Consider the following 57671-nt stretch of genomic DNA (forward strand, 5'->3'; position numbering starts at 1 on the left):
CCACCCGGGAGATTCCGGCCAGGGACTGCCACAGATTCAGCGAACGGTCCCCGCGCTCGATGACATCGTGGTGCGCGGAGCCGTCGGCGATCGAGATCAGCCGGTAGATCTGCTGTCCCTGGGAGGTGTGGAAGAGCCAGTAGTGGCTCTTCCCGTTCTGGCGCTGCATGTCCGGCACCGGCACAAAGGCGTCCACCTGCTCGATTCCGGTGAAGGAAGCCCAGGCCGAGATGGGCCGGTCGCGCCGTTCGACGGCGGTGGCCGCGTCGGGGGCGAGCCCGGACTCCGCTCCGTCCATGACCGAGATCACCCGGTAGACCTGACGGCCCTCGGTGGTGTGGAAGAGCCAGTACAGGCTGCGGCCGTTGAACCGCTGCTCGTCCGGGACCGGCAGGATCGCGTCCACCTTGGACACACCCTCGTAGCACGGCCAGGTACTGAGCGGCCGGTCGGGGCGTTCGGCGACGTCCCGGTGCTCATTGCCGTCGGCGATCGAAATCGTCCGGCAGACGGGTCCCCCGCCGCCGGTGCCGTACGCCCAGTACCAGCTCTTGCCCTTCTCCCGCTGGAGGTCGGGAAGGGGGAGGAACGCGTCGGTGGGGCGGACGACGCTCGGGAGCTTGTCGGTGAGGCGGCCTTCTCCCAGCAGCCGCAGGGTGGTGAGCGAGGGGACGAAGCCGTAGACCGATCCCTCGGTGGTGACGAACTGCTGGAAGGTCAGCTGCGTCGTAGCGCCGGGGGTCTCGAAGGCGACCGTGCCGGTGGGCCCGACCATCGGGTCGGGGCCGGGGTCCTGAGGGCGGTTCGGCGGAAAGTCGACCTCGTTGATCCAGCGCTTCTGGATGAACTCGAACTGCTCGACGAGGTCGGACTGGTAGCAGACGAAGAGCAGCCCGCGCGGGTGGTCGGGGCCGCCCGGGCCGTCGGAGGCCGGGTCGAAGGGGGCGCCGTAGGGGGCGCCGCGGCGGATGATCCGGCGGCGGTCCATCACCGGGTTCTCGGGGAACGGGTCCGCGCCGGGCTTCTCCTGGAGGCCGTCCCGGGGGTAGGTCTTGCGCAGATGCGAGAAGAGCGGGGTGGTGAAGCCCTCGGGGTCGTTGCGGTAGCCGAAGTCGTTGTCCTGGCTCGCGAGCGCGTTGTCGGGCATGTCCGCGTGGGGGCACTTGGCGACGGGGGTGCCCGAGCGCCAACGGCCCACGAGCCGGGCGGCCAGCCATTCGGCGGTCGCCTCGTCCGGCACCTCCTTGGCCTTTCTGAGGACCTTCAGCTGGACGGCGACCTGGGCCCACCAGCCCGGGACGTCCTGTGCGAGCCGGCGTACGACCTGGAAGCTGCCGTTGCCGGCCCACTCCGGCATCTCGTCGTACTCGATCCCGCCGACCCGGTCGTGCCCGATGACGAACTCGCCGGGCGGGATCAGCCGGGTGCCGGGGTGGTCCTTGACGTACTCGGGATTGTCCGGGTCGGGTTCGTCGAAGCCGATCACACCCGGCTCGCTGACCCCGTCCTTGAAGCCGAAGTGCTCCTTGCCGCGGCGGGTGCCCGGCAGTGTGGCGGCGTCCTGTTGGAAGACGATCACGATCTTGGCCTGGGCGGCCGCCTCACGCTGGTCGGTCAGCGCCTCCTGGAGCCCCTGGGCGGTGTCGGAGGCCACGGTGACCACGGCGTGCACGGTCTGGCCCTTGCCGTCGCCGAACAGCCAGTTCTCCGGTGAGCTGTCACCCGTGTCACCCAGTGAGCGCTTGTCCGACCCCTGTTTGAACGCCTCCAGGGTGCCGCCCCTGCGTACCGAGGGCAGCGGATCCTTGCCGCCTACGAGGACCTTCAGTCCCTCGTAGGTGAAGCTGACATTGGTCCAGGTGGCCTTCAGGCTCTGCGGGTCATCGCCGCCGGTGGCCTGTCTGGCCTTGCGGAAGGCCGCGTTGAAGGTGGCCACCTGACGGGTGGTGGAGATCTGGGACGCGAGACGCTTCACCCAGGTCCGTGCCCGCGCCGGGTCCTCGAACTTGAGGAAGAGCAGCGTCATCCGGTCCTTCTTGAAGCCCGCGATCACATCGCCCTGGATGTCGTCGCTGTCGCGCAGTTTCAGCGTGTCTGCCATGCCTTCTCCTCAGAGATCACAGCTGCCGTGAACACGGACAGTAGTCACGCGAGTGCGTCATGTGAATCACCGAGGAGAGTGAGCGGCCCCCGCGAACCATCCCGCACAGCCGTCCGCCGGGGCAAAGTCCCTTACCCCGCCCACCCCTTGACCCGCCCGGGCCACCAGGGGCTCACCCACCTGCCCGGCATCGCGCGACAGCGGGCGACGACCGCATAAACACTGAAGGTAGTCATTCACTCACATCATGTGTACGCCGACGGGCGGTGAGGCGCCGCTCCCCCGCGACGCTGCCACCGCACCCGCCGCGCGCTCTGCCCCCTCTCGCAAGGAGTTCCATGTCCCCCAGAAATCTGCCCGGTCCGTCGTCCCGGAGGATGCTGTCCGCGGCCGTCTCCGTGTGCGCCGTCTCCGCGCTGACCCTCACCGTGCTGACCGCCGGACCGGTCACCGCCCATGAGAGCGGCGGTGAAACCCCCTCGGCCGGCCGGGCGAAGGCCGACCCGGACGAGGCCGCCGTCATCGGCACCGAGCACGCCGAGGAACACGCCATGACCAGACGGGCCGTCCAGGCCGTCGGCGAGTATCCGCAGACCATTCGCACCGAACGGCTCAAGGCCCTCGGGGCCTCCCAGGCCAGGATCAACGCGGACTTCGACCCGATGGACTCCGGCCGCTTCCGGGAGTACTTCCCCTCCCCCGACTTCGCCGCCCACATCGCCATGCTCCCCACCGGCAAGGTGCTGCTGTTCTCCTTCGAGCGGATCCAGAACAACCCGCAGAAGGAACCCGCGCCGACCGATGTCATCGGCAAGGAGAACGCGGGCCGGGCGTATCTGTGGGATCCGGCCAAGGGCACCGGCCCGGGTTCGTTCACCAAGGTGACACCGCCCGTGATCAATATGCCGGACGGACTGAACCAGCCCCGCCCCGCGCCGTTCTTCTGCGCCGGTCACTCCTTCCTGCCCAACGGGATGCTCGGTGTCTTCGGCGGCAATCTCGGCGGCAACGGGGGTACCGGCGCCAAGCTCTCCCTCGTCTTCGACCCCTGGGAGGAGAAGTGGTACCAGAACCAGGACATGGCGGTCGGCCGGTGGTACCCGTCGGTGGTGACGGGCGCCGACGGACGGCAGCTGATCATGTCCGGCCAGTCGGAACTCGGCTGGGGCACCCCCACGGCGATCGTCGAGCGCTTCCCCGCCCTCAACAAGCCCGTGCCCACAGCCAAGACGGACAAGCCGGAGGGCTGGGCCGCGGAACGGTTCAAGGCCGACGCCCCGTTCAAACGTGACTACCCGCATCTGTTCTCGCTGCGCGACGGGAAGATCTACGGACTGGGCCGCAACCCCGAACAGCAGTGGAAGTTCGACCTCACCACCGAGACCCGGACGGACCTCGCGCCCCGCCCGGACAACATGCCGCGCAACTACGGGTCCGCCGTGCCGCTGCCCGCCGGTTTCAAGGGCCCCGACTCGGTCCTCGTACTCGGCGGGGACCGGGACGATCCGAACACCTATCAGCTGGTCGGCAACCAGTGGAGCAAGGAGAAGGCGAGAGCCTTCGGCCGCACCCAGGACAACACCCTGCTCATGCCGGACGCCACCTTGATGACCGTCAACGGGGCCTTCGACATCCGCGACTACGGCAACGGCCCGTACAACCCCAACGCCGATCTGAAGTACCGCCAGATCGAACTGCGCGACCAGAACGGCAACTGGAAGCTCGGCCCGGCACAGCGGCTGCCGCGCGGCTATCACTCCAACGCCGTGGTGCTCCCGGACGGCCGGGTCATGGTCACCGGCGACGAGCTCCAGCAGCTCGCGAACGACCCCGACATCAACGACGACATGAACGGCAGCATCGAGATCTACGAGCCGGCCTACCTCCAGCAGGGCGGCCGCCCGAACCTCGGCCAGGTGTTCAACCCGTCCGTCGGATACAACGACAAGATCACGGTGAGCAGCAGTACCGCCTCCGAGGTCACCCGCGCCGTTCTGCTGGCGCCGACCACGGCGACCCACTCGGTCAACACCAGCCAGCGCCATCTCGATCTGCGGATCAAGAGCCGCGGTGGCAGCTTCCTCGAGCTCCAGGCTCCTCCGTCCGCCAGTGCCGCCCCGCCCGGCTACTACATGCTGTTCCTCCTCAACGAGGAGGGTGTTCCCAGCACCGCCGGCTGGGTCCAGCTCAAGCCGGCATCGGGTGGCCAGACCTGAGTGCGGACGGGCCCTCACCGGCGTAGCCGCCCGCGCCCCGGGGGCCTCCGTTGCTCGGAGGCCCCCGGGGTCCCCCGCCCTCCCGTCCCGTGACACCGCGCGGAGAGCGGCGACGGGCACACCCGACTGGCCTACGGTCCGTTAGACGAGCGGTCCCGGCGGGCAGCACGGGTATGTGATGGGGTCCCAACGTGCTGTCCGGTCGCTGCCCGCACTGCTGCTCGTCGTGGGCACGGTGTTCTCCCTGGCGACGCCCCAGCGGTTCACCGCGGCCCCCATGTTCGCCGCCGCGCCGCTGGTGGCCGCGCCCTTCTACTCCTTCACCGGCACCCTGCTGACGGGAGTGGCGGCCACTCTGCTGGTGGCGGCGCTGCATGTACAGGACAACACTCTGGGCGAGGCACAGGCCTACACGGAGGAGTTCACCCTGATCACCGTGTCGGCACTGGCGCTGGCGATCAGCATGCTGATCCGCCGCGGGGGTGAGCGGCTCGCCTCGGCCCGGGAGGTCGCCGAAGCAGCGCAGCGTGCGGTGCTGCCCACTCCTCCGGCCCGCCTCGACGGTCTGCTGGTCGCGGCACGCTATGAGGCGGCGGCCCAGGACGCACTGATCGGGGGCGACTTCTTCGCCGTACAGAACACTCCGTACGGGGTGCGGGTGATGGTGGGGGACGTACGGGGCAAGGGCCTGGGAGCCGTGGGAACGGTGGCGGTCATCATGGGCACCTTCCGTGAGGCTGCCGAACGGGAGGCGCGGCTGGAAGCGGTGGCCGACTGGCTCGACGGGGCGCTGACCCGCGAGGCCGAGCGCCGTGGCGGCGAGGACGCCGCCGAGTTGTTCGCCACCGCCGTCCTCGCGGAGATCCCGCACCGCGGAGGTGTGGTACGGCTGGTCAACCGGGGCCACCTCGCGCCGCTGCTCCTCCTGCCCGGGCAGCCGCCCCGCGCCCTCGCCCCGGTGCGCCACGCACTGCCGCTGGGCATGACCGGTCTGAACGGTGATCCGGTGCGGCCGCAGGAGTACCCGCTCCCCCGGGCCGGGACGCTGCTGCTGTTCACGGACGGACTGACCGAGGCCCGGGACGCCGGCGGTTCGTTCTACGACCCGGTCGCCGCGCTCACGGACGGACCGCACACCGATCCCACGGCCCTGCTGGACCTCGTGGTCACCGATGTACGGCGGCACACCCGCGCGGGCATCACCGACGACATGGCCCTCATCGCGCTCGCCCCGGGGCCCGACCCGCGGTAGTGCCCGCCCGGAGCTCCCCGGCCCGGCGGCCCGGTGGCAGGACGGGCGGCGCGGGGTCCCGGATGTGCTGTGGCCCGGAGACGGCGGGATGTCCGGTCCGGGCCCATCCGATCTCATACGGTCCGGGCTCATACGGACTCGTACGGTCCGGGCCCGTACGGTCCGTGCTCCGCCGGGACGCTTCCCGGCGGAGCCGATCGGCGCGGGTCAGCTCACCCGGCGCCGGATCCGCCAGGCGCCGCACGCGAGGAGGATCCCGCTGAGCGCCAGATAGATCGCGGTCTCCCGCCACTGGAACGACCAGTAGCGGCTGCCGGGGTGGTAGCTGACGTCGACATGGAGGTCGTGCCCGGCGAGGCACACCGCCGTGTCGCCGAATGTGCCGCCCGCGCCGGTCTTGGGCGGACTGTCGAGGCAGCTGTTGAACTCGCTCGCGCTGAGGGTCCTGCCGTCCGCGGTGCGCAGCGGGCTCGTCTCCGCGATCCACGCGTCGGGCGCGCCCGGAATCCTCACCCCGCCGATGACGGAGCCACCGCCGATGCTGCCCAGGTTCTGGGCCGCGTTGACGGCCTCGGCCGTCATCGGCACCGTGGCCCTGACCGGCGGCATCAGACCGGGCCGCACCACGTTGGGAAAGAAGAACTGAAAGGCGAGGAAGACCACGAGCGTCACGGCCATCGCGGGCAGTGTCCTGCGCATCAGAAGCCCGACGACCGTACCGAAGGTGAAGGCCAGTGCCGCGTAGCCGATCGGGGCGATGTTGCGCGCGCCGAACACAAAGGCGTCGAACTGCTCCTTGACCACCTCGTCGAAGGGGCGGGCCGCCCAGGTGAGCAGGGCCGCCGCCGCACCGGTCACGATCACGGCCGCCAGGCCGGCGAGCAGGACCTTGCCGAGGAGCCAGCGCGGACGGGTGACGCTCTGGTTCCACACCAGCCGGTGGGTGCCGTTCTCCAGCTCCCGGGCGACCAGGGGAGCGCCCCAGAAGGTGCCGATGACGGCGGGGATCAGGGCGAGTCCGGCCGCCAGGAACAGCAGGGTGTTCTGGTACACACCGCGGAACCGGCTTCTTGCCCGGGCGCAGTCGGCGGGGTCCTCGCACGCGGCCCGGTAGACGTCGTGGGCGTCGCGGATGTCCGTACCGAGATACACCAGGTACCCGGCGATGACGGCCAGCGCGAGGGCGCCGAACAGCGCCTGGACACGGAACTGCCGCCAGCTCAGCCACATCATCGGCGTGCCTCCCCGGCTGCGGCGGCGCTCCGGGCGGCGGGTGCGGCCGCCGCCCGGGTCATATAGCCGAGGACGAGTTCCTCCAGCGTGACGGGCTCGACCGGGTACGGCAGCGAGGCGGGCGGGGCATCGGTGCGGACGACCGCGTTCGCGTACCCGCCGCTGTGCTCCGCCTGGATCACCTCGACCCGGGCGGGCAGCCGGTCGAGTTCGCCGAGAGGCACGATCAGCCGGCCGTGTCCGGCGAGCAGGTCCCGGGTGTCGCCCGCGATCTGCACCCGCGAGCCGCACAGCACGATCAGGTGGTCGCAGACCTGCTCGATGTCTCCGAGCAAGTGGGAGGAGAGGACCGCGCTCGCACCGAGTTCACGTACGAACTCCATCAGATTCCGCAGAAACCCCTTGCGGGCCAGCGGGTCCAGGGCCGCCGCCGGCTCGTCGAAGATCAGCAGCTCGGGCCGTTTGGCCGCCGCGACGGTCAGCGCGAGCTGTGCTCGCTGCCCGCCCGAGAGGTGCCCCGCCTTCTGTGCGAGGTCCAGCCCCGCCTGGCTGATCCGCCGCTCGGCCAGGGCCTGGTCCCACTCCGGGTTCATGTGCGAGCCGAGCTTCAGGTGCTCGGCCACGGTGAACGAGCCGTACACCGGCGTGTTCTGCGCGACGAAACCCACCCGGGCCAGATGCGAGGCGTCCGCCGCGGGACGCGACCCCAGCACGGTCAGCGCCCCGGAGGTCGGCTCGATCAGCCCGCAGACCAGGTGCAGCAGGGTCGATTTCCCGGCCCCGTTCGGGCCGACCAGGCCGATGACACGGCCCGCGGGGACGGTGAAGGTCACGTCGCTCAGGGCCGCCCTGCCGCGGCGGCCGTATTTCTTCGTCAAACCCTCGGAGTGGATGACCGGAGGGGAGTTTGGATGTGCCATGCGCTCATCCTGGGAATCCACGTCTTTCCCGGCATCGGCCCAAAGCACGGTTGCCGTGGCGGGCGGCCGTACTTCTGACCGGTTCGGCCCGGGGCCGCTGCGGGCGAACCGCGTACGGTACGGCCCGGAGGGCACCCGCCGCCGGTGAGTGCCCGGTCGAGGAGCCCGCTGCCGGAGCGGGCGGCCGTTCGACGGGCAGCGGGCCTCACACCGCTCCCGTCACGGGGTCCGGCCGGCCGGACCCCGTGACGGGACGATCATCAAGGCGTCACCGGAGCACCTCCGCTGTTCCGGGCGGTTGCCAGCACATCGCGGAAGGACAGCGCGGCGAGCAAGGCGACCAGGACGAGACATCCGCTCGCCCACAGGGGCCCGCGGTTCCCGACCGTGCCGAGGGTGGCCGCGGCGATGAGAGGGCCGACGGCGGCACCGGCGTTGAGTGCCGCGGTGGCGTATGCCCCAGCCATGGTGGGGGCTCCGGATGCCTCGTAGAGGACCCTCGTGATCAGTGTGCTGCCCACCGCGAACGACAGCGCTCCCTGGACGAACACGAGGGCGAGGAAGGCGATCTGCTGTTCGGCGAGTACGGCCAGAGCGGGCCAGCCGATGAGCAGCAGGGGCCCGCCGACCGCGATCACCGCACCGGGGCGCTGGTCCGAGAGCCTTCCCGCGAGGGTGACACCGGCGAACGAACCGGCTCCGAAGAGGACCAGCACCACGGAGATCCACGGCCTGGTCATTCCGGCGTCGTCGGTCACGAGGGGAGCCAGAAAGGTGAAGCTGCCGAAGGTCGCCGCGTTCACCAGCGCACCGAGCAGCATGACGAGGATCAGACGCGGACTCCTGAGCTGCGCGACCTCCGACCTCAGGGCCGGTCCGTCGGCCTCGTCCGACTGCCCCGGACGTGTGGGGATTCCCCTGAGGATGCCGAGAGCCGCGGGCAGGCAGACGACGGCGACCGCCCAGAAGGTGGCCTGCCAGCCGAACATCGTGCCGAGCAGGGACCCGCCGGGGACCCCGGCGATCGTCGCCACCGTCGTGCCCGACAGCAGGACGGCCAGCGCGCGTCCCTTGCTGCTGGGCGGAACCAGCCGGGCGGCGGTGGTCAGGGCTACGGCGAGGAATCCGGCGTTCGCCACCGCGGCGACGACCCGGGTCGCGAACAGGACGACGAAGCTCGTGGTGACGGCACCCACCACATGTGCCGCCGAGAACACGAGGACGAACCCGAGAAGGCTCGTCCGCCCGGGCCAGTTGCGGGCGAGCGCGGCCATGAGCGGGGCACCGACGATCATTCCGATCGCGAAGGCCGAGGTGAGGGTGCCCGCCGTTCCGACGGACACGTCGAAGTCGGAGGCGATGTCCGGCAGGAGGCCGGCGAGCATGAATTCCGAGGTGCCCATGGCGAAGACCACCAGGGCGAGCAGATACAGCGGGAAAGGCATCGAGAGGCTCCGAGACGAGGAGAAACACAACAGGAAGACGTCTCGTCACCGCGGTCAGCACACACGGGCCCACACATCCGGCCGAGGAACGCGGCGGGACGTGTGGACTTCGAACTCAGTGATTCAGGGGGCTGACGGCGTGACCGAAAGCCCCCACCTCAGCTGACTCAGGGCTCGACATGACTCGAACGGTACCCGACCGGTCCCCGGTGAAGCACACGGGTTTCCGCGCACGCGCCCGATCCGACCCGGCGATGTCCCGGGAGTTTCGGGCACACGGTCGCCGCGTACAGGACGGTACGGGGACTCCGAAGGCGGACCGCCGCCGCTCACAGCCGGACACACGGGGCCACAAGCCACGGACAACACCGCAGAGGTCACCGGGGAGCCCGGCTGGCCGGACCCCTGAGATGTCCCCGTAGCCTCGGGCACACGGTCGCCGCGTACAGGACGACGCGAGGCGTCCACGGCGGACCGCCACTCCTCCCGGCCGGACATACGGGGCCCGCAGCCACCGGAAGCACCGCAGAGAACCATCGAGCAGGTTGGGAGCCCGCCCGTTCGGCTCCGCGGCGACCGGTGCGCCCCCGATGAGAACTCCGCCGGGGCCGGTGCGCCTACCCCGGCGAGACCTTCGCCGGGCCGCCCCCGGTGCGCCGCCGGCCCGGGGGCACACCGGAGCGTCACGGTCCCCCGGGGTCGCCGGCGGGGACGGGCAGGGTCGCCCGCACGGCCCAGCCCGCGCCGGGCCGGGGGCCGGCACGCAGCGAGCCGCCCAGCGTCTCGACACGTTCGCGCATACCGACCAGGCCGTAGCCGCCGCGATGACGGGGGCGGGCGGAGTTCGGCGGGGCGTCGTCGGCGACCTCGACGGTGACTCCCTCCGGGACCCGGCCGACGGTGACCTCGACCGAACGGGCGTGCCGCGCATGCCGCAGGACGTTCGTCAGCGACTCCTGGACGATGCGGTACAGGGTGCTGGTCACCTCCGGCGGCCACTCGGCCTCGTCGACGGGCATGTTCAGGCTCACCGTCGGACCCTGGCGGCTGAAGCGCTCGACCAGCGCGCCCAGCCGTTCCGGCCCGGGCGAGGCGGGCGCCGCGTCGTCGGTGTCGCGCAGCAGACCGACGACACGGCGCATCGCGGCCATGGCCTCGGAACCGGCGGTCTCGATCTCGTTGAGCGAGTCCGACACCTGCCCGGGATTCCGCCGGGCGACGATCTGGGCGGCCTGCGCCTGGATCAGCATCCCGGTGATGTGGTGGGCCACGATGTCGTGCAGTTCCCGGGCGAGCTCCAGCCGTTCGACCCGGCGTACCCGTTCGGCGGCGGCCCGTGCCCGGACGTCGTACGTCCGGAGCACCAGCCCGACCGCGACGGCGGTCAGCCAGCCCGCGGCCGCGATGCCCGTCACCCCCGTGGTCGGCCCTGCGGCGAACTGACCGGCGATCACCAGCAGCCCGGCGCCCGAGACGGCCCCGGCCCGCACCGGCGGCAGGGCCCTGACCGCGGATCCGATGAGCACCCCCAGGCCCAGGGTCACGGAGGGTCCGAGCCCGGCGGGAAGCTCGGTCCCGGGCAGCAGCGGGACGAGGACCGCCAGTGCGGCGACGACGAGCCCTGCGGCCGCCGTCCAGGTCCGCTCCCGGTGGCGCATCAGCGCGAGCCCGCACACCACGACGGCCGCGGCGGCGCCGGGTACCCAGAACGCGGCTCCCCAGGTCTGCGCGATGGCCACGGCCTGGAGGACGATCGCCGCGAGGAACGTGACGCCGAGCCCGGCGGCGGAGACGACCCTGGCCCATCGAACCGGAATGGTCACATCGGTCAGGTTACGGGATCCCCCTCCGGCGTCCGCGCCGCTCGGCGGGGCGCCGGACGGAGCCGGGGGCGGGCCGACGGGCCGGGCGGGGTTCGCCTCGACCCCGGGGTGTTCGCGCATCCTCGACGGCCCTCAGGACCGCGGCGGGGCGCCCCATGCCCCCTGCGGGCCCGGAGTCTCGGCGCGCCGGCCGCGGTCGATGCCGCGCAGCGCCGGCCCCAGCAGGAGAGCGGCGGTCATCGCCAGCGTGGCCAGGCCCGCCACGGCGTGCAACCCGCCGGACCAGGCGAGCGCGGTCACCGCCATGCCGCCCCCCGCGATCCCGATGGCCGCTCCCGCGGGGAGCGTCCTGATCGCGGATCCGACGAGTACGGACAGAGCGAGCGCCGTGACGGGCGCCGGCTCCCGCGGCAGATCGTCCCCGGCGAGCAGGGACACCGTGATGGCACCGGCCGTCACGGCCAGCCCCACGACCGCGGTCGGGGCCACCCATCGCTCGCGAAGCAGCGCGAGGCCGCCCACGCCGATCGAGACGGCGGAGCCGAACACCCAGGAGGCGCCGCCCCAGCTGGTCATGAACATGTACGCCGTGAAGGCGATCCCCAGGACGATCACGCCGCCGAGCCCGATGTTGAACATCGTTCCGGCCGGCCTCGCCGGCCGTTGCGCTGTATTCGGCCGTTCCGCTGTATCCATGCTGCCGAGGCTAGGAAGGACGGCCTCCCGGGGAACCGGCCGAAAGTACGGAAGTGTGCCGGGAGACCCGTGCTTCGGGCCGGTTCCGGCACACCGCCCCGCTCCGCCCGCCACGTTCCCGATGTCCGGTGTACGGCCACGGCGGCCCGGACGACCGGGCATCAACCGGTCCGCCCGGAGGCTCCACGAGATGCCGTACGGCCCCCATCCACCCCGGTGGTACGGTCTGGTCGACATGCACGCCGCGCGCCGAGACCCGCGCCGGCGGCCGCGGGCACCGGCGGGGGACGGCCCGTAGCGGCCCCTCATGCCCGTCCTCCAGGGGAGCCCGGATGACCATCAAGGTCCTGATCGCCGACGACCAGGCGATGATCCGCCGTGGCCTGCGGCTCATCCTGGAGGAACAGCCCGACATCAGCGTCGTCGGAGAGGCCGCCGACGGTTCGGAGGCGGTCGCGATGGCGCGCCGGCTGCGGCCCGATGTCTGCCTGGTCGACATCAGGATGCCCAAACTGGACGGCATCGAGGTCACCCGTCTGCTGGCCGGCCCGGGGGTGGTCGACCCCATCCGGGTCATCGTGGTGACCACCTTCGACCTGGACGAGTATGTGTACGGGGCGCTGCGGGGCGGCGCGGTGGGGTTCGTCCTGAAGGACGCCGGGCCGGTGCTCCTGGTGGAGGCGGTCCGCGCCGCCCACAACGGAGAGGCGCTGGTCTCGCCGTCGATCACCCTCCGGCTGCTGCGTCATGTGATCTCCGCGGGCGTGCCCCGTGCCGCCGCCACGGAGGCGCCGCTGTCGGACCGCGAGTTGGAGGTCGTACGGGCCATTGCCCGGGGCCGTACCAACCAGGAGATCGCCTCGGAGCTGTTCATCTCTCTGAGCACCGTGAAGAGCCATGTGTCCGGTATCCAGGGCAAACTCGGGACCCGCAACCGGCTCGAAATCGCCGCGTGGGCATGGGAGAACCGCATCGTGGAAAGCACATGACGGCACCCTGACCGCGTGATGCGCCTCGCCCCCCGTTCACGGGTTTCGGCGCGGGGCCGGTTCGCGCCCCGGGACAGCCCTGCGGAGCGGTCCGCCGAGGTGACAGAGGAACGCGCCGACGTGGGCCGCCCCTGCGAGGGGGACCACACCGGCCCGGCTCGTCATGACGAACCGGCTGTCCCATCGGACTGCCAGGGCGCCCGGGCCACCCCGCTGAGGCCGGGCGCGACACCCGCGCAGGCTGGTGCCTCAGCAGCCTGGTGCGCCCGGTGGATCTCCCCGGCGATCAGCTCCGCGTGGACGGCCGCTCCGGCCGCCGCCCCGCCGTCCACTGTCTCCCTTTGACAACGGCGACATCGCCCGCCGCCCGCACCCCCGGCCCATCGGTCGCGCCCACGCGGGCGCCCGGAACGGAGTGACCGGTCTCGTGTCGGCCGCACGGCTGAACCGCGGGTTCGAGTCCCGGCGCTCGCAGGAATCCGGCCCGTGCCGCGCGGGCCGCGGGGCCTTTACGGTGGACAACTTCGCGGGGCCGACGGGCGGGTCCCCCTCGGGCCGGGCGGCCCCCCGTTACGCGGCCCCGGTCACCGACCGGCAAGGTCTCCACGCGGGCCCCTCAGATGGGCCGATCCCCGGTGACGCCGGGTCAGGCGTCCCCGGTTCGCACCGCGGTGACCACCACCGTGGTGTAGTGCATCGTGAAGCGGCCTCCGGCAGCGTCGACGACGGCTCCGACGCCTGCCAGTACCGCTTCCAGCTCCGCGGGAGCGAGTTGCGTGTGCCCACCGGTCGTGGGGAGCTGGTCCAGCCACTCGTCCCGGGTGTAGGACCGCTCCCAGTCGAACCGCCACTGCTCCGGTTCGCCGAAGGCGCCCGCCTTCTCCATCCCTTCGGCCGCGCGGGCGCACAGCGCCGCGTAACCGTCCCCGGCGGGCACCACCCACTGGCGGGCGGCGAGGGAGCCGCGCGCCACCCGGCGATAGACCTCGGCGAACGCTTCGACCGTCCCGGGCCCGGGAAGCCCCGCGTTCCAGAACACGGCGAGCCGGCCGCCGGGCCGCAGTGCCCCGGCCGCCTTCTCGGCGCCGGCGACCGGGTCGACCCAGTGCCAGCTCTGCCCGGAGACGACGGCGTCGAACGCCCGCCCGGCCGGGTCCCAGGTTTCGAAGGCCGCGACCTCGACCGTGAGCCCGCGCCGTCGCGCCCACTCGGCCATCCGCGCGTCGACCTCGACCCCGAGGACCGCGCAGCCGGCCGCCTGGAACTGCCGTGCCGCGATGCCGGTTCCGGTACCGACGTCGAGACAGTCGGCCCCGGGGCTGCCTGCGACGATCCGCTCCACCATCGCATCGGGATAACGGGGCCTGGACCGGTCGTAGCGTTCGGGGTCGGAGCCGAACGACTCCGCTGTCCGACGGGCTCGATGAGGTTCCGGTTCGGAGGGACGCGCCCTCTCCGGAGGTATAGTGGGCATGCGCCCACTATAAGTGGGCGACCGCCCACTCGACTACTGGGCGGGCACGACGAGCACAGGAGATGGGCACGGTGCCGACGGGTGTGGTTTTCCGCGACGCGCGCGAGCAGCTCTTCGAAGCCGCCGAACGCGTACTGCTCCGGGACGGGCCCAGCGCGCTGACCAGCCGGGCGGTGACCACGGAGGCAGGCTGCGCCAAGGGTGTCCTGCACCGGCACTTCACCGACTTCGACGGCTTTCTCGCCGAGTTGGTGCAGGACCGGATCGCCGGGATCGACAGCCGGTCAGCGGCCCTGCGCGACGCGGCCGGGACGGATACCGTCACGGAGAACCTCACCCGTGCGCTGACCGGTCTCTTCAGGCCGGTGGCCGTGGCGATCGTCGGCCTCGTCACCTCCCGCGACGAGCTGCGCGCCCGCCTCCGCCGGACCACACCGGCCGGCGTCCCGCTCCTCACGGAGGCCACGGCCATGATCGCCTCCTACCTCACGGCCGAACGCGAACTGGGCCGCCTCGCACCGGACACGGCCGTGGACACCCTCGCTCCCACCCTGATCGGAGCCGCGCACATGGTGTTCGCCGACCGGAAGGGCACCCCGCCGCAGGCCGACGCCGTCCGCGGGGTCGTGACCGCGGTCGTCACCGGCGCCGTGTCCGAACCGCTGTGAACGGCCCGGGGCATCAAGGGCCGTACCCGGGCGGCCGGGACAGTGAGAACTGAGAACACGGAGCCGCGCGACAGCCGGTCTCCGGGCAACCGAGCGAGGGACGACATGCTGGACGGACTGCGGAAGCACTGCGCCGAGGCACTGGCCGGACACGGATGTCCGTCCGTGTCCGTCGCGGTGGCCGAGCGGGGAGAGATCGTCCTCGCCGAGGCGTACGGGCTCGCGGATCTCGCCACCGGGCGTCCGGCCACGCCGGGCACCGCGTATGCGCTGGCCTCCGTCACCAAGCCGTTCACGGCGACCGCCGTCTGCGTGGCCGCGGACGAGGGGCTGCTGGACCTGGACGCGCCGGTGCCGGTACCGGGCGAGTCCCGGTGGTCCGGGCCGACGGTACGCGAACTGCTGCGGCACCGGGGCGGCTTCGGAGCCCACTACGACTTCCATGACGGCGGCGGCGAGCGTCCTGTCGACACCGGCCGCTACGCCGTGCTCTTCCGGGAGCCGGGCTCCGGCTTCGAGTACGCCAATCTCGGCTACCGCGTACTGGGCCACGTCCTTGAGGAGTCCAGCGGGCAGGGGCTCGGGGAGTTCATCCGTCACCGGGTGTGCGAGCCGCTCGGGCTCGGCTCCTGGCATCTGGGCCCGTCCTATCAGGGCCCCGCCCCCGTCGCGGTCCGGTACACGGCCGACGGCCGCCCCTACCCGCCGCGGTGCGCCACCGGCCACCCCGGAGCCAGCGAGGGCTGGGCGACCGCCACGGACCTGGCGCTGTTCGCCCAGTCGTACGAGCGCCTGCTCAGGCCACCGACCGCGGCGGCCGTACGGGACGCCGTACCGTACAACGCCCGCCTCGGCTACGGACTCGGCTGGAATGTGTCGTACGGCGACGGCCCCGTCGTGCGGAGCCACGGCGGCGGCATGGGCGGCGTGGCGGCGATGCTCGTGACCGTTCCAGAACAGCGGCTCTCGGTGGCCGTACTGTCCAACGGCACCGGCAAGGCCGCCCGTGACACCGTCGTCCGGTATCTGCTGGACACCCTGGTCCCGGGTTACACGGATGAGCTGATCGCCCCGGTGATCGACGACCCGGCACGGCCGATGACGCTGCCGCCGGGCATCTGGGCGGGCCTGATCACCACGCCCGAGGCCCCTGTCCCGCTGACCCTGGAGATCCTGGCGGACCACAGGGTCGAGTTCCGGCTGAACGGCGGCGCGCCCGCGACGGCTCCGGCTCTCGCTTCGCGCGCATGGGACCTGCGGACTTCCCTCGACCTCCAGCTGCCGACCGCCGACGCCCGCATCAGCAGCCCCGGCCTCGGCCTGGAACTCCGCCTCGGCCGGGGGCGCCTGACCGGCGTCGCTCGTGCCTTCAAGAACGGCGACGCCGAGGGCTGGATGGGCAACTTCCTCAGCCATCCCTGCGAGCTGACCGCGTCCCCGCGCCCGGACGGGCTCGCCCGCTGACGTCCGTGTCCGGCCGGGAGCCTCACCGGACGTCTCCGCCACCCGTCTCGGCCCGCGACAGCGCATGCGGATCCGTACGCCGCCCCCTGACGGTGCGACAGCCCGCGTCCTTCCCGGCTCCGGGCGTCCCCGTCGGCCGCCGTGCCAAAGGACGCACCCCTGAGGAGGATGGACGGCCCGCGCATGGCCCCGCGCTGCGGCGTGTCGGTTGAATCCGCCCGCGCCACGGGATGAACATCCGCTGGGGAGACGCACGGCGGAAGGAACTCTCGGGTGGATCGGAACCGGCGTCGCCCCTCATGCCCGTCCCCCGCGCCCACGATCGCGGCCGTGCCCGCCGTCGGTGCGGGTGCGGGGGTCGGGTCCCTGCGGGAGAGGGGTAGCGCGAGCCGGCGGCGGCCGCACGAGCCATGGCGGGGCGCCACCGGGAAGCGTACGGCCCTGCGGATCGCGTGCGGCGCGAACCACAGCCTGTCGCACGACGGAAGCGAGCTCCCGGCCCGCCGGGGCTCTCCGGACCGGCAGAGCCCGGGACCGCCCCTCGCCGACCGCGGTACGAGACGGCGGCCCGAACCGTACGGGCGCCGGAGTGGCTGACCCCACGGCCTTCGGCTCCGGCCCGGCTCCCGGTCCCTGCTCCGGCCCGGGTCCTGGCCCCGACCCGGGCCCAGATCTCAGCTCCGGCTCCGGCTCACACCACGCGGGAACGGCCCTGTGGGCGGTGACGCTCTGTCTGCTGCCGCTCGGTCTGCTCGCAGCGGCCGCCTGGTTCGGACAGTACGTACGGCCCGGCGCTGACGACTGGTGCTTCCTGCCCGTCACACGTGACGGCGGTGTGGGCGAGATGGTCCGCAAGTTCTATCTCAGGGACAACGGGCGGGTGGCCAACGCCCTGCTGGTGGGCCTGTACGCGAGGTTCGGGGTCGCGGGACACCAGTGGTTCGCCCCCGTCACCGCCCTCGTCACACTCGGCGTCCTGTGGACCGTCACCGCCCTCGGACTGCGCAGAGCGGGACTGCGAACCCCCCGGGGCATCCCCCTCCTGGTCGCCGCCATGCTCACCGCCGTCTTCCTCCTCGCCACACCCAACACCTACAAAACCCTCTACTGGCCCGCCTCCTCCGTCTCCCACACCCTCGCACCCGTCCTCGCCTGCGCCGCCACCATCCCCCTCCTCCTCACCACCACACGCACAGGACGAGCAGCCGCCCTCACCACCGCCTTCGCCGCGGGCTGCTTCCTGGCCACGCTCTCCGAACAGGCGTCGATCGTGGGCCTCGGCGTGCTCTTCTGCGTGTTCCTCCTCAGCCGCAGGATCCTCGCCGAACACAGGCGGACCTACACGCGGTGGTGGTGCCTGGCCGGGATCGCGGGAATCGGCGTCGGGACCCTGGTCCTGCTCAACTCGCCCGGCTCCCGTCGACGCCGTGCGCGGTACGGGGCGGACACCTCGATGCTCTCCCCCGACGCGCTGATCGGCTCGCTGCGCGCCTTCGCCCGTATCCTCTTCACACTGCTCACCACCTGGCAGTACCTGGGCGCAGTCGCGGCCGGGCTGCTGCTGGGGCTGATGTGCGGACGGGTCGGAGCACGGCCGACGTCGATCGTGCTGACGCACCGACGACTCCTCGCCACCGCCGGAATGGTCACGTTCCTCGTCTCCGGCTACCTCTGCACGGTGATCGCGTACCCCTTCTTCGGCCCCGGTGTGGCATGGTCCTCACGCGCCTGGAACGACCACGTCCTGCTGTATGTCGTCCTGCTCGTCGGCGCCGGAGCACTCCTCGGGCGCCTGCTGCGGCCGTACTCCCGCCGCGCCGGGACCGCGCGGGTGACCGGCGCGGCCGTCTGCGCCGTCTGCTGCCTGGCCTTCGCGGTCTCCCTCGGCCGGCTGGCACAGGACATGAGCGCCCGCGCACAAGCGTGGGACCACCAGGACCGGTGGCTCCGCGCCCAGGTGACGGGGGGCGCCCGGAGCCTTCCCTACAAACCGGTGTCGGTCAGCGGCATACGGGAACCCTTCAGCGTCCACGGCAGCTGGCCGGCCGCCTGTATCGCCAACTACTACCGGGTCGAACACATCACCTACTCCCCCCGGCTCCCCTGAGAGGAGTGGCCGGGCCGCCGCCCCGGGCCGGGTGCTCCCGCGCGACCCGTGCGGCGCAACTCTGGATGTCCCCGATGGGGCGGCCGTTGATCGGGACATGAATAAGAGGTCCGCCGGATGCGTGGCATCCGGTCCGCGTCCGGTCCTCAACGGAAGGAGCACACACTCAGATGCCGGAGGCGACCTTACCCAAGGCCCCCCCGCAATCCGGGTCTCAAGCGGGACATCGGGCTGATCGGCCTCATCTGGAGCTCCGAGGGGTCCATCATCGGCTCGGGGTGGCTGTTCGGTGCGCTGTTCGCCGCGCAGGCGGCCGGAACGGCGGCGCTGCTGTCCTGGTCCATCGGAGCCGCCGCGATCATCGTCCTGGCCTTCGTCCACGCGGAGCTGGGAGCCATGTACCCGGTCGCGGGCGGCACCGCGCGCTTTCCGCACTACGCCTTCGGCAGCGTCGCGGGCGCGTCCTTCGGCTGGTTCTCCTGGCTGCAGGCCGTCGCCACGGCACCGATCGAGGTCATGGCGTCACTGAACTACCTCAGTGTCCACGCCGACTGGGTGCAGGCCGGGAAGAACCAACTGACCGCCGCGGGATACGGGCTGGCCGTCGCCTTCATGGCATTCTTCGTCGTCGTCAACTTCCTGGGCATCCGATGGCTCGCCCACACCAACAGCGCGGCGACCTGGTGGAAGGTCGCCGTCCCCGTCGTCACCATCGTCGCCCTGGCCGCGACCGCCTTCCACGGTGAGAACTTCGGCCACCAGGGCTTCGCCCCCTTCGGCGCGCAGGGCGTGCTCTCCGCCGTCACCACCAGCGGCATCATCTTCGCACTGCTCGGCTTCGAGCAGGCCGACCAGCTGGCCGGGGAGAGCCGCAATCCCGCGAGGGACATCCCACGGGCGGTCATCGGCTCGATCCTCGTCGGCGCCCTGATCTATCTGGCGCTCCAGGTGGTGTTCATCGGGGCCCTGCCCCAGAGCGCGTTCGCCAACGGCTGGGCCAACCTGTCCTTCCCCGACAAGGCCGGACCGTTCGCCGGCCTCGCCCTGACCGTCGGGCTCGGCTGGCTCGCCACCCTGTTGTACATCGACGCGGTCATCTCACCGACCGGCACGGGCCTGATCTACACCACGGCCGCTTCCCGGGTCTCGTACGGCCTGTCCCGCAACGGCTATGTGCCCGCGGTCTTCGAGCGTACGACCAAGCGGGGGGTCCCGTGGTTCAGCCTGTTGTTCGCCTTTCTGGTCGGGCTCATCGTGTTCCTGCCGTTCCCCACGTGGCAGAAGCTCGTCGGCTTCGTCACGTCCGCGAGCGTGCTGATGTACGCGGGAGCGCCGCTCGCTCTCGGGTGCCTTCGCAGACAGGATCCCGACCGGTACCGGCCGTACCGCCTGCCCGCCGGCCTGTTCTGGGCTCCGGTCGCCTTCATCGTGTCCAATCTGATCATCTACTGGGCCGACTGGGACACGCTGTGGCGGCTCGGTGTGGCGATCGTGCTCGGATACCTGCTGCTGGGCGGCTCGGCCCTGCTCCGGCTCAACCCGAGGGTCCCCCGGATGGACTGGCGCTCCGCGCAGTGGCTTCCGGTCTATCTCGTGGGTATGGGCCATTCCGCTGTGGTGGGACATGGTGCTCATCGCCGTGTTCAGCCTGCTGATCTACTTCTGGGCGCAGTCCGTGCGGCTTCCCGACGACGAGGCGCGGGAGTACATCGGCTCCGTCACTCTGACGCCCCATCGCTGAATGCGGTCTCGTGGCTGAGCCCGGCGGCGCTGCGGCGGACAGCCCTGACACGGGCCGCCTGTCCACGGCTCGCCCGTCCATCCGCCCGCCGGCGCCCTCTCGTGCCGAAAACACACCGGGACGTGCGACCGGTCGCACGCGGGCGGGTGAGCGCCCACTCGGCCTTCGCCGCGCCGCCAAGCCCGCGGCCGTCGTGACACCGCTCGCCGTCGTGACACCGCTCACGGCGCTCGGAGCACGACGGGAACCCGCGCGGAGAGCACGGCACGGATGAGCGGGACTGTTGTCGTCAGCGGTCCCGCCGGATCCAGTGGGCCCGGCGCTGGTAGCGGGCCACGGCGGGTGTCCCCGGAGGAGGAGGCGCGGGCGGTCCGGGCTCCTCGGCGGACGGAGGCGGGGCGGGTTCCCCGGCGGGAGGGGATGCGGAGGGCTTCCCGGCGGGAGGGGGCGCGGATCCCCCTGTGGGCGTGTCCCTCGGCGGATGGAGTCCTTCCGCCGAGTAGATCGTGGTCGCGATGGTGTCCACGAGCTGCTGCTCGGTGAAGTTCTCGGAACCGGGGACATGGGGGACGAAACCGATGAGCACCCCCTCACCGACGATCTCGGCGTCGAGCCCGGCCGCTCCGTCCACGTCCCAGAGCGCCTCGATCCCCTGGTCGAGGACCACACGGATGCCCACCTCGTAGACGCCCGCCTCCACGACATGGGCCATCACCCCCCGGGCGCGCAGTGCCGACACCATACGGCCGGCGCGTTCCGCATCCATACCCGGTCCACCTCCCGTACGCCCGCCCGCGCTCTGAGGGGCGAGGCATCCCAGTGTCGGAGGGACGGAAGGCCGCACAGCCTTCCCCTCCTCCGACGGTACTCCGCCCCGGCCGCGTGCCCGCGCACATACCGTCACGGTGGCCACCCGCTCAGAGCCCCGACGACGGCCCGGTCGGCCGGTCCGGGTGCCGGGGCATGCCCTCACAGGCGCTTCCGCCCGCGCAATCCGATACCGGTACGAGCGGTTCCCCGAAGTGTCAGTCCCGGCAGACGGATGTCGTGCGTACGGACCCGCCGGCGTTCTCATCGTCGGTACCCAGGACCCCGGGAACACCGCCGTCGCAGGTCAGGGCCTCGATCTTATGGCCGGGGAAGGTGCCGGCAAGCGCCGGGCCCAGGGAGGCCGCCAGCCGCGGTCCGTACGGGTCGACCCGGCCGATGTCGTGAACGGCCGAGTCGAAGGGGCCGTCGTCCCCGGGATCGGACGCCGAGGTGACGAGCACCCGGCCGCCCGGGGTGACCTCCAGGTCGCTGATGTGCCGTACGTTCTCGCGGGGGAAGGCGACCCGCACCGAAGTGGTGTGCCGAGGGCCGAACGAGAGACGCGGCCAGTCGAGCAGCGCCGTGTGCAGCAGGGCGGGGTCCTCGTCCTGGCCGCGGTGCGCCCACAGCGCGATCAGCCGTCCGGCGCGCCGGGTGAGGGTGAAGCCCTCGTAGTTGTCGCCGGCGGCGACGCCGGGAACGGTGAACTCCCGTACCACCCGGGCGGTGAAGTCGTCCTGCAGACGGAGGTGGTAGCCGCGGCCCGAACTCTCCAGGGCAACGAACTCCCCGGGCCGGTCGGGGACTTCGCCGAGTGCCTCCAGGTCCACGGGGAGCCGGTCACCGATCCAGCGCACCTCGGCGGTACGGGTGCCGGATCCGGGGGTGAGCAGGATCCGGGAGAGGCGGCGCTCGCCGGGGCGCTTGTTGTCGTGCGCCACCAGCACTTCGGTGCCCTCGGGTCCAAGGGCCAGCAAAGCCGTACCGCTGATTCCGGCGGTGATCCCCTCGCCCGTGCGCAGCCAGCCGTCCGGAGCCCTGGAGGTGACCGCGGCCACGATGGCGACGGGAGCCGCGGAAGCGGGCACGGCGAGGGTCAGGCCCAGCAGCACGGTGACGCCCAGTCTGCCGCCCGTACACAGAATCCTCATGGACGGCACGTTAGGACGCCCCCGGCACCGGCCGTGGCTCCGGCACGGTCCACACCCCCGGACGGCCCCGCGCCCTGCCCCCGCGGAGTCATCGGGCTCCCCCACCCGGCCGCGCGGTCCGCGTCGCCGCGGTTCTCCGTACCCCGGTCGCCGGGGCGCCGACAGCAGCTCCGGCGCCCGTGGCCCGAGGCCCCGAAGGGGCGCCCTGTACGCTGGACGAGGCCGGGCCCTGGGCCGCTGGACGACCAAGGCCCCTCCGGCGTACGGACGGTGTGACGCCGGACCACGGACCTCGGGTCCGTATCGCTTGCGCCTCCTTCTCGAGTGCGACGGGGCAGCTCCGGCCGATCAGCCGCTCGAAGCGCTCCCTCCCCCACACCACATCCCCGCGACACCACCGGCCCGGCCGCGTGCGCCCGTGTCCAGGGCGCCTTCGTGCATGGGCGGGACTGTCCCACCACCTACGAAAGGAATCCGATCATGCGTCGGTACATCCTGACCGGCACGCCCGGCGCGGGCAAGACGACGATCCTGCGCGGCCTGGCCGCACTCGGCTACCCCGTCGTCGAGGAGGCGGCGACCACGGTCATCGCTCAGGCACAGAGCCGGGGCGAGGACGAGCCGTGGACACGGGAGTCCTTCGTCGACGACGTCATCGCCCTCCAGCGGCAACGGCAACGGGAGACTCCGGCGACCGGCCCGGCCCAGGTGTTCGACCGGTCCCCCGTCTGCACCCACGCCCTCGCCACCTATCTGGGGCTGCCGGTGTCCCGCGCGCTGAGTGCGGAGATCGAGCGGATCACGGCGGAGGGGATCTACGAGCGTCGGGTGTTCTTCGTACGCAACCTGGGGTTCTGCGAGCCCACCGGCGCCCGCCGCATCGGCTTCCAGGAGTCGCTGGTCTTCGAGACGATTCACGAGCAGAGCTACCGGGCGTTCGGCTATGAACTCATCGACATCCCCGCGGGCGATCCTGACCGGCGTGTCGCCACGGTCGCTTCACATCTGTCACGGCTCGCCCCCTGAGCGGGCCCGTCGGCTTCGCGACCGCATCCCGGGCTCCACCGCACATGACCGCCGGGCCACGATCGGCTGTGGCCCCGCCGGGCCGGCTCCCGGAACACAACCGGTGGCGCTCCTCCGTCAACCGGGTGACCGACCGTGAACCCACCATGAGCGGAGGGCACTTGACGGTCCGACAGTACGGAAAGCAGCCGGAGGGTTGAGCGGCCGGGGCCGGGTACGGCGGACCCCGGCGGCGCAGGATCGCCCGTCATCCCGGCGGTAGTCGCAGGTCACGGGCCCGGCCCACCGCAATGGCCCCGCCCCCTCGCGTGTGCGCGCGCTCTCCGGACTGCGGTGTGGGCGCCCGGACACCCGGCGGGGGCACCGGTGGACGGCGGTCACAGCGTGCGACGACCGCCCGGACGATTGCGGCATAGTGATCCCGCTGTGTGGCCACGACCGCACGATGAGTGACGGAATGTGTGCCCTCAATCCATTCATTGGAGGTTCGTCTTGCGTACCCGACGTACTGTCGCCGCCCTTGTCAGCGCCCTCGCCCTGGGCGCGAGCGGGCTCGTCGCGGCGTCCGGACCGGCCACCGCCGCGCCCACGGTGACGGCGGATCCGTGCACCTACGTCTTTCTGTCGAACGGCGGCAGCGAAGGGCTCGCCATCACCTGTGAAGGCCACCCCTTCCGCGCCTTCGTCAGCTGCCAGAGGGGTGACATCGAGACCTACCGGAACTTCGGCGCCCTCGTCCCCTCCGGCGGGACGTCGACCGCCTGGTGCGAGCTGGGCGACATGCTGATCGGCGGAGGTGGAGCCCAGACCTGAGCACCTGCCCGCGCCGGCGGTCGGCACGCCGTCGGCGCGGGCCCGACACACGCCTGACCGGGCCGCCGAGACTTTGGGGCGGGACAGCGCGCCGGTGGCCGGTCCGCGTGCCTCCGACGGCGCACGCTCGCCCCGCCGGGTCTCGTGGCCTATCGTAAGGCCGCAGGGTGCCCTGCGGGGCAAGAGGTCTGGTTTCTTCGTGGGGGTGGGTGGCGTGGTCGCCGGTCGTGTGGTGCGGTTCGACAGTGCGCGGGGTTATGGATTCATCGCTCCGGAGCACGAGGGCGAGGATGTCTTCCTCCATGTGAACGATCTGCGGTTCCCCGAGCAGTACGTACGCACCGGCCTCGCGGTGGAGTTCGAGATCGAGGAGGGCGACCGCGGCCTGAAGGCGTCGTCCGTGCGGCTCCCCGAGGGCGCCGACGGCGGTCCCCTGGCACCCTCCGCGGTTTCCCTCGCGGGCCCGGCCGGGACGGCTGACGGCGACGACTCCCTGTGCGATGTCCTCAGCGCGCGCGAGTACGTCCAGGAGGTGACCGAGGTGCTGCTGTCGGCGGCGCCCTCACTGACCGGGGAGCAGATCCTTCAGATCCGTACCGGCCTTCTGCAGTTCAGCAAGAGCCACGGATGGACCGAGGGCTGATCGTCCCCACACCGGGCCCGCACACGGAGCGGGATTCACCGTCGGACCGACCGGTGGGAACGGGGCGCCGCAGCCAGGTGCGGACGGACACGGCGGGGGACCGCCGAGCGCCGGTGACCGGCCGTACAGCACCGCCGTGCGGCCGGAGCGGTCACGCCGGTGCCCGGGCTCTCAGGTGCACCCGCCGGAGCTCTGCTTCTGGACATGGGCGGTGTAGTCGTTCGCGACCTTCACCCACACCGCCGACGCGCCTGCCCGGTTGTAGGTTCTGGTGAAGTCGGTCCCCCACAGGAAGCCGTCGAAGTAGACGGTGTAGCACCAGCCCGCGTCCACGCGAAAGGTGTCCCAGTCCTCGCCCGACGGAGTGCTGTGTCCCCCGGAGATCCACCGCTGCTCCTGGGCCGACCCGCCCGAGGTGCAGACGGGCGTCGTGGTCGTCGTGTCTCCGGTGGTCGTACCGCCCTGGCACCAGTTGCGCGCGGTCAGGACGGGCTGTGCGGTGTCGTTGGCCGTCGCCGAGCAGAAGGGGCCCGTGCAGTCCCCGGCGTACGCCGCCGGGGCCGGTCCGAGTACGGTCATCAGCGCCGCGCAGGCGCCGATCACCGCCAGGCTCCTCGCCCTCTTCCCTGAACGTGTGCTCACCGCGGGCCTCCTTGTCGGTCACATCGGCTGCAGAGCAGAAGCCGCGGCAAGTATGGCGGTCGGGAGCCTCCGGCACAGCGGGGCACTACGGGAACGCGCCACGGAACGACTCGCCCCGGGGCGTGCCGCCGGGGAACCCCCCGTGCCCCGGGGAGGAATCCGTGAGACGTGTCGACGCGCTATCCCCAGGTGAGGGGGTCGAGATGGAGGTAGAACCGCTCCCGGTCGCGGTCCGGGGCGATTTTGTACCGGCGGGCGAAGTCGTCTTCGGCGGTGTCCGATCGGCGACCGTCGGCGCGGGTCTCGCGGGCCGTGGCGAAGAGGAGGGCGATATCGGCGTACGGATCGGCCCGTCCGAGGCGGCCGAGGTCGATGAAACCGCGCACCTCCAGGGTCTGAGGGTCGAGGACGATGTTGGGGAGTGTGAGGTCTCCATGGCAGACCACGGCCTCGGCGGCCTCCTGCGCGAGACGCCGTTCGAGCTGCGGGGCGAGACGCCCGAGCAGTTCGACGGGAGGTGTGGTCTGCTGTTCGACGGGCAGGAACTCCGGATTGACCGCGCCCCGCTCCACGACATCCCGCGCCAGGGCGAACATCCGGGTGAGATCGCGGGTGAAGGGGCACTCCCGCACGGGCAGATCGTGCAGCCGCCGCACGGCGTCCGCGATCGGCCCCCAGGCCGCGTCGAGCGACGGGGCCGGGACACGGTCGGCGGGTATTCCCCCGACGGCGGAGGTCATCAAGCAGGCGGCATCGGGGGTGACGTGCCAGTCCAGCACTTCCGGGCCCGGGACACCCCGGCTGTGGAGCCAGTCGGTCCGGTCCCGCTCCTCCTCCAGTGCGGCCGTCTCCGGGGCGGATACGCACTTGGCGTAGCGCGACCCGTCACGGGAGCGGAACACATGGGCACCGGACTCGCCCGATGTGACGGGTTCCCAGTCGCCGCTGTCCCGGCCTGCCCGCAGTACCTTCTGGATGGCGGAGGTCGCATCTGTCACACCGCCCACCCTAGCCAGAAGATCTTGCATAGGGCACACGGTTTTCGCGGGGAGGAATCGCCGCGACCGCTCGCCCGTCCCCACGGACCTCACCGACGCCGCCGGGCCCCCGTTCAGGTGTACGGGCGGATCGGCGGGGTGCCGGGGTGCCGGGGTGCCCCGGGCACGGGGACGACGGAGCCGGCTCGTACACCCCCGCGGCGCTCGCCGGAGCGGGTCGGGCTCAACGGCCGGACAGGAGCCAGGTTCCGAGCCCGGACGCGACCGCCGCCAGCGCGGTGAGGAGCCGTACGGGGAGCCGCTCGGCCGTGATGCGAAGCCCGCCGACACGGATCTCGGCGTAGGGGCGGGGTCGGGAACGGGGCATGGGGGTCTCCCTCGGACGTACAGCCGGAGTTCGTGTGTCGCGCCGGTTCTCCTCGGCACCGTCAGTCTGGCCCAACCGGCCCCCGCCCCGGAACAGCATGTGCGGGCCATGTCAGTTCTAGGACGAACGGCTTGTCCTCGCTATGGGCGTCACCGACCGGGCGACGCAGCTGACGCACGGCGGGCACCCCCTGGAAGGTCTACCGAGTCGGTGTTCTCCGCGCTGGGGTGGCCGCGACGGCTCCCGGGGCACTGCCACCCGGGCGCTCCGTGAGCACACACCGGCGTTCGGAGACGCGCCAGGGCACCGCATCGTGCCAGTACGTACCAACAGCCCCGTAAATGACCTTCTTTCACAGAAGGAGTAATGTGGCGGTGCCAGTGACCCGGCGGTCATCCCCGTGCCCGCCCCGGGAACCACGGCACACCACCGCGGACGCCCGGCGCGCGTGCCGTCGGCCGGGGTGTGCGGGAGTCCCGGGCGCGGACCGACTGCACGGGTACCTCATCCGCCCCGGAAGGAACGTCATGGCAGCCACGGCGAAGCGCTTCCCGCTCGAACCCGAGCCCCTGCATGTCCCGGACTCCGTCCTGGACGACCTCAGGGCACGGCTGCGGCTCACCCGATGGCCCGACGACACGGGCAATCACGACGGGTTCTACGGGGTCAGACGCGACTACCTCCAGGAACTTGCCGAGTACTGGCTCGACCGGTACGACTGGCGCAAGGCGGAAGCCGCGATCAACGCCTACGAGCACTACCGCGTGAACGTGCGGGGCGTTCCCGTCCACTTCATGCGCAGGCCCGGCGCCGGTCCCGATCCCACCCCGCTCATCCTCACTCACGGCTGGCCGTGGACTTTCTGGCACTGGTCCAAAGTCGTCGACCCGCTCGCCGACCCTGCCGCCTACGGAGGCGATCCGGCCGACGCTTTCGATGTCATCGTGCCTTCCCTGCCGGGCTTCGGCTTCTCCGCCTCGCTGCCCGACCACCCCGACATGAACTTCTGGAAGGTCGCCGACGTCTGGCACTCCCTGATGACCGAAACCCTCGGTCATCAGAAGTACGCCGCCGGCGGATGTGACATCGGTGCGCTCGTCTGCGGCCAGCTCGGCCACAAGTACGCCGATGAACTGCATGCGATCCACATCGGCTCCGGCCAGAAGCTGACCTTCTTCAACGGCGACCGGGCGTGGGACCTCAGCGGCGGCCAGCCGATCCCCGAGGGTCTGCCCGAGTCCGCGCGCCGGCGGATCGTCGACCTGGACCGGCGCTTCGCCGTCCATCTGGCCGCGCACGTCCTCGGTCCCAGCACTCTCGCGTACGGACTCACCGACTCTCCGGTCGGCGTGCTCGCCTGGCTTCTGGAGCGCTGGGACAAGTGGAGCGACAACAAGGGTGATGTGGAGAGCGTCTTCTCCAAGGACGACCTGCTGACCCACGCCATGATCTTCTGGGTGAACAATGCCATCGGTACGTCGATGCGCTACTACGCCAACGCCAACCGGTACCCGTGGACCCCCTCGCACGACCGCCGGCCGGTCGTCGAGACCCCCACCGGGATCACGTTCGTCTCCTACGAGAACCCGCCCGGCGTGAGCACCCCCGAAGAGCGCGTACAGAACTGGGCCTCCAGCGACCGCGCCGACTGGTACAACCATGTCAACCTCACCGCCCACGAGAGCGGCGGCCACTTCATCCCCTGGGAGAACCCCGACGCCTGGGTCGACGACCTGCGTCGCACCTTCCGCGGCCGGCGCTGAGGCAGCGCGGCCGGATTCCGCGAACGGACAGCCGCGCGACCGGAGCGATCGGGTCGCCGGACGCCCGGGCCGCCGGGACAACGGTCATGGGCCCGGGGCGGGTACGCGACCTCCGGGCACCGCTGTTCCGTCCGGGCGGTCCCCGGCACCGAGGGGACCGCCCGGACGACGGGCACAGCTCCCGCCCGGAGCCCGTTCACGGACGTGGGTGTCCGCCCCGGGGAGTGCGGCTACCGCCGGAACGCCCCTGTCGTGGGGACGGTGCCGGGGCGGGGGAGCGTCTCACGGCCGCCCCGGGTCAGGTGCCCGTATCGGTCAGCCGGCTCACCGTACGGGCCGCCGCGTCGGCTGCCCGGCGCGCCGACCGCGCCCCGGTGGCGGCCTCGCGGGCGCGCGCCGCCGTCCGCCCGGCCTCGGTCCGTGCGCGGTCCCGTTCCGCGCGTGCCCGCCGCAGTTGCTTCTCCAGAGCGGTGACCTGCTCGTCGGCGCCGGCCAGCCGCGCGGCGGCGGTCTCCCGGGATTCCTCCGCCCGGCGCAGCTCGTCTTCGCGGCGGGTGGCCTCGGCCGCGGCTTCGGCGGCCTCCTCGCGGGCGGCCTCCAGCCGGGCCCGCCGCTTCTCGCCGACCCGGGGCGACGTTCTCCCGCTCCGAGCGGCGGGAGGGCGGTCCCCCGTATCCGGGGCCGGACGGCCGCCGGGCCGGGCCGGTACCGTTTCGGGACCGACGTCCGTGAAGCCGACCGGAACGGGTGGCGCCTTCACCAGCCTGCCCGTGGCCCACCGGGCGGCGGCGTCCGGGTCGGCGAGGACCGAGTGGAGGATCTGCTCGACCTCGTGCCGTACGCTCTCCCCCACCGGCTGACCCGCCCGGGCCGCCAGTTCCTGGGCCCGCCGTGCGAGCGCGGCGATGACGGACTGTCTGCGACGGCTCAGTTCTCTCAGCTGTCCGGCGTCCAGGGCGCGATGGGCCTCCCGCAGTGCCTGCCCGAGCCGGAGGAACCGGTCGGCCTCGGCACGGTCGTCGCATACGAGGAGGTTCGAGGCCCAGGCCGCCAGCGTCGGACGGCGCAGTTCCGCGATCCCCCGGGCCGCCGCGCGGTCACCGGCGCTGCGTGCCTCGGCGGCGTACGCGTCCCGGGCCGAGGTGAACTCGGCGGGGCGCAGCGCGTACAGTTCCCCGGCGACCTCGTCGACATCCACGCTCCCCACCTTCCGGCACCCCGCACCGGCAGGCACCCGGCACGGGGCCGGCCGGGGTACGCGCCCCGGCACACGGGGCGGACGCCACCTGGCCGGGCCGCCAGACCCATGGGTGGGGGTTCCTCCCGGACCGCCTGCCCGGGGAGCCGGGCAACGGGGAAGCCGGGCAACGCGGGCCGGTGAACGTTTCCGGTCGCAGCGCTAGCCTGAGCGCATGGATCAGCTGGACGGAGTGGAGATCATCGCCTTCCCGGACGCCCGCACGTTCGAGGACTGGCTCGCCGAGCACTACACCCGGCACGAGGGTGTGTGGATAAAGATGGCCAAGAAGAAGTCCGGCATCGCGTCGGTCACCGAGGACGAAGTCGTCGACATCGGGCTGTGTTTCGGCTGGATCTCGGGGCAGCGGAAGTCCCTGGACGGGCAGTACTACCTGCAGAAGTATGTGCCGCGCAGACCGCGGAGCCTGTGGTCGCAGGTGAATGTCGACAAGGTCGCGGCGCTCACGGCAGCGGGACGCATGCGCGAACCCGGGCTGGCCGAGGTGCGCAAGGCGCAGAAGGACGGGCGCTGGGCCAGGGCGTACGCGTCCCAGAAGGAGGCGACCGTGCCCCCCGAACTCACGGCGGCGCTCGACGCGGACCCCGAGGCCCGGCGGGCGTTCGACGCGCTCGACAGGACCGGACGGTACTCGTTGATCCTGCCGTTGCTCCAGGCCCTCACCCCGGAAGTCCTCCAGGAGCGGCTCGGCAGAGCCGTGCTCACCCTGAAGAAGGATCAGAAGGGCTGACGGTCAGACACGGACCGGTCACCACAGGCCCGGAGCGCTACGGCGCACCACAGGCTCCGGCGATGTCGGTGAACCGGCGGCACCGGCCCGGAGCCCGCGCGGGTGCGGTGTTGTGGGGTGTGGGGGCGTCAGGCGGACTGGGGTGCCGGCTTGATGATGGCGAAAGGCGCGCCGGAGGGATCGGCCAGCCAGGCGATCCGGCCGACGTCCGGTACGTCGGAGGCGGGCATCAGAACGGATCCGCCGTTCTCCCGCACTCTGGTGACGACGGCGTCGGCGTCGGCCGCGTCGAAGTAGGGGATCCAGAGCGGTTCCATGCCTTCCTGGAGTTCGGCGAGACCTCCGAAGGAGGCGTCCTGCTGGTCACCGTCGGCGGTGGACAGCACGGTGTAGGTCATGCCGGGCAACTCCATGTCCTGCGTACGCCAGCCGAACAGGGCACGGTAGAAGGTACGCGCGGCGGCCGGGTCCGGGGCGTGGAGCTCGACCCAGCACAGTGCGTCGTGTTCGGACGCCTTCTCCAGGCCCTTGACCGCGGCGGGCTGCCATACGGCGAACTCGGCGCCGCCGGGGTCGGTGAGGAAGGAGATCCGCCCCGCGTCCTCGACGTCTCGGGGCGCGACCCGGACGGTCCCGCCGCCCCGCTCGACGGCCTCGGCGGTGGCGTCCGCGTCGGGAGTCCGGAAGTAGACCGTCCAGGCCGGGTTCGCGCCTTCCTCGGTGAGCGGTCCGAGCGCGGCGACCGTGCGGCCGTCCTTCTGGAAGAAGCCGTAGCCGCCGGCCTCGGGCCCGGCGGATCGGTGTTCCCAGCCGAAGACGGCGCCGTAGAACTCGGCGGAGGCCGCCGTGTCGGGGCTGCCGAGGTCGAGCCAGTTGGGGGAGCCCGTGACGAAGTCGGTGCTCAGCATCGTGAGGTGTCTGCCTTTCGGAGTTCCGGTGCGCGCGGGTTCGCGTGAACGCCCTCCCCCTGGGCCTGACTGCTCCCAGCGGCGACCCATCACGGATAGCACTCATACCATGACAAAATCGCAGAATCACCGGCATGACACCATGAGCCCCCTACCGGCCGACGGCCTCTCCGCCGTTCGGCTGTGCGCGGGAGCGGGAGCCCCTCCGACAGGTCTCCCGGAGGCCGGGTGGCCCGGAATCGGGCGACGGCACGGGGCCTCAGAGGATGGTGAGTGCCGCCGCCACGATGAACACGGCCTGGAGCGCCGAACGCGGACCGAGCGGATCCCCCTGGGCCACCCGTCTCCGGGCGGCGGAGACATTGGCCGGAAACACGGCGATCATGAGCAGGATCAGCCCGCCCGCCGCCCAGGGCGCCGTGGCCGGGATCAGCAGGCCGACGGCGCCCGCCAGTTCGAGGACGCCGGTGATCGTCACCAGCAGGTCCGGCCGGGGCAGTCTCGGCGGGACCATACCGATGAGGTCCACGCGGAACCTCGGATGGAAGTGGGCGAAGCCGGTGAACAGAAACATCACCGCGAGCCCGACACGCAGTGCGGGCTGCCAGGCGTCCAGTGCCTCCACACCGGCCAGCCCCGCCACACGAGCCGCCAGAAACCCGACGACCAGGGCGATGAGTGGCTCCATCCCAACCTCCGGAGTGCGTTCGGGGCATCCACAGTGGAGCCGTGTCGGCACCCGGGGCCCGGGAGGGCCCGGGGCCACTGGACCACCCGGCCCGGATCCGTAACCCGTCGCGGGGCGGGACAGAGGGCCGACCGGGCGGCCACTCGCACCCGATCGGAGCAGGGCTCGCCGCGGCGCGAGACGTCCCCGGGAGAGGTCCCCGGTTCGCGCTCGGTGGCATCGGACAGACGGGCCCCGGGCAGGTGCCCGTCCGTCCGTCGGGCTGCCGGCGATCAGCCGCTGTGGCGGAAGACGAGCAGATAGCGCCAGAACAGCAGCCTGCGGACACGGCAGCCGGGCAGCAGCACGGCGGCCTCCCCTCGGATCCGGGCAAGGGGCATCGTCGGCTGCTTCACGGGTGCCTTGACCCGGCCGCGTACGGTCGCGGGCACGGCGGCGGACGAGGGGCGGAGCCGGTCCGAAGCGGCGACGCCGGCTCTCGCGGCGGCGTTGACCGGGACGGCGGCCAGACTCCATACCAGGTCGAGCGCGGTCTTCTCCGGGTAGCACCCCAGGATCACGAGCACACCACCGGGCGCGAGGGCGTCGCGGAGTCCGGCGACGGTGTCGAACGGCATATGGTGGATGCTCGCCAGACAGGAGATGAAGTCGTAGTGCCCCGCGGGGAGCTCGGTCTCGGTGACGTCGGCGTGCCGGAACCGGGGGCCGCCGGTGTCCGGTCCGGGGACGAGGTCACCGGCCCGGGCCCGGGCCTCGGCGATGACCTCCTCGGACGGGTCGATCGCGTCGACGTCCATGCCCAGGCGAGCAAGACGGCGGGCGAACCGGCCCGTCCCGCAGCCGACGTCCAGTGCCGTACCGCGACGGGGCGGCACATGGCGCAGCAACAGCCGGTGGTAATGGTCATTGTGATCGAAGGGCATGACTGCACCCTGCCACACGGGTCTGGAGGGCTCGAACCCCAGCCCGTGGCACCGCGGTGATGCCGTTGCCCTGGCGGCCGGAGCGGAACGGTACGGGTGGGCGTGGTGCGCGTCGGCACGGTGGTGAAGTGCCCCTCACCGGCCTGGGCCGGCGGGCGGCCGTTCGGTCGGCGAGGGGCACATCACGTACATATCACCGGCGGGTTGGTCCGACCGGCGTGGTCAGCGGATCTCAGGGCGTGCAGACAACGCCCGTGCACTGGCCGGGCTTGGAGTTGCCGCTCGCCAGGTTGCCTCCGCCGTCGATGTTGCCCGGGTCGGCGAAGACGCCCCAGCTGCCGTTGTTGCGGGCGGTGTTGCCCTGGATGGTGTGCACGGCCTTCGAGACGAAGATGCCGTCGCCCAGGTTGGCGTTGGTGGTGTTGCCCACCAGTTGGTTACCGGCCCCGGACGCCGCGATTCCGACGACGTAGATGCCCTGTGAGCCGTTGCGGTTGGCCTGATTGAGTTCCAGGTCGTTGTTGAACGAGTCCTGCAGACTGATCCCGTCCCCGGTGGTGTCGTTCGCGATGTTGGACCGGATCAGGTTGTTGTCGGAGTAGCTCAACTCGATGCCGCCGGTGTTGTTGCTGACGTCGTTGCCGGTGACCGTGCTGCCGTCGGACGACTGGAGGACGATTCCGCTGTCACCGCTGCCCTGGAACGTGTTCGACAGGATGCGGTTGCCGGTGGAACCGGAGACGGTCAGAGCGGCATCCGAGTTCTGGCCGGACGAGTTGCCCTGGACGAGGTTGTCGTTCGAGGCGAGTTCCAGGACATACGCGCCGTCGCTGCTGCCGCCGACGGTGTTGGTCAGCAGGGAGTTGTCACTGGAGCCCGACAGGACCACGCCGGCGTCTCCACCGCCGGAGACCTGGTTGCTTTCGAGGCGGTTGTTCGCGGAGTTCTCCACGAAGATGCCGAGGCCCTGGTTGTTGCTGATCGTGTTGCCGAGGATCACGTTGTCACTCGACCCGCCGAGGACGGTGACGCCTCTCTGGGACTGCCGGTCGATGACATTGTTGCGTACACGGTTGTTGTTGTCGGCGTTGTCGAGTTCGACGCCGGCGAATTCATTGGTCTGGATGACGAGCTTTTCGACGATATTGCCCGCCGTACCGGGGTTGAGTTTCACCCCGTAGTCGAACTCCTGCACCTCGGCAGCGGCGTTACTGCCATTGGTGACGGTGACGTTGTCGAATCCGTTGTTCAGGATTCCGGCACCCAGGCCGACTCCGTCGAGGGTGTGTCCGTTGAGGTCGATGGTGATGCCGCCGCTGCCGACGACCAGGCCGTCGCCGGGACAGTTGAGCAGGTCAGCGTCGAGAACGACGCTGGTCGTGACGGTCTGACCGCAGGAGAGATGCGCGGCGTGTGCCGCCGGCGCGCTGGTCAGCACGCCGATGAGCGCGGTGGCTCCCACCACCGCTAACCATTCCAAAGACAGCGTCCTGGAAAAACGGATCATGCCGAGACTCCTTCTGTCATGGCGTTTGCGGGACCAGCCCCACGGGCCGGACACGGACCCGTGAGGGTGACGACGAGGCGGACGACCGCCCCGACACAGGGTCAAGCGAAAGCATGATGAAGGCAATGAAACGGAAAAGGATGGCCTAAGACGGCCCAAGGTTGACTGAATCGGTCATTCGTCGCGAAGCTGGTGATGCTTCTGGGGTTGAGGAGTTGCCCGAACGGCCGACGGTACCCGAGCGGGCACCGTTCGGTGACGCGGGCGAGCGCGAGCGGGTGTTACGGACGACGCGAGCGGCGCTCCCGGCGCAGTCGGCACTACTCGGTGTTGTGCAGGTCCACCCATGCCCGGAGTGTGTCGCCCTGTGGGGCCGGAGTGATGCCGCGTTCGGTGAGGATCCGCTGAACCGCGGTGTTCTCGGGCGATGTGTACACCACGAGCGCGTCGAACCCCTCGTCCCTCGCGGCGTCCAGCAGCAGGGCGAAGACCGCACGGCCGATGCCACGGCCGCGATGGGAGCGTCCGATCCACATCCCCGCCTCGGCCGTGTGCCCCTCGCCGTCCAGCGGAAACAGCCGGGCGACCCCCACGGCGGCCGGGCCCGACATGATGGCGTAGCTGCTCTCGACCGGCACCGGGGCCAGCGCTCTCGACCGGTGGAACCTCAGAAAGGCCGCACGGCGCACATCACTCCATCCGCCGGGTCCGCCGACCGGAGGCATCACTTCCAGGGGGTCCGCGTCCGACACGGCGGTATCCAGGACCTGGTGCAGCAGATCGTCGTCGAGAGGGCGGAGTGTGACATCGCTGCGCATGGACGTATGGTCCCAGCGGTACACACCGTTCTCCACGGCCGCGGGCAGCCCGTGCCCGGCGACAGCCGTCATCGCAGGCTCCGGTGGCCCCGACCCGCCGGACGTCCGGCGAGCTGCCGAGGGCGTCCGGTCGGCGGCGCCGCTCACCCCCGGGCGCGCCCCCTGCTCCCGTACGCCCCCACAACCGGCGGACCCGGACGCGTCACCGCCACGAACAGGGCGCCTCTCGCATCCGCTCATGGGACGCGGCGGTGGCCGGGGAGAGCGATGGCGGTGGCCAGGAGGAGCGATGGCGCGGGCGGGGGCCGCTCTGAGAAGGTGGCCCCGTCCATGCGCCCCGGCCCGCACCGGGCGAACCGCCCGCGGTGGCCCGGGTTCCGCACGGTCAGGGGGCGTGGGCGGACCGACGCACGGTACCGACGAGCGAGGAGGCGGCGGAGGATGAGCGAGCAGAGCGCACAAGAGACCTTATGGCCGGGCAACCGGGCGCACTCGGCACGGGTGTACGACTGCATCCTGGGCGGCAAGGACCACTACGAGGTGGACCGGGAGGCCGCCGAGGCGTCGCTGCGGGCCTGGCCCGGGCTGCGGACCAGCATGCTGGCGAACCGCGCGACCATGCGCCGGATGGCCCGCTGGCTGGCCGGGGAAGCCGGTATCGGGCAGTTCCTCGACATCGGCACCGGGATTCCCACCGAACCGAATCTGCATCAGGTGGTGCAGGCAGTCGCCCCGGCGGCACGGATCGTGTACGTCGACAACGACCCCATCGTGCTGGCCCATGCCGACGCCCTGATGCGCGGCACGCCCGAGGGCCGTACCACCTATATCGAAGCGGACATGAACGCTCCGGACACGCTTCTGGCCGATCCTCTCCTGCGCGGGACGCTCGACCTGGACAAGCCCGTCGCCGTAACGGTCATCGCCATGCTCCAGTTCGTCCGGGATGCACAGGGGCTCGTCGAGACGCTGATGCAACCACTGGTTCCGGGAAGCTGTCTCGCCATCACCCTCGCCACCGCCGATCTCGCCACCGGATCCGAGGAGCTGGCGGCCGAGTACACCCGGCGGGGCATCCCCATGTATCTGCGCGACCGCGCCGAAGTGGAACGGCTCTTCGAGGGACTTGAGCCGATCGAGCCCGGTGTCGTCCCCATGACGGCCTGGCGGCCCGCCGACGGTGAACGGCTGCCCGACACGACGACGAACATGTACGCCGGAGTGGCACGCAAGCGCTGACGGCGGGTGTGGTCCCGGCGTGGAGGCCCGGTCCCACGGAAGCGTCCGACCGGGCCGACGACAGGGCGTCACGGCTCGCCCGCTGTGGTTCCCCGGGCGAGCCGTGTCCGCGACCCGTCGGCGTGGAACAACAACCTCCGCCGGTGCGCCGGGTCGGCCCGCCGTACGACGAGGCACCATCTCCGAACGCGGCCGGGGCGCTGCCTCCTCGTACCGGGCCGGTCGGAGCGGTCCGCTGCCCGCTCGCTCCGTCCCGGCGTTCTTCGCGACAACCGAAGCCGGTACCCGGGGCCTGTGCGGTCCGTCGTGCGGACCGAAACACACACACGGGCCGAGAGCGAGCGTACGCGTCGGACTGGCGGCGTGGCCCACGGGCGTTCCGGCCGGGGACACCTGACAGATCGGGGAACCGAGTTGTATGCTCCCCCGCGATGACGACTCTTCCTGTTCACAGATGGGGGGTCCCGTCCGCGCAAGGTGAGTGCTGATGCTCACTCGGACCGCGAATCGGGATACCCGAACTTCCTTCTGGCCGCGCGTGCGTGAGTTCGCCGTGCCGCCCTCCATGATCGAGACCGCGACGGCCCGCCGCCTCGCCGGGGACTGGGCCGGGGCGTGCGCCGCCGCCGGTTTCGATGTCGACCTGCAGCTGCGTTCCGTGGCACGCGCCCACGGCCACGGACTCGCGGCCCTTGTCCGTTCCGATCTCCGCCATCTCGCCCCCGATCTGCTGCGCTGGCACATGCCGAGGATCGCCCCCGACGGGCTGCTGCGCCCCGGACTGACCCTCGCACTGGCCCGGTACGAGACCCCGGGGGGTGACGGCGGGGGTCCGGTTCATCTCGTGGCCCGGACTCCCCCGGCATGGGCCGACGGGGGCCAGCGGATCAGTCTGGCGCTGTGGGACGGATCCCCCGACAGCGCCGGCGACCGCCGGCATCCGCATCCGCGTCCCAGCCGGCGGTTCCGTCTCGACCTGCACCGGCATCTGTGGGACGCGCGCAGAACCGAGGAGCTGCGCGTACGGTCGGGGGCCGACCGGGAGCTCCCCGACGGCCCTCCCCTGGTTCCGGATCCACCGGGGCGGCGCTGTGCCGTGGACCGGTGGGCGGCCGAGGCGGCGATCCTGCTGCGTGCCGAGGGGCGGACGACCGGTACCATCACCGTGCGCTTGGGAGCCCGGCACCGGCTGGCCCTGGACCTGGCCGGGGACCGGGACGGACCCGGGCCGCCCGTCCCGCGGATCACGGCGGTGTCCGACGGCCCTGTCTCCATGCTGCCGGTTCTGCCCGACGCGGCGACCTGGGTGCTGCCCGACCTGGAACTGATCCGCACCGGTTCGGTCGAGGCCGGGCTGCTGCATCCGCTGGTCGCCCGGGCGCTGGTACCGGAGCACACTCCGGCCGGCTCACCCCTGATCCCCGGCCCGCCGGGGCAGCCGCGTTTCGTGGAGTGCCGGGGAGCCCGGCACCGGGTCGGACTGGTCGACGGAGTACTGGTGCCGCTGGACCACGACCCGGCCGAGATCCGGCGGGAGGAACTGCTGGCCGCGCTCGGCGGTACGCCCCTTCCCTGTCTGCGGTTCATCGACCGGGCCCATCGTCACCCGGAGTGCCTCACGGGTGTCCGCGAGCGCCTGCACCACGGCGACACCGCCGGTGCGCTGGCGATCGTCGAGGGTCTGCTGGGCCCCGGAGCGGTGCTGCGCGGCGGCGCTCTGCGGGACGAACTGGAGGCGGCCGCACAACGACGGATCGCCTACGGACTGTTCAGGGCGGGACTGGCCGGACCCGCACCCCGCGGCAGCCGCCCCGTTCGGCGCCGTCCGCGTGATCTTCGCTCGCGTCCACGTCACGCCTTCCTCCGCTGACCCGGCCGGCCCCGGCCCTCTTCCGCCCTCAACGAACCCAAAGGTGATCAGACATGCCCGTATCCACCCCGTTCGCCGCGGCCGCCCCCGGCGTTCCGGCTCCCGCCTCCCAACTCGACACCGCCGGCGCGCTGCTGGCCCTGCTGCGTGACGCCACCACCGAACCGCGCCCCGACACACAGCTGGAGGCCCTGACACTGGCCGTGTCCGCCGATCTGCCCGTACTCCTGTGGGGCGAGCCGGGAATCGGCAAGACCGCGGCCCTCACCCAGCTCGCCGAGGCCCTGGACCTTCCGCTGACCACGGTGATCGCCAGTGTGCACGAGCCCTCCGACTTCGCCGGGCTGCCCGTGATCGGAGACGATCCCGCGGAACAAGGTGTTCCGATGGCTCCGCCGGACTGGGCGGTACGTCTGGTCCGGGCCGGCCGGGGGCTGCTGTTCCTGGATGAACTGTCCACCGCGGCACCCGCCGTTCAGGCCGCGCTGCTCCGCCTCGTACTGGAGCGTCGGATCGGTTCCCTGCGGCTTCCTCCCGGGGTACGGATCGTGGCGGCCGCCAATCCCCGGTCCTCGGCTGCCGACGGCTGGGAGCTGAGCGCGCCCCTGGCCAACCGGTTCGTGCATCTCCAGTGGACCCACGACCACGAGGTCGTCGTCCGCGGTCTCGGCGGGACCTGGCCCCGGGCAACACTGCCGCGGCTCGCCCCGGAGCGGCTGCCGGAGGCCGTGGAGTTCGCCCGCCGTGCGGTCTGCGGCCTCCTCACCGCCCGCCCCGGGCTCGTACACCGGCTGCCGGGGAACGAGAGCCGTCGAGCAGGTCCCTGGCCGTCGCCCCGGAGCTGGGAGATGACCCTGTGTCTGATCGCCTTCGCGACCGCGGCCGGCTCGTCCCGGGACGTACTTTCCCTGCTGGTCAGAGGCACGGTGGGGGACGGTCCGGGGCTGGAGCTGCTGGCGAGCCTGGACCGGATGGATCTCCCGGACCCCGAAGTCCTCCTCGCCGACCCGGCGGGTGCCGAACTGCCCGAGCGGGGGGATCTGCGCCAGGCCGTGCTCGACGGTGTGGTGGCCGCGGTCCGCAAGCGCCCGGAGAGATCCCGCTGGGACGCGGCGTGGACGCTCCTGGTCCGGGCGATGGAGACCGGAGCCCCGGACCTGGTGGTCGTCCCCGCGAACACGCTCGCCGCGCTGCGCCGCGCGGACTGGGACGTTCCCGCGTCGATCGAGCGGCTCGCCGGCGCGGTGGCCCTGTCCCGCCGGGCCGACGACGCGGCGGCCCGGGCCTCGGTCGCCGCGAAGGCCGGACGATGACACCGGACGCACCGGGGACACTGGACCTCGACAAGCTGTTCGCCGCCCGGCTGTATGCCGCGCGGGTCAGGCCCTATCTGGCGACGGCGCTGTTCGCCCTGCACACCGTGGAGTCGCGCCGGGTACCGACGATGGCCGTCGACCGGCACTGGCGCTGCTATGTCTCGCCGGCGTTCGTGGCCCGCACACCGGTGGAGGAACTGGCCGGGGTGTGGGTGCACGAGGTCTCGCACCTGCTGCGCGACCACCACGGGCGCAGTGACCGGGTGGCGCGGGAGCGCGGGCTGACCGGCCCCGGCGAACGGCTGCGGATGAACATCGCCGCGGACTGCGAGATCAACGACGATGTGTTCGGCGAGGGACTGGTCCGGCCCGGAGGATCCGTCGAGCCGGGCTCTCTGGGCCTGACCGAGGGTGAGCTGATGGAAGACTATCTGCGCCAGTTCGGGCTCGGGCCGGTGACACAGAGCCTGGCCTGGCTCGACTGCGGCAGCGGCGCCGACGGGCTGGAACGGGAGTGGGACCTGGGACCCGGCGGCGCGCACGGTCTCAGTGCTCAGGAACGGGACGCGGTCCGGTTCCGGGTCGCGCAGGGCATCAAGGGGCGTCCGGGGCACACACCGCGGGGATGGCGGCGGTGGGCGGAGGAGGCGTTCCACCCGCCGCAGCCGTGGCGGGAGTTGCTGGGAGCCGCCGTCCGCTCCGCGACCTCGGGGCCCGGTGCCGGGGAGGACTACACGTACGGCCGGCCGTCCCGGCGCTCGGCCGGGGTGCCCGGGGCCGTTCTGCCGAGCCTCCGGCGCAGACCGCCGCGTGTCTGTGTCGTCATCGACACGTCCGGGTCGGTCAGCGACGCCGAACTGGGCAGCGCGCTCCGCGAGGTCGCCGCGATCTCCTGTGCCGTGGGCGGCCGCCGTGACCTGGTCACGGTTCTCACGTGCGACGCGGCGGCACGGCTGGTGCACCCGCTGTGCCGTGCCGAGGGAATACCGCTGGTGGGCGGTGGGGGTACGGATCTGCGGACGGGCTTCGCCAAGGCGCTCCGCGTAAGGCCCCGGCCGGATTTCGTCGTGGTCCTGACGGACGGGCAGACGCCCTGGCCGGACACCCGACCGCCGTGCCGGACGGTGGTGGGTCTGTTCCCCCGGCATCGGTCGGCCCCGGACTGGCGCGAGGACGACGCCGACTACGTACCCGACTCACCGCCCGACTGGGCCCGTGTGGTGGTCATCGGGTCGGCTCCCGCCGACCGGTGAATCCCCGGGGACGGCGGACGACAGCACCCGCTCACCCCGCCACCACCGTGCCGCCGCCGGAACCCGTAGGCGCACCGTCACGGCACCGCGGTCGCTCTCACCACGTTCTCGCTCGCGGCACCGCGCTCATGCCGACGGTGTGCAGGGCCGACCGGGGTGAGGGTGCCCGCCAGGCAGGGGCCGGAGAACCCGGCTCACGCCCCGCGCACTCTGCGAGCACCCGTACCGGGGCCGGCCTGTGTGCCTTCGCCCCACGGGTCCCCCGGTCACCGTGCCCGGTGACAACCCGGGCTCCGTTGGCCAGGATGGGACGGAGACGGTGCAGGCGTACGTCACGGGGAAGGCGGCCGCGATGGGCGGAGGCGGCGGGCGGCGGGGATGGAGCCGCGGGTGGATGCGGGGTACCGGCTCCTCGGGGCGCCGGGGGCGGTTCGGCACGGGAGCGTTCGACGAGAGCCGGGCGGTGGGCGGTGTCCCGCCCCGGCCCAACACCGCTCCCACAGTCGGAAACACGACCGCACCCGGCACACCCGCGGGCGGTGGAGGCTCGGGACGCACCATCATCGGGCGGGGTGGCGGAGACGGCCCGGGTGCCGACGCCGGTACGTCATCCGGCGGAAGCGACGCCGGCGCCGCCGGGGACACCGACGCGACCGCGGGGCCGGGCGACCCCGCTCCCCCGGTCATCGCCCATCCGCCGCGAGACGCCGGTGCGACCACGGCCGACGCGGCCACGGGACAGCAGACGCCCGGGCACCCCGGTCATCAGGGCGCCACCCCGCCCGCGGACCAGCGGGACGCGGGGCCGGTGGGCCGGTCGGAGACCCACCCCGGCTCGGCGGACGGTCATCCGGCGGGCTGGACCGCGAAAGGCGCCGCGCCGACAGTGGCGTACCCCGGCAAGGACGTACCGGGAGCCGCGCATCCCGGAGGGCACTTCGGCTCCGGAACCCTCTCCCACCCCGTGACGGACGGCGGATTCCCTCCGGGGATCGCACACCCGCACCCCCTGGACCCGGGCAAGGCCCCGATGAACCCGCAGCCGGCGCAGCATCCGGGGACATCTCCGTACGGAGAGGGGTCCCGGCCCTCGGATTCCGCTTCCGGCGGCGGGAACGTGGCCGATGAGTGCTTCGGCCAGGACGACGTACCGCCGGATCCCATGGGCGGCTCGGACGAGAACGCGCAGGCCCCGGCGCCGCCACCGGGCGGCGGTGTGACAGTCGGCTTCGAGAGCGCGGGGACCCCCGGCGGAACGGCGGCGGACGCCGGGGAGCCGGGCGCGGGGACCCTGGCGGTTCTGCCCCCTCCGCCGGCCGAGCCGCCCACCCCGCCCGTGGGCAGTGCCGGGGATCCACCGGCGCAGTGGCCGTCCGAGTCCGGCGGTGCGACGGCACCGGGACAGCCCGTCGCGGGAGAGGGGTTCGGGGCGACGGCGTTCGACTTCGACGGCGGCTGCCCCGACTCCGGGCCCTCGCCGGACCTCGCACCCGACGCCCCGGACCCCGGGGCCGTGGCGACCGGATTCGACGGCTTCGCCTTCCCCGGACCCGCCGAGCCGATGGCGTGACGCACTCGCCCGACCGGCGGAGGAACGCCGTGGCGAAACCCCGCCGTCGATACGGGTACCCGTCCCCGGGTGCTCGCCCCGGCGGTCGGGGGACGGAGACGGTACTCGTCACGCGCCGGACCACACACGTACCGCTCACCCGTGTCGTCCGGCACCCGTCGACGGACAACGGGCTCAGGTCCACGGCCCCCTGACGACATGCCGTTCGGGGAAGGTCCTCGACTCGACGTACCGCCCGATCTCCTGAACCTGTTTCGGCGTGCCGATCCCCGTCAGCTCGACGGTCTGGGTGGAGGAGGCCCCCGCCTCGTTGTAACGCAGGGACAGCGATGCCGTGTTGGTGAGATACGTCCCCAGCGTCCGTACATAGCCCGGCGATTCGACGATCTGGTAGTACCAGATGAACTGGACCCTGCGCCGGACGAAACCGGACTTCACATCGACCCCGTACTCGTAGAAGTCGGCGCCGTCGGTCCGCGGCCTCACCAGCAGCAGAACGAGGGAGGCCAGGAAGAAGCCCCACGACACCAGACCACCGAGAAGGAGGTACGCAGCGGGCCCCATCAGGCTCTCCCTGCCGAGGAGCGGCACGGCCAGGGTCAGAACGGCGGCGATCAGGAACCGCTTCCCGATCGTGATCAGCAGATGGCGGGCCTTGAACCGTACCGACATCCCCGGCCGCCCCCGGTCCGCCACCCGGTGGGACTCGGACTGGGACCGGAGCGTCGGCGGACCCGGAGTGAGCGCCCTGCCGACGACGGGCGGACCGCCGGGTGGAGGCGGGGCGACGGGGGCGGTGGCACCCACGGGATCCTGACAGGCTCTCAGCCTGGTCGCCGTGTCACGGAAGTCGGGGGCCACCGCGAGGACCTTGCGGTACGCCTCCGCCGCGTTCGCCGGATCCGCGTCGGCCTGGAGGAGCCGGCCGAGGCGGTACGCGGCCTGATAGTGCCGTGGATCATCGTCCAGCACCCGGCGGAACTGGACCTGTGCCTCGGCGGTCCGACCCGTGTCCGTGAGACAGATTCCCAGCGCGTAGCGCCCGGCGAGGTCGCCGGGCTCCTCCCTCAGCAGCTCCTCCAGCAGGGGTAACGCCTCCTCGGGCCGCCCCCGCCGGTGCAGTTCACTCGCCCGCTCGTACCACGAACCGTCCGCCCCGTCGGCCGACGACGCCGCCATGTTGCCCCCCTGTGTAGCCACGCGGTCACGCAAGCAGAAGCATTGTGCCGCTCCGGCGCCCCGCCGTCAGCCCCGGCGGCAGGACCGCCCGGCGGGGAACGGGGCTCCGCCGGAGCACGCCTGCCGCCGCCCCTGACGTATCGGCCCTGCCGCCGGTCGAACGGACTCCCCCGAGGGTTCCGCGGACGGACTGCTCCGGAGCTCGGCGCCCTGTTCAGCCGGGATCGCGGCGCCGCGCCTGCCGGAGGCGGCTCCACCGCGATCCGGGTCCCGCGCTGGGGCATGATCGGTCGTCACCGAGTGTCCGACCGGGCGGGGATCCCCGCCGGAGAGAAAGCGGGTTCTTGAGGATGGGGACGTTCGACGGGAAGACACCCCCTCGGGTCGTGATCGTCACCGGAGGCAGCCGGGGCATCGGCCGCAGTGTCGTCGAGCGGCTCGCCGCCGACGGATTCGCGGTGCTCTTCACCCACTCGGGCTCCGATGCCGAGGCCGGTGCCCTGGAATCCGGGCTTCTCGGCAGCGGGCGGCTCGTCCGCGGGATCAGGCTGGACGTCACGGGGGACGACGCTCCGGCGCGTGTGTTCGAGGCCGCCGAAGAACTGGGGACGGTGACCGGACTGGTGAACAACGCCGGGGTCACCGGCAGGATCGGTCCGGTCGTGGATCTCACGGACGCCGATCTCCGGCGGGTCGTCGAGGTGAATCTGGTGGGACCGGTCAGGCTCTGCCGGGAGGCGGCACGGCGGTGGACCGGGCCGGCCGGGGGCAGGTCCATCGTGAACGTCTCGTCCGTCGCGGCGCGTACCGGATCCCCGTACGAGTACGTGGCCTACGCCGCGGCGAAGGCGGCCGTGGAGACCCTGACGGTGGGGCTGGCCAAGGAGCTGGCCGCAGGCGGTGTCCGGGTCAACGCCGTGTCCCCGGGGACCGTCGACACCACCATCCACGCCCGCGCCGGTGAGCCGGGGCGGGCCGGGCGGGTGGCGTCCCGCATCCCGCTGGGGCGTCCCGGCAGGCCGCAGGAGATCGCCGACGCGGTCTCCTGGCTGATGTCCGACGGCGCGTCCTACGTCACCGGCGCCGTCGTCGAGGTCTCGGGCGGTCTCTAGTCGCCGTGTTGTACGCAACTGTCAGGTCCCGCTCCACCGGCCCCACTCCTCCCATGGTGTTCGGCGCCGGGTCCGGGGGGCGTTGGCGAGACCCACGTCTCGACAGGGGTCCCGGGTGACCGTATCGCCGCCACCCGAGCAGACGGGCGCCTTCCGCCGTGGTCGCCCGGCCGGCCCGGGCATCGACCCACTCGTGCGGCGGACCCCGCCGCGGACGCCGGACACCGAGGCGGACGCAACGCGGGCCCCCGGCCCCCGGGAACAGCCGTGGGGCTGCCCCCGGGACGGCTTCGGGCGGCCCTGAAGGGGCTGGTCCGCCGTCAGCCCTGCGGGCCGGCCGGTTCGACGTCCTTGGACAGCCCCACATCTCCAGTGTTGTCGACGTGCCGGGCGGCGACCCACGCGGCCTTGTCACGCAGCAGGTACCAGATGCTGTTGCCGTCGATGTTCTGGGCGTGCACCTTGCTGCGCAGTCCGATCTCGGTGCCGTGGTTCAGGTTGCCGATGACGGTCGAGTCCGTGCTCGGATACTTCCGCAGGTTGACACCGATGCTGCTGACGACGGTGCCGAACGGCTGGGGTGGACTGGGCATCTTGACCTCCGGGGAAATGCCTGAGTGGGAGACGCGTCCGGTGTGACCGGACGGGTTGCTCGCACGGTAAGCCGGGTTCCGGCCGGGGAGCCGGAGGCGTGCGGGGCATGCCACGACCGGCGGCCGGGCGTCATTCCGATGGTTGCGTCAGCCCCGCCGCCCCTCAGCCGGGGCGTTCCTCATTCCTGCCGTACCTCAGCCCGGGCCGCCCCGCTGGGCCGCTCATCAGGGCCGCCCCAGCACGTCGGCTCGGCTCTTCGGCGGCCGCCCGCGCAAAGTCCTCCTCGTACACCCGGCGCCGCCGACGAGTTCCCGGCCGTCCGCGCCGAACTGCCGGAGTCTCCGGCACCCCGGCGGCGGCCGGCTACTTCACCGGCTCCGGCCGGCCGACGGCTCCACTTCCGCAACGGCCGCACCCGCGACACCCGGGCCGTCGCCCGGGACAGGTGGCTTCGGCGACCTGCCTGCCGAGGGCTCACCACAACGGAGTCAGTCGCCTGCGGAAAGGGGCGTCGGCCTGCGCAGCAGCCACTGTCCGAACGTCCGGCGCGGGGGCCGCACCACCACACGGCCGAGGGACTTCTGGCCGACCAATTCCACCCGCAGCACGACCGGCGTATCCGGATGCGCCGGAGGCCGACGGTCCATGACCCGGCTGTGCAGCAGTTGCAGACCGTCGGTGTCGACCACGATGCCCGGCCTCGTGACCAGCGTCAGGGTCTTCCCCGTCATGGCCACGTCGATCCGCAGGGTGTCGTGCGTGATCACGGCGTCGGTGAAGTCAAGCGTCACCTCGCAGAACGTCACGACGAGCTCCAGCCTCCGCGGCACCACCCAGGGCCCCACGCGTTCGATCGCGCCGCTGTGGACCTGTTCGATCCGGACGACGTCCTTGACCCCGGCTCCCGTCAGGCCGCCCGCGGCCGATACGGGCGGCAGGTCGGCGGTGAGCGGGGCCAGTTCGCTCAGAGTCCGCGCCGACAGGGCGGCTTCCAGGCGCTCGTCCAGCTCCTCCGCGGTCAGCAGGCCGTCCCCCGCCGCGATACGCAGCACATCCACCACCCGGTCCCGGTCGGCGTGAGAGGCCCGCAGCCCGGGCGACGAGCCGGGGCCGAAACGCTTCCCGGAGGGCGAAATCTCTCCCGACATGCTTCCCGTCCTGGTCCTGTCGAACGTCTCCGCGCGGCGCGGCAGCGGCGCGAGGAGAAGACTAACGCTATATCGCGACATGGCTACCGGCTGGGCCCCGGCGCCGAGAGCGACGATCAGCGCCCGGCCCACGGCATGCGGTTCCATCATGCCGAGGCCGCTTCAAAGCAACAACCGTGCCCCGAGAGCGAGTTCACACCGCGCCGCCGGAGGGCTTCACCACGCCCGGACACACGGACCTCAACGCCGGGGCGGAGCACACTGCTTCTCGGCCCCCGCAGGCCGGGCACGGATACGCGGGAACCCGGGGTCCTCGCACCCGACCGCGGGCGGCTGGACTCGGAGATCATTCGGGGGCGACCCCCAGATGTCATGCCGCGGGCGCTTGTCGACGGTCGGGGCGTGGGACCCGGCGCGGGGAGATGAGGACGACGGTGCTGAGCGTGGCGAAGACCGCGAGCGCCGCGGATACGCCGAGAACGGCCCGGGCTCCATCGGTGACGGCCTGGCCGTCCTGGCCACCGTGGAGGGTGAACACCGCGCCCAGCGCCGCGGTGCCGATGCCCGCACCGAGAGATGCGAGGGTGGCGACGGTTCCGGCGACCATGCCGACCCGTTCGGGTTCCGTGACCTGCACCGCGACAGCCATGACGGGCGCGCCGGCTATCCCGCCGCCGGCTCCCCACGCCAGCAGCGGCACCAGCAGCGCCCACCACGGTGTCCCGGGCGTGATCAGCAATGCCAGGGCGCCGAGGCCGATGCCCTTGAGCACGTATCCGAAGCCGATCACCAGGCCGGGTGCCCAGTGGCTGAGCAGCTTGGAGCCGATCACGCCCGTGGCGATCTGGGCGAGGAAGATCGGGGTCATCAGCAGACCGGATTCCGTCGGGCTGAGCTTCAGGCCGTCCGAGAAGTACAGCACCAGGTAGACCGAGCCGCCGATGGTCAGGACGCGGGACAGGAGGACGGCCAGCATCGCGCCGAGGAACGGAGGCCGGCCGAACATCCGCAGCTCCAGCAAGGGTGCGGGAACACGGAGTTGGCGGGCCAGGAAGGCGGCCAGCGCCAGGCAGGCGGTGAGCAGCGCGGCCGTGTCCTGCCCGGCCCACGGTGTGCCGCCGGGGCGGAGCATGAGCAGGGTCGCCGTGCCGAGGCCGAGCATGAGCAGCAGGCTGCCGGGCCAGTCCGGCCGCCCTGCCCCGGGAGCCGCCGGGGAGCGGCGCGGCAGCACGCGTACCGCCAGCGCCCAGGCCGCCACGCCGAGGGGGAGGTTGACGGCGAAGACCGCCCGCCATCCGAAGGCGTCGATCAGCAGCCCGCCGAGGGTCGGGGCGAGGAGACCGGCGGCGGTCGCGAACGATCCCCACGCGCCGATGGCGAGGTTGCGTTCCTCGCCGGTGTAACGGTCCGAGAGCAGCGGGATGCCGTTCACCATGATCACAGCGGCTCCTGCGCCCTGGACCACGCGGGCGGTGTTCAGCCACAGCAGGCCCGGCGCCACGGTCGCCGCCAGGGAGGCCAGCGTGAACACGGCGATCCCGGCGAGGAACAACGGCCGCCGGCCCCACCGGTCCGCGAGGCTTCCGACGACCTGGGTCAGTGCCCCCATCGCGACCATGTACGTCACCACCACCGACTCGGCCGAGGCTCCGCCCGCGACCTCGTCGCTGATGGACGGAAGTCCGATCGCCACGATCGTGAGGTCGACAACGACCAGCCCCGTGGCGGCCATGACAAGCACCAGGATCCCGCTGAAGGGCGGGAGGCGACGGGACTTCTCGGCTGCCATGCGGGATTCGACCTCCGGGCGCGAACGGGTGGTGCGGCCAGCGTGCAGCCATCCGCCGCTAAAAGTCAACGTGTGTGAAGTTCAAGCGGGGCATCGTACGCTGGCCCCATGCCCGCCACGTCCCGCCGCCGCCCCGTCACACGCAAGGGCCGCCCCGTCCTCACCCGCGAGGGCATCGCCGCCAAGGCCCTGGAGATGGCCGGCGCACAAGGGTTCCGCTCCGTCACCATGCGCGCCCTGGCCGCCGAACTGGGGGTGACCGTACGGGCGTTGTACAACTACGTCGAGGACCGCCAGGAGGTCGTCGACATCGCCGTCGGCCTGATGCTCGACTCCTGGGACCCGCCCGCCCTGCACCCCGGGACCTGGGAGACCTCCGTCGCCGACTACGCCCGGTCCCTGCGCGAGCTGTACCGGCGCTGGCCCCGTGCCCTGCTGGTCTCCCTCGACGAGGACGCCCCTCCGGCCTCCGTGCACCCCAACCGACTGGTCCAGCTGGACCGCTTCCTGGAGTTCCTGCGCGGCGCGGGCCTCGGCCTGCCGGCGGCACTGGAGGTGCACCGCCATCTCTCCCTGCTCGTCCTGTCCTTCGCCCTCCTGGTCGACCACCCGGCCGATCGCGCCGGAGCCGGAACGAGCACCCTCGTCCCCGACACCTGGCTGAAGGCCCACGCGGATCTCGACATCCCCACCCTGCGCAAGGCCGCCGAACTACCCCTGCCGACGGCGGACGTCCAGTTCGACCAGCTCGTCTCCGCCGTCGTGATTCAGATTCGCAGCCGGCTCGACACCCGATAGCCGCCATGCCCATGGCGCCGCCGGGGAACCGGTCGTGACGGACGAAGCCCGTATCAGGTGATCGCCGACGGAGGCCTCACCACGGCCGGTCGAGGACTTCGTCCGCTCCCCGGCCCGGGCTCACGGCCGGCGCTCCAGGGCGGTGGCCGTGGGCCCTGCCCGTGCCGCGTGCCGTGTACGCCATCGGTGCCCACTGCGGTGCGACCGCCGCATCGCTCACCCGTGCCGTTCCGAAGCTGGGCCACGATGGGCCCCTGCTGGAGGGAACCGACCGAGGAGGCAGCTGTGGCAGGGTCCATGAGAGCCGTCGTACTGGACGGTCCCGGAGGCGTGGACCGCCTGCGGCTGCGCAGCGTCCCGATTCCCGAGCCCGGCGCGGGCCAGGTGAGGATCAGGGTCGAGGCGTTCGGGCTGAACCGGTCCGAACTGCACACCCGGCTCGGGCTCGCCGAGGGCGTCACCTTCCCCCGTGTACCCGGAATCGAGGCGGTCGGCACCGTGGACGCCGACCCCGAGGGTGTGCTGGAGGCGGGCCGGCAGGTGGCCACGATGATGGGCGGAATGGGGCGTACGTACGACGGAGGATACGCCGAGTACACGGTCGTACCGCGTGCGCAGGTCATTCCCTTCGACTCCGCGCTGCCCTGGGAGAACATCGGCGCCGTGCCCGAAACACTCCAGACCGCGTACGGTTCCCTCACCACCGGGCTGGATCTCCGGGCGGGCCAGGCGCTGCTGATCCGCGGCGGGACCTCCGCGCTCGGGCTCGCCGCCGCCACCCTGGCCAAGGACCTGGGCGCGACCGTGCTGTCCACGACCCGCAACCACGACCGGGTCACGGCGCTCGCCGCACACGGGGTCGACCGCCCGATGGTCGACGACGGCGCGATCGCCGCGCGGGTGCGCGACCTGGTTCCCGGTGGAGTGGACGCGGCGCTCGAACTGGTCGGCACCCCCACCCTCCCCGACACCCTGGCCGCGACCCGGATCCACGGAACCGTCTGCTTCACCGGGATGCTGTCCAACCAGTGGATCATCCATGACTTCTACCCCATCGCCTATCTGCCCCGGGGCGTACGTCTGGCCGCGTACGGCGGCGAGGCCGGCGATCTGCCCGCCGAGGTGCTCCAGCGCTGGCTCGACCGGATCGCCACGGGTGAGATCTCCCTGGGACCCGTCCATGTGTACGCCCTGGACGACATCAGGGCCGCCCATCAGGACATGGAGCGGGGCCGCCGCCCGGGAAAGCTGGTCGTCGTCACCCGGTGACGGCTCCGGGCGCCGAAACCGGTGACGCCCCCGGGGGTCGGCACACCGGACCGCTTCCGCGCCGAGGCTCTCACGGCGGGCGTGTACCGCCTCCCAACCTCACAAGAGCGCCGTACCACAGCTCCGGACCATGGAGAGGGAAACCGACCCATGAAGGCCGAATCCGGGCAGGGTCAGCAGTTTCCGGCCAACGATTTCCGAATTCCGGATTCACAGACAACCCACAGCTGGGCCCTTCCCTCTGAACGGGCAGCCGCGGATCCCGCCGCCGGACGCGTACGGCAGGGGCTGACCATCCGCGAGCGGAACGTTCCACCCTCCATGTTCAATGGCACTCGTCAACGAGGAACAATGAGCAGAACTCACCGCAATCGTCTGTGGCGTTCCAGCCTCGCGGTCTCGGCGGCACTCGCCGTGGTCGCGGGCGTCGCCGGAGCCGCTCCCGACGCCGTATCCGCTGCCAAGTCCGCCGCCGCGCCGAAGCTCGGTCTGATCGCCGCTTCGGGCTCCGTGACCCTCCAGCGGTACGAGGGGAGTCCCGGAGAGCCGTCCGGTGTCTTCCTGGATCTCGGAACGTATGTGAGCGCCGAGGGCAGCCCTCTTGAGTTCACCGTCACACGCGCGTCCTACAACGACCCCGTCGTCGCCCGGCAGATCATCCGTACGGGCAAGAAGGTGACCACCAGGACCCTTCCGGCCGGCATGGTGAAGGACTTCTCGGGCCTCCAGTCCTTCCTCCAGATCACCCTCACCGACTCGGCCGGGAACAACGTCCTGACCCGGCAGGAGGCGTTCTGCCCGAACAACGCCTCAGGGCGCATCCGTCCCGACGCCCCGGCGACGTCGAAGTATCCGCAGAGCTGTCCCACGAACCCCTTCACGCTCGGATCGGTGTGGGGCGTCCAGAAGGGCTGGGCCGCCAACGCCTACCAGGGCTACTACTCGACACCCGTCGATGTGCCGGCGGGCACCTACACGGCGAAGGTGTCCGTGGCCAAGCCCTACCGGGATCTGTTCGGGATGGCGAACGAGACCCGGACACTCAAGGTGACCGTACTTCCGGGGGAGGCACCTCCGCCGGAGGTACCGAGCCCCTCGGCCGCGGGCGCGCACTCCGGTCACACGGGCCACGGTGTTCCGGCGGGGCCCGCGGACGGCCTCGGGCACGCCAACCTGCAGGGCCACGGTGTCGACAACCCCGCGCCCCCGGCCCTGCCGTACGCGCTCAAGAAGGCGGGACTCGCGGCCGCGGCTGCCGGTGACGGACCGGGGCGTACGGACGGATCGCGCAGCAGGCCCGCGCTGAAGCCGGCCGGGAAGCGCCCGTCCGGGAAGGCGGGTGTGCCGAAGAACGTACCCAAACCCGATCTCCGTGCCCTGCCCGCCTGGGACATCTTCATCTCCAGCGGCGCGGAGGGAGAGGCCCCGGGCCGGGATCATCTCGCCTTCGGCAGCACCACCTGGAACGCGGGCCCCGCACCGCTGGTCGTGGACGGGTTCCGTACGCCCGGCAAGGATCTGATGGACGCCTATCAGTACTTCCTCGACGCGTCGGGCAAGCAGGTCGGCTACGCGCCCACCGGCACCATGGAGTGGGATCCGCGCGAGGGCCATATGCACTGGCACTTCACCGACTTCGCAGCCTACCGGCTGCTCAAGGCCGACAAGAAGGAGGTCGTGCGCAGCGACAAGGAGGCGTTCTGCCTGGTCAACACCGATGCCGTCGACTACACGGTGAAGAACGCCAACTGGCATCCCTTCAGCACCGACCTCGGCTCGGCCTGCGGCGAGGAGAACGCGCTGTCGGTACGGCAGGCCCTGGACGTCGGCTCCGGTGACACCTACTCCGGATACCTTCCGGGCCAGTCCTTCGACATCACCGGAGTGCCGAACGGCACCTACTACATCCAGGTGGTCGCCAACCCGGACAAGAGGCTGCACGAGTCGGACCTCACCAACAATGTGTCGCTCCGCAAGGTCGTCCTGGGCGGCCGGCCCGGCGCCCGGACCGTGACGGTACCCCCGCACGGACTCGTCGACTCCCGCTGACAACCGGGAGTTCCCGGCCGAAGGGCCCGGTCACGCACTGTCGCGTGGCCGGGCCCCGGCGCGTGCGGACGGCTGTGCCCGTGATCCGGCCGTGGTCCGGCGAGTGCGGTGGTTCGCGTGCGGAGAGCCGGACGCGATGGGGCGTATGCGGTGAGGCGGATGCGGCGAGGCGCCTGGTGCCGAGGGGCCGGTACGTGCGCGAGTGCGCGTATGTGTGCGAGGAAAGGTTACGCCGTATCGGGCCCGTGGGGCGGGAGGGGCAGCGCCGCCCAGACCGTCTTCCCGCGCGGAGGTGTCAGCTCCCAGGACCAGGTGTCGCTCAGCGCGCTGATCAGTGCCAGGCCCCGGCCGACGAGGGCGTCCTCGGCGGCCTCGTGCGGCCTCGGCGGGATGGAGCTGGGATCGGTCACCGCGCAGACGAGATCACCGGGGTGCAGAAAGATGCCGAGCCAGACGGGATAGTCACCGATGCCGGGCGCGGCGGGGTCCACCGCGTGCTGGACGGCGTTGGTCACCAGTTCGCTCACCACCAGGGCCGCGTCGGTCACCAGACTGTCCAGCGCCCAGCCGCTCAGGGTGTCGGCGACGAAGTCCCGCGCCTGGGGTGCGTTGCGGAGCTGTCCGTCCAGGCCACAGGCCGCGAACCCGGCGGGGCCGGTGTCCTGGTTCCACAGAAGGCCGTTCGAGGATGCCGATCCGGATGCCCGGTCCGTACCGGGCTCGACGCCGAGGGAACAGAGTCCCGGTCCGGCGGTCGTGCTCGATGAGACTGACACATGGGTCGTCACTGGCCATGTCCCCCTGGAGGTCAGGCGTTGACGCGATGCCAGCCGCCGTGGTCACGAGTATGGTCGAGCGTCGGCCCGTAATGCAATTGCATCCGGGATTGCATTCGAGATTGCATTCGTTGGAGAGTGGAGCGAACGAACACCCGTACGGCGAGGAGGCGGCTGCGGTGGAGCAGATCTTCAACGGCATGCAGGCGACTGCGCTGGCGGTGACATGGATCAAGAGCAGTCACAGCAACGCGACGGGCAATTGCGTGGAGATGGCCGGGCTGCCCGACGGTTCGGTGGCGATCCGCAACTCCCGTGATCCCCACGGTCCCGCCCTGATCTATACGCGGGACGAGATGGCCGCGTTCGTCGCAGGCGCCAGAAGTGGCGACTTCGACTCGGTCATAGGCTGAAAACCGTCAGACGCCGGTTCCGTCCCGCGCCCGTGGCGTGCGCATGGTGGATACTGGCATTTTCCCACCGTCCGCAGGAGCGCCCGATGGCTGCAGCCGACCCGAACGTGTCGCTGTTCGCACGACCGCTGGGGGCAGTGGAGAAGAATCCCACGGCGCTCAAACTGATCCTCGGCGGCAAACTGCGCGAGCTGCGCACGGCGGCGGGGCTGGATCCCGCCGATGTGGACAGCCGTCTCGGGTTCTCACGGTCGAAAACAAGCCGAATCGAACTGGGCCGCCATGGCTGCAAGCGGGGCGACGCCCTGGCCTTCCTGAGCCTGTACGGGGTCGACGGCGAGGACCGGGTGGCCGAGTTCCTGCGGCTGGTGGAACAGTCCCACCGTGCGGACTGGTGGCGCTCCTTCAACGACGTACTGTCCGACTTCTTCACCCCGCTGGTCGCCCTGGAGGGCGCTGCCGAACGCATCCGCACCTACGAGCCGTTCTACGTGCCCGGGCTGCTCCAGACCTCCGCGTACACCCGGGCCGTGATCAATGCGGGTCCCGGCCGGCAGCTTCCGCACGAGGTGACGCGACGGGTGGAGCTGCGCCAGGAGCGGCAGCGGCAGCTCGACCAGACGGACGCGCCCCGGCTGTGGGCGGTGATCGACGAGTCCGTGCTCCTGCGGACGGTCGGCGGCCGGGAGGTCATGCGGGCCCAGCTGGAGCATCTGCTCGCCATGACGGAACGCCCGCGGGTCACCCTGCAGATCGCGCCGCTGGATGTCTCGGCCGCGGTCGGCGTCGGCACAGGAGTGACGTATCTGCGCTTTGCCCTGAGCGATCTCAAGGACGCCGTGTACATCGAGCATCTGACGGACTCGACCTTCAGCCAGAAGCCCCTGGTCGTCGAGGAGTACCGGAACATGCTGGACCGGCTGGGCGCGTGCGCGCTCACTCCGGCGCAGACCAGGGAAGCACTGCGCAGGCGCGCGTCCGAGCTCTGAGGCCAGAGCCCCGGGCGGAGGCGCCGACGGCCACGGGCCCCGGAACCACTCCCACGTCAGGACGGCTGAGGCCGCCGCGCGGGCCGGCCGTACGCCCGACGCCCGGGGTGCCTCTCCCGCACGGGGAGGGAACCCGGGCCGCGCTGCGGCACCGGCGGAACGGCAGCCCGTGAAGGTCCGGCACGGCCCGGAGCCCGGAGCCCCACAGGGGCGCCGGTTCAGCCGATACGGGCGACTCCGCCCCACTCCAGCCACTCGTCGGTCTGCTGGACGGGAGCCAGATCGTTGTCAGGCCGCCAGGTCGAGACCTCCACCAGCCCCGGTTCCAGGATCTCCAGGCCGTCGAAGTACTCGGCGACCTCCCGCTCCTCGCGCACCCGGCCCCAGTGGCCTCCGGTGGCCTCGTCCATGAACTCGGTGACGAACCGGCGGATCTCCGGGCGGTCGCTGACGAGCTGGCAGACGACCAGGAAGCTGCCGGGCACCAGCCGCTCGGCGACCCGGCGCACCAGAGCGTCCGGATCGCTCTCGTCGGGTATGCAGTGCAGGACCGAGACGAAGAGAGCGGCGACGGGTTGGCTGAAATCGATCAGCCTGACCGTCTCCTCATGACCGAAGATGCCGTCGGTGTCCCGCATATCGGCCTGGATGACGGCGGTGCGGTCGTTCTCGTCGAGCAGTGCCCGGCCGTGTGCCAGCACGATGGGGTCGTTGTCGACGTAGACCACCCTGGAGGAGGGATCGACCGCCTGCGCGACCTGGTGGACATTGTCCTGGGTGGGCAGACCGGAACCGTGGTCGACGAACTGGCGTATGCCGTACTCACTGGCGAGCAGACGGACCACGCGCTGGAGGAACCTCCGGTTGTTGACCGCGAGCACCTTGGTGCTGGGCACCTGCTTCAGAAGCTCCTCACAGGCTTCCCGGTCGGACTGGTAGTTGTCGCTGCCCCCCAGGTAGTAGTCGTACATCCGCGCCACGCTGGGCACCGTCGTGTCGATGGCGTCAGGGCGCCACGACTCACCTTGCATCCGGTTCTCACCCGTGTCTGTAGATAGCATCAACCGTAGGACGACCATGCTAGGGAGCGCGGGGAGCCCGGTACAGGTTCGCGCCGTCGGCAGGCACAGCACACAGAACCTTTTCGGCCAGCCGCGCCGGCGTCTCGGGTCGGCACGGAGCACCCGTCCGGCCCCGGCACACTCCCCCGGCGACTGCGGTCCCACCCTCACCGGGCACCGAGGTGGCCTGCGCCGATCGATCACGGTCCGAGCAGAGGTTCGAGGGGCCGCGGACCCGCCCATACGAGTCCGCGGGAAGGTCCGCTCGACCGGCGACCGTGAAATCCGGCCATGAGGTGACTCCGGCAATCCCGTGAAACCGCCGCACCCGCGCATCGCCCCGAGAGCCCGGAAGTGCACCCCGGAGGCCCGCTTGAACCGCATAGAGCCTTAGCTTTGGCTTACCTAACTTGATCACCGCGGTGATGACGCCGTGCCCCGCCATGGCCGGATCTCCTCGGGACCGCCCCTGCGCCAGGTGTGGGGCCGGCGCTCTCTCCGCTCACCGGCTCTTGAGGGACATCCATGCTCGGGTTCACTCGCGTGCGCCGTCGCGCGTCCGCCGCCGCGGTCACCGCCGTCGCCGTCGTACTCACCGTCGGCGGCTGCTCGTCGGACGGTGACGGTGGCAAGGAGACCACCGGCGCACCGGGGAAGAGCGGCGGAGCGTTCCCCGTCTCGATCAAGAGCGCGCTCGGCACGGCGGAGATCCCCGAGGAGCCCCGGCGCGTCGTCACCCTGGGCCAGGGCTCCACCCAGACGGCCATCGCGCTCGGCAAGACGCCGGTGGGCATCGAGAGCTACCCCTGGGGCAGTGACAAGACGGGCTGTCTGCCGTGGATCCACGAGGCGGTGACCGAGAAGGGCGGCAAGCTGCCCCAGCAGTTCACCGGTGGCGAGGAACTGGACATCGAGGCCATCACGGAGCTGGAGCCGGACGTCATCCGCGCTCCGTGGTCCGGCATCACGCAGAAGCAGTACGACGTCCTCAAGGACATCGCTCCCACCGTGGCCTACCCGGATCTGCCCTGGAGCACCGACTGGGACCAGCAGATAGAGATCATCTCCAGGGCGCTCGGCAAGCCGGGTGAGGCGAAGAAGCTCACGGCCACGATCGAGAAGCAGCTCGCCGAAGCGGCCGCGACCCGTCCCGCTTACAAGAACCTGACGTTCTCGTACATCTACAACACCGGCCCCGGCACCCTCGGCGTCTTCAAGCCCGAGGAGCAGCGGGTCACGATGGTCTCCTCGCTCGGGCTGACCGTCGACCCGGTGGTGAACGGCTTCCCGGAGACGAAGGGCACCGACTCGGCGCTCATCGGTCTGGAGAACGCGGACAAGCTCAGGAACAGCGATCTGATCTTCACCTTCTACAGCGACGGGAGTAACCGCGAGGAGGTCGAGGCGCAGCCGCTGTACGGGAACATTCCGGCGGTCGAGAAGGGTGCCGTGGTGGTCGGTGACTCCAACTCCTTCGTCACCGCCTCGTCGATCATCAACCCGCTCACCGTGCCCTGGACGATCGACCGGTATCTGCCGCTGATCGACAAGGCCGTCGCGGCCGCCGGCCGGTAGGACCGCCCCGACCCATGGCCACGGTCACCCGCGCCCCGCTGGGCGGTGTCTCCCGTCCGGGCACCGCCCGGCGGGCCCTCGGACTGCTCGCCGGACTGCTCCTGCTGGCGCTCGCCCTGTTCGCGAGTGTGATGGTCGGCAGCCGGACCACCTCGTTCGGCGATGTCCTCGATGTTCTCTCCGGCAGCGCCGGCCCCCGGCTCACGGATGTCGTCGAGAGCCGCTATCCGCGGACGGCGCTCGGAGTGCTGGCCGGGACCGGCCTCGCCGTGGCGGGCACGCTGATGCAGGGGGTGACCCGCAACCCCCTCGCCGAGCCGGGCCTTCTGGGGATCAACGCGGGCGCCTCGGCCGGTATCGTCACCGGGGCGGCGTTCTGGGGTGCCGGCGGGGGTACGGCCGGTGTGGCGGCGATCTGCACCGCATTCACGCAGTACGTGGTGTACGCGATGGAACGCGACAACGCCACGGTCCTCACCGCCTACGTCAACGGCAGT

48 protein-coding genes and 1 pseudogene (2 of these 49 only partly in view) are annotated in these 57671 nt (G+C 71.7%); 25 read left to right on the plus strand and 24 right to left on the minus strand.

Going from position 1 to position 57671, the window contains the following annotated elements; all coding sequences use genetic code 11:
- A protein-coding gene (locus ACIBCM_RS07900) for a Dyp-type peroxidase (RefSeq protein WP_399241082.1) crosses the window boundary here: on the minus strand, window positions 1-2101 show its 5' portion. Its footprint begins 170 nt before the window's first position; only the first 2101 of its 2271 coding nucleotides appear in the window; the start codon lies at window positions 2099-2101; the stop codon falls past the left edge of the window.
- Window positions 2102-2439: 338 nt separating this feature from the next.
- On the opposite strand from ACIBCM_RS07900, the gene ACIBCM_RS07905 reads away from it, so the two are divergent.
- Window positions 2440-4317: a galactose oxidase-like domain-containing protein gene (locus ACIBCM_RS07905; protein ID WP_399241083.1), complete on the plus strand. Its 1878-nt coding sequence runs from the start codon at window positions 2440-2442 to the stop codon at window positions 4315-4317.
- 178 nt (window positions 4318-4495) lie between these two features.
- Window positions 4496-5569 (plus strand): PP2C family protein-serine/threonine phosphatase, encoded by a 1074-nt coding sequence (locus ACIBCM_RS07910; RefSeq protein ID WP_399241084.1) that lies wholly within the window; start codon window positions 4496-4498, stop codon window positions 5567-5569.
- Between the two features lie 207 nt (window positions 5570-5776).
- Here the strand turns inward: ACIBCM_RS07910 and ACIBCM_RS07915 are convergent, their stop codons facing one another.
- The 5 genes from ACIBCM_RS07915 to ACIBCM_RS07935 form a co-directional block, all read right to left on the minus strand.
- Window positions 5777-6802, minus strand: a complete 1026-nt coding sequence (locus ACIBCM_RS07915) for an ABC transporter permease subunit (protein ID WP_399241085.1) — start codon at window positions 6800-6802, stop codon at window positions 5777-5779.
- Window positions 6799-7722, minus strand: coding sequence for an ABC transporter ATP-binding protein (locus ACIBCM_RS07920; RefSeq protein ID WP_399241086.1), 924 nt, complete (start codon window positions 7720-7722; stop codon window positions 6799-6801). The genes ACIBCM_RS07915 and ACIBCM_RS07920 overlap by 4 nt, the downstream gene beginning before the upstream one ends.
- 260 nt (window positions 7723-7982) lie before the next feature.
- A complete protein-coding gene (locus tag ACIBCM_RS07925) occupies window positions 7983-9167 on the minus strand; it encodes a Cmx/CmrA family chloramphenicol efflux MFS transporter (RefSeq protein ID WP_399241087.1) in 1185 nt (394 codons plus the stop codon).
- Window positions 9168-9850: 683 nt separating this feature from the next.
- Window positions 9851-10990 (minus strand): sensor histidine kinase, encoded by a 1140-nt coding sequence (locus ACIBCM_RS07930; RefSeq protein ID WP_399241088.1) that lies wholly within the window; start codon window positions 10988-10990, stop codon window positions 9851-9853.
- A gap of 132 nt (window positions 10991-11122) precedes the next feature.
- Window positions 11123-11686, minus strand: coding sequence for a metal transporter (locus tag ACIBCM_RS07935; protein ID WP_399241089.1), 564 nt, complete (start codon window positions 11684-11686; stop codon window positions 11123-11125).
- 332 nt (window positions 11687-12018) lie between these two features.
- Here ACIBCM_RS07935 and ACIBCM_RS07940 point away from each other — a divergent pair, with 332 nt between their 5' ends.
- Window positions 12019-12675 carry a response regulator gene (locus tag ACIBCM_RS07940; protein ID WP_399241090.1) on the plus strand — a complete coding sequence of 219 codons (657 nt, stop codon included), beginning with the start codon at window positions 12019-12021 and terminating at the stop codon, window positions 12673-12675.
- A 646-nt stretch (window positions 12676-13321) separates the two neighbouring features.
- On the opposite strand, the gene ACIBCM_RS07945 is transcribed toward ACIBCM_RS07940, so the two are convergent.
- On the minus strand, window positions 13322-14149 hold the full coding sequence (locus ACIBCM_RS07945) for a class I SAM-dependent methyltransferase (protein ID WP_399241091.1): 828 nt from the start codon (window positions 14147-14149) through the stop codon (window positions 13322-13324).
- Between the two features lie 71 nt (window positions 14150-14220).
- Here ACIBCM_RS07945 and ACIBCM_RS07950 point away from each other — a divergent pair, with 71 nt between their 5' ends.
- The 4 genes and pseudogenes from ACIBCM_RS07950 to ACIBCM_RS07965 all read left to right on the plus strand — a co-directional run bounded on the left by ACIBCM_RS07950 (window position 14221) and on the right by ACIBCM_RS07965 (window position 20129).
- Window positions 14221-14817 (plus strand): TetR/AcrR family transcriptional regulator, encoded by a 597-nt coding sequence (locus tag ACIBCM_RS07950; RefSeq protein ID WP_399241276.1) that lies wholly within the window; start codon window positions 14221-14223, stop codon window positions 14815-14817.
- 105 nt (window positions 14818-14922) lie between these two features.
- On the plus strand, window positions 14923-16281 hold the full coding sequence (locus ACIBCM_RS07955; protein WP_399241092.1) for a serine hydrolase domain-containing protein: 1359 nt from the start codon (window positions 14923-14925) through the stop codon (window positions 16279-16281).
- Window positions 16282-16870: 589 nt separating this feature from the next.
- A complete protein-coding gene (locus ACIBCM_RS07960) occupies window positions 16871-18388 on the plus strand; it encodes a DUF6056 family protein (protein ID WP_399241093.1) in 1518 nt (505 codons plus the stop codon).
- A gap of 117 nt (window positions 18389-18505) precedes the next feature.
- Window positions 18506-20129: pseudogene (locus ACIBCM_RS07965) on the plus strand (APC family permease).
- 289 nt (window positions 20130-20418) lie between these two features.
- On the opposite strand, the gene ACIBCM_RS07970 reads toward ACIBCM_RS07965, so the two are convergent.
- Together ACIBCM_RS07970 and ACIBCM_RS07975 are read right to left on the minus strand one after the other, a co-directional pair.
- Complete coding sequence (locus ACIBCM_RS07970; protein WP_399241094.1) at window positions 20419-20895, minus strand: hypothetical protein; 477 nt, start codon at window positions 20893-20895, stop codon at window positions 20419-20421.
- 259 nt (window positions 20896-21154) lie between these two features.
- Window positions 21155-22090 carry a hypothetical protein gene (locus ACIBCM_RS07975; protein ID WP_399241095.1) on the minus strand — a complete coding sequence of 312 codons (936 nt, stop codon included), beginning with the start codon at window positions 22088-22090 and terminating at the stop codon, window positions 21155-21157.
- Window positions 22091-22570: 480 nt separating this feature from the next.
- On the opposite strand from ACIBCM_RS07975, the gene ACIBCM_RS07980 reads away from it, so the two are divergent.
- The 3 genes from ACIBCM_RS07980 (at window position 22571) to ACIBCM_RS07990 (ending at window position 24572) form a co-directional block, all read left to right on the plus strand.
- A complete protein-coding gene (locus ACIBCM_RS07980; RefSeq protein ID WP_399241096.1) occupies window positions 22571-23116 on the plus strand; it encodes an ATP-binding protein in 546 nt (181 codons plus the stop codon).
- A gap of 492 nt (window positions 23117-23608) precedes the next feature.
- Complete coding sequence (locus ACIBCM_RS07985) at window positions 23609-23929, plus strand: hypothetical protein (RefSeq protein ID WP_399241097.1); 321 nt, start codon at window positions 23609-23611, stop codon at window positions 23927-23929.
- Between the two features lie 214 nt (window positions 23930-24143).
- Complete coding sequence (locus ACIBCM_RS07990) at window positions 24144-24572, plus strand: cold-shock protein (RefSeq protein WP_399241098.1); 429 nt, start codon at window positions 24144-24146, stop codon at window positions 24570-24572.
- Window positions 24573-24743: 171 nt separating this feature from the next.
- Here ACIBCM_RS07990 and ACIBCM_RS07995 read toward each other — a convergent pair whose 3' ends face one another.
- The 3 genes from ACIBCM_RS07995 to ACIBCM_RS08005 form a co-directional block, all read right to left on the minus strand.
- On the minus strand, window positions 24744-25214 hold the full coding sequence (locus ACIBCM_RS07995) for a hypothetical protein (protein ID WP_399241099.1): 471 nt from the start codon (window positions 25212-25214) through the stop codon (window positions 24744-24746).
- A 179-nt stretch (window positions 25215-25393) separates the two neighbouring features.
- On the minus strand, window positions 25394-26212 hold the full coding sequence (locus tag ACIBCM_RS08000; RefSeq protein ID WP_399241100.1) for an APH(3'') family aminoglycoside O-phosphotransferase: 819 nt from the start codon (window positions 26210-26212) through the stop codon (window positions 25394-25396).
- Between the two features lie 223 nt (window positions 26213-26435).
- Window positions 26436-26579, minus strand: a complete 144-nt coding sequence (locus ACIBCM_RS08005) for a hypothetical protein (protein WP_399241101.1) — start codon at window positions 26577-26579, stop codon at window positions 26436-26438.
- Window positions 26580-27106: 527 nt separating this feature from the next.
- Between ACIBCM_RS08005 and ACIBCM_RS08010 the strand changes: the two genes are divergently transcribed.
- Window positions 27107-28342 (plus strand): epoxide hydrolase family protein, encoded by a 1236-nt coding sequence (locus tag ACIBCM_RS08010; protein ID WP_399241102.1) that lies wholly within the window; start codon window positions 27107-27109, stop codon window positions 28340-28342.
- A 298-nt stretch (window positions 28343-28640) separates the two neighbouring features.
- Here the strand turns inward: ACIBCM_RS08010 and ACIBCM_RS08015 are convergent, their stop codons facing one another.
- The gene (locus ACIBCM_RS08015; RefSeq protein ID WP_399241103.1) at window positions 28641-29540 is read right to left on the minus strand and encodes a hypothetical protein; all 900 of its coding nucleotides are present in this window, start codon (window positions 29538-29540) and stop codon (window positions 28641-28643) included.
- 214 nt (window positions 29541-29754) lie between these two features.
- Between ACIBCM_RS08015 and ACIBCM_RS08020 the strand changes: the two genes are divergently transcribed.
- Entirely contained in the window at window positions 29755-30330 is a 576-nt protein-coding gene (locus ACIBCM_RS08020; protein WP_399241104.1) for a YdeI family protein, read from the plus strand.
- A gap of 128 nt (window positions 30331-30458) precedes the next feature.
- Here the strand turns inward: ACIBCM_RS08020 and ACIBCM_RS08025 are convergent, their stop codons facing one another.
- The 5 genes from ACIBCM_RS08025 to ACIBCM_RS08045 form a co-directional block, all read right to left on the minus strand.
- Window positions 30459-31238 (minus strand): VOC family protein, encoded by a 780-nt coding sequence (locus ACIBCM_RS08025; protein ID WP_399241105.1) that lies wholly within the window; start codon window positions 31236-31238, stop codon window positions 30459-30461.
- A gap of 259 nt (window positions 31239-31497) precedes the next feature.
- Window positions 31498-31926, minus strand: a complete 429-nt coding sequence (locus ACIBCM_RS08030) for a DoxX family protein (RefSeq protein WP_399241106.1) — start codon at window positions 31924-31926, stop codon at window positions 31498-31500.
- 272 nt (window positions 31927-32198) lie between these two features.
- A complete protein-coding gene (locus tag ACIBCM_RS08035) occupies window positions 32199-32849 on the minus strand; it encodes a class I SAM-dependent methyltransferase (protein WP_399241107.1) in 651 nt (216 codons plus the stop codon).
- A 232-nt stretch (window positions 32850-33081) separates the two neighbouring features.
- Window positions 33082-34356, minus strand: coding sequence for a nitrous oxide reductase family maturation protein NosD (locus tag ACIBCM_RS08040; protein WP_399241108.1), 1275 nt, complete (start codon window positions 34354-34356; stop codon window positions 33082-33084).
- A gap of 320 nt (window positions 34357-34676) precedes the next feature.
- Complete coding sequence (locus ACIBCM_RS08045) at window positions 34677-35246, minus strand: GNAT family N-acetyltransferase (protein WP_399241109.1); 570 nt, start codon at window positions 35244-35246, stop codon at window positions 34677-34679.
- 369 nt (window positions 35247-35615) lie between these two features.
- On the opposite strand from ACIBCM_RS08045, the gene ACIBCM_RS08050 reads away from it, so the two are divergent.
- The 5 genes from ACIBCM_RS08050 to ACIBCM_RS08070 all read left to right on the plus strand — a co-directional run bounded on the left by ACIBCM_RS08050 (window position 35616) and on the right by ACIBCM_RS08070 (window position 42422).
- Window positions 35616-36413, plus strand: a complete 798-nt coding sequence (locus tag ACIBCM_RS08050) for an SAM-dependent methyltransferase (RefSeq protein ID WP_399241110.1) — start codon at window positions 35616-35618, stop codon at window positions 36411-36413.
- A 487-nt stretch (window positions 36414-36900) separates the two neighbouring features.
- Window positions 36901-38283 (plus strand): hypothetical protein, encoded by a 1383-nt coding sequence (locus tag ACIBCM_RS08055; RefSeq protein WP_399241111.1) that lies wholly within the window; start codon window positions 36901-36903, stop codon window positions 38281-38283.
- A gap of 53 nt (window positions 38284-38336) precedes the next feature.
- Complete coding sequence (locus ACIBCM_RS08060) at window positions 38337-39596, plus strand: AAA family ATPase (RefSeq protein ID WP_399241112.1); 1260 nt, start codon at window positions 38337-38339, stop codon at window positions 39594-39596.
- Window positions 39593-40852, plus strand: coding sequence for a VWA-like domain-containing protein (locus tag ACIBCM_RS08065; RefSeq protein WP_399241113.1), 1260 nt, complete (start codon window positions 39593-39595; stop codon window positions 40850-40852). Before ACIBCM_RS08060 ends, ACIBCM_RS08065 begins: the two co-directional genes overlap by 4 nt.
- Before the next feature lie 394 nt (window positions 40853-41246).
- Window positions 41247-42422 carry a hypothetical protein gene (locus ACIBCM_RS08070; protein ID WP_399241114.1) on the plus strand — a complete coding sequence of 392 codons (1176 nt, stop codon included), beginning with the start codon at window positions 41247-41249 and terminating at the stop codon, window positions 42420-42422.
- Between the two features lie 174 nt (window positions 42423-42596).
- On the opposite strand, the gene ACIBCM_RS08075 is transcribed toward ACIBCM_RS08070, so the two are convergent.
- The gene (locus tag ACIBCM_RS08075; RefSeq protein ID WP_399241115.1) at window positions 42597-43622 is read right to left on the minus strand and encodes a tetratricopeptide repeat protein; all 1026 of its coding nucleotides are present in this window, start codon (window positions 43620-43622) and stop codon (window positions 42597-42599) included.
- Window positions 43623-43951: 329 nt separating this feature from the next.
- Between ACIBCM_RS08075 and ACIBCM_RS08080 the strand changes: the two genes are divergently transcribed.
- Window positions 43952-44713, plus strand: a complete 762-nt coding sequence (locus tag ACIBCM_RS08080) for an SDR family NAD(P)-dependent oxidoreductase (RefSeq protein WP_399241116.1) — start codon at window positions 43952-43954, stop codon at window positions 44711-44713.
- A gap of 320 nt (window positions 44714-45033) precedes the next feature.
- Here ACIBCM_RS08080 and ACIBCM_RS08085 read toward each other — a convergent pair whose 3' ends face one another.
- The 3 genes from ACIBCM_RS08085 to ACIBCM_RS08095 form a co-directional block, all read right to left on the minus strand.
- Complete coding sequence (locus tag ACIBCM_RS08085; protein WP_399241117.1) at window positions 45034-45306, minus strand: SH3 domain-containing protein; 273 nt, start codon at window positions 45304-45306, stop codon at window positions 45034-45036.
- Window positions 45307-45795: 489 nt separating this feature from the next.
- A complete protein-coding gene (locus ACIBCM_RS08090) occupies window positions 45796-46605 on the minus strand; it encodes a DUF1707 domain-containing protein (RefSeq protein WP_399241118.1) in 810 nt (269 codons plus the stop codon).
- A 220-nt stretch (window positions 46606-46825) separates the two neighbouring features.
- Window positions 46826-48244, minus strand: a complete 1419-nt coding sequence (locus ACIBCM_RS08095; protein WP_399241119.1) for an MFS transporter — start codon at window positions 48242-48244, stop codon at window positions 46826-46828.
- A gap of 108 nt (window positions 48245-48352) precedes the next feature.
- Between ACIBCM_RS08095 and ACIBCM_RS08100 the strand changes: the two genes are divergently transcribed.
- The 3 genes from ACIBCM_RS08100 to ACIBCM_RS08110 all read left to right on the plus strand — a co-directional run bounded on the left by ACIBCM_RS08100 (window position 48353) and on the right by ACIBCM_RS08110 (window position 52360).
- A complete protein-coding gene (locus tag ACIBCM_RS08100; RefSeq protein ID WP_399241120.1) occupies window positions 48353-49042 on the plus strand; it encodes a TetR/AcrR family transcriptional regulator in 690 nt (229 codons plus the stop codon).
- Window positions 49043-49339: 297 nt separating this feature from the next.
- On the plus strand, window positions 49340-50311 hold the full coding sequence (locus ACIBCM_RS08105; protein WP_399241277.1) for an alcohol dehydrogenase catalytic domain-containing protein: 972 nt from the start codon (window positions 49340-49342) through the stop codon (window positions 50309-50311).
- 351 nt (window positions 50312-50662) lie between these two features.
- Entirely contained in the window at window positions 50663-52360 is a 1698-nt protein-coding gene (locus ACIBCM_RS08110) for a lysyl oxidase family protein (RefSeq protein WP_399241121.1), read from the plus strand.
- Window positions 52361-52587: 227 nt separating this feature from the next.
- On the opposite strand, the gene ACIBCM_RS08115 is transcribed toward ACIBCM_RS08110, so the two are convergent.
- Entirely contained in the window at window positions 52588-53136 is a 549-nt protein-coding gene (locus ACIBCM_RS08115) for an ATP-binding protein (protein ID WP_399241122.1), read from the minus strand.
- A gap of 200 nt (window positions 53137-53336) precedes the next feature.
- Between ACIBCM_RS08115 and ACIBCM_RS08120 the strand changes: the two genes are divergently transcribed.
- A complete protein-coding gene (locus tag ACIBCM_RS08120; RefSeq protein WP_399241278.1) occupies window positions 53337-53549 on the plus strand; it encodes a DUF397 domain-containing protein in 213 nt (70 codons plus the stop codon).
- An 86-nt stretch (window positions 53550-53635) separates the two neighbouring features.
- Window positions 53636-54538 (plus strand): helix-turn-helix domain-containing protein, encoded by a 903-nt coding sequence (locus ACIBCM_RS08125; protein ID WP_399241123.1) that lies wholly within the window; start codon window positions 53636-53638, stop codon window positions 54536-54538.
- 218 nt (window positions 54539-54756) lie between these two features.
- Here the strand turns inward: ACIBCM_RS08125 and ACIBCM_RS08130 are convergent, their stop codons facing one another.
- Window positions 54757-55569 carry an SAM-dependent methyltransferase gene (locus ACIBCM_RS08130; RefSeq protein ID WP_399241124.1) on the minus strand — a complete coding sequence of 271 codons (813 nt, stop codon included), beginning with the start codon at window positions 55567-55569 and terminating at the stop codon, window positions 54757-54759.
- A 555-nt stretch (window positions 55570-56124) separates the two neighbouring features.
- Here ACIBCM_RS08130 and ACIBCM_RS08135 point away from each other — a divergent pair.
- Together ACIBCM_RS08135 and ACIBCM_RS08140 are read left to right on the plus strand one after the other, a co-directional pair.
- Window positions 56125-57174 (plus strand): iron-siderophore ABC transporter substrate-binding protein, encoded by a 1050-nt coding sequence (locus ACIBCM_RS08135; RefSeq protein ID WP_399241125.1) that lies wholly within the window; start codon window positions 56125-56127, stop codon window positions 57172-57174.
- Window positions 57175-57188: 14 nt separating this feature from the next.
- Window positions 57189-57671 carry the 5' portion of a FecCD family ABC transporter permease gene (locus ACIBCM_RS08140; RefSeq protein WP_399241126.1) on the plus strand. Its footprint extends 447 nt past the window's final position, so only the first 483 of its 930 coding nucleotides appear in the window; it begins with the start codon at window positions 57189-57191; its stop codon lies beyond the right edge, outside the window.

The sequence above is a fragment of the Streptomyces sp. NPDC051018 genome (assembly GCF_044456085.1).
Lineage (GTDB): Bacteria > Actinomycetota > Actinomycetes > Streptomycetales > Streptomycetaceae > Streptomyces.

Bases quoted from the DNA above. Each gene is read 5' to 3' on its own strand.
- ACIBCM_RS07980 (WP_399241096.1), top strand. From the start codon at position 22,571: ATGCGTCGGTACATCCTGACCGGCACGCCCGGCGCGGGCAAGACGACG.
- ACIBCM_RS07945 (WP_399241091.1), bottom strand. From the start codon at position 14,149: ATGCCCACTATACCTCCGGAGAGGGCGCGTCCCTCCGAACCGGAACCT.
- ACIBCM_RS07925 (WP_399241087.1), bottom strand. From the start codon at position 9,167: ATGCCTTTCCCGCTGTATCTGCTCGCCCTGGTGGTCTTCGCCATGGGC.
- ACIBCM_RS07915 (WP_399241085.1), bottom strand. From the start codon at position 6,802: ATGATGTGGCTGAGCTGGCGGCAGTTCCGTGTCCAGGCGCTGTTCGGC.
- ACIBCM_RS07975 (WP_399241095.1), bottom strand. From the start codon at position 22,090: ATGAGGATTCTGTGTACGGGCGGCAGACTGGGCGTCACCGTGCTGCTG.
- ACIBCM_RS08055 (WP_399241111.1), top strand. From the start codon at position 36,901: ATGCTCACTCGGACCGCGAATCGGGATACCCGAACTTCCTTCTGGCCG.
- ACIBCM_RS08095 (WP_399241119.1), bottom strand. From the start codon at position 48,244: ATGGCAGCCGAGAAGTCCCGTCGCCTCCCGCCCTTCAGCGGGATCCTG.
- ACIBCM_RS08070 (WP_399241114.1), top strand. From the start codon at position 41,247: ATGCGGGGTACCGGCTCCTCGGGGCGCCGGGGGCGGTTCGGCACGGGA.
- ACIBCM_RS08030 (WP_399241106.1), bottom strand. From the start codon at position 31,926: ATGGAGCCACTCATCGCCCTGGTCGTCGGGTTTCTGGCGGCTCGTGTG.
- ACIBCM_RS07970 (WP_399241094.1), bottom strand. From the start codon at position 20,895: ATGGATGCGGAACGCGCCGGCCGTATGGTGTCGGCACTGCGCGCCCGG.
- ACIBCM_RS08025 (WP_399241105.1), bottom strand. From the start codon at position 31,238: ATGCTGAGCACCGACTTCGTCACGGGCTCCCCCAACTGGCTCGACCTC.
- ACIBCM_RS08020 (WP_399241104.1), top strand. From the start codon at position 29,755: ATGGATCAGCTGGACGGAGTGGAGATCATCGCCTTCCCGGACGCCCGC.
- ACIBCM_RS07910 (WP_399241084.1), top strand. From the start codon at position 4,496: ATGGGGTCCCAACGTGCTGTCCGGTCGCTGCCCGCACTGCTGCTCGTC.
- ACIBCM_RS08035 (WP_399241107.1), bottom strand. From the start codon at position 32,849: ATGCCCTTCGATCACAATGACCATTACCACCGGCTGTTGCTGCGCCAT.
- ACIBCM_RS08065 (WP_399241113.1), top strand. From the start codon at position 39,593: ATGACACCGGACGCACCGGGGACACTGGACCTCGACAAGCTGTTCGCC.
- ACIBCM_RS08040 (WP_399241108.1), bottom strand. From the start codon at position 34,356: ATGATCCGTTTTTCCAGGACGCTGTCTTTGGAATGGTTAGCGGTGGTG.
- ACIBCM_RS08130 (WP_399241124.1), bottom strand. From the start codon at position 55,569: ATGCAAGGTGAGTCGTGGCGCCCTGACGCCATCGACACGACGGTGCCC.
- ACIBCM_RS08100 (WP_399241120.1), top strand. From the start codon at position 48,353: ATGCCCGCCACGTCCCGCCGCCGCCCCGTCACACGCAAGGGCCGCCCC.
- ACIBCM_RS08125 (WP_399241123.1), top strand. From the start codon at position 53,636: ATGGCTGCAGCCGACCCGAACGTGTCGCTGTTCGCACGACCGCTGGGG.
- ACIBCM_RS08090 (WP_399241118.1), bottom strand. From the start codon at position 46,605: ATGATGGAACCGCATGCCGTGGGCCGGGCGCTGATCGTCGCTCTCGGC.
- ACIBCM_RS08005 (WP_399241101.1), bottom strand. From the start codon at position 26,579: ATGCCCCGTTCCCGACCCCGCCCCTACGCCGAGATCCGTGTCGGCGGG.
- ACIBCM_RS07955 (WP_399241092.1), top strand. From the start codon at position 14,923: ATGCTGGACGGACTGCGGAAGCACTGCGCCGAGGCACTGGCCGGACAC.
- ACIBCM_RS08045 (WP_399241109.1), bottom strand. From the start codon at position 35,246: ATGACGGCTGTCGCCGGGCACGGGCTGCCCGCGGCCGTGGAGAACGGT.
- ACIBCM_RS07920 (WP_399241086.1), bottom strand. From the start codon at position 7,722: ATGGCACATCCAAACTCCCCTCCGGTCATCCACTCCGAGGGTTTGACG.
- ACIBCM_RS08110 (WP_399241121.1), top strand. From the start codon at position 50,663: ATGAGCAGAACTCACCGCAATCGTCTGTGGCGTTCCAGCCTCGCGGTC.
- ACIBCM_RS08010 (WP_399241102.1), top strand. From the start codon at position 27,107: ATGGCAGCCACGGCGAAGCGCTTCCCGCTCGAACCCGAGCCCCTGCAT.
- ACIBCM_RS08135 (WP_399241125.1), top strand. From the start codon at position 56,125: ATGCTCGGGTTCACTCGCGTGCGCCGTCGCGCGTCCGCCGCCGCGGTC.
- ACIBCM_RS08050 (WP_399241110.1), top strand. From the start codon at position 35,616: ATGAGCGAGCAGAGCGCACAAGAGACCTTATGGCCGGGCAACCGGGCG.
- ACIBCM_RS08060 (WP_399241112.1), top strand. From the start codon at position 38,337: ATGCCCGTATCCACCCCGTTCGCCGCGGCCGCCCCCGGCGTTCCGGCT.
- ACIBCM_RS08120 (WP_399241278.1), top strand. From the start codon at position 53,337: ATGCAGGCGACTGCGCTGGCGGTGACATGGATCAAGAGCAGTCACAGC.
- ACIBCM_RS07940 (WP_399241090.1), top strand. From the start codon at position 12,019: ATGACCATCAAGGTCCTGATCGCCGACGACCAGGCGATGATCCGCCGT.
- ACIBCM_RS08080 (WP_399241116.1), top strand. From the start codon at position 43,952: ATGGGGACGTTCGACGGGAAGACACCCCCTCGGGTCGTGATCGTCACC.
- ACIBCM_RS08085 (WP_399241117.1), bottom strand. From the start codon at position 45,306: ATGCCCAGTCCACCCCAGCCGTTCGGCACCGTCGTCAGCAGCATCGGT.
- ACIBCM_RS07935 (WP_399241089.1), bottom strand. From the start codon at position 11,686: ATGGATACAGCGGAACGGCCGAATACAGCGCAACGGCCGGCGAGGCCG.
- ACIBCM_RS07905 (WP_399241083.1), top strand. From the start codon at position 2,440: ATGTCCCCCAGAAATCTGCCCGGTCCGTCGTCCCGGAGGATGCTGTCC.
- ACIBCM_RS08105 (WP_399241277.1), top strand. From the start codon at position 49,340: ATGAGAGCCGTCGTACTGGACGGTCCCGGAGGCGTGGACCGCCTGCGG.